56 protein-coding genes and 1 other annotated feature (2 of these 57 cut by a window edge) are annotated in these 57,671 nt (G+C 35.6%); of the genes, 17 read left to right on the top strand and 39 right to left on the bottom strand.

Going from position 1 to position 57,671, the window contains the following annotated elements:
- A protein-coding gene (gene dnaE / locus LC095_RS12910; protein WP_226528534.1) for a DNA polymerase III subunit alpha crosses the window boundary here: on the bottom strand, window positions 1-2,098 show its 5' portion. It extends 1,250 nt beyond the left edge of the window; the window shows 2,098 of its 3,348 coding nt (coding positions 1-2,098); it begins with the start codon at window positions 2,096-2,098; its stop codon lies off the left edge, out of view.
- Window positions 2,099-2,272: 174 nt separating this feature from the next.
- Here dnaE and LC095_RS12905 point away from each other — a divergent pair, with 174 nt between their 5' ends.
- From LC095_RS12905 to LC095_RS12895, 3 genes are all read left to right on the top strand, one after another.
- Window positions 2,273-2,608 (top strand): YtrH family sporulation protein, encoded by a 336-nt coding sequence (locus LC095_RS12905; protein WP_026560822.1) that lies wholly within the window; start codon window positions 2,273-2,275, stop codon window positions 2,606-2,608.
- Window positions 2,605-3,108: a sporulation membrane protein YtrI gene (gene ytrI, locus LC095_RS12900; RefSeq protein ID WP_226528533.1), complete on the top strand. Its 504-nt coding sequence runs from the start codon at window positions 2,605-2,607 to the stop codon at window positions 3,106-3,108. The genes LC095_RS12905 and ytrI overlap by 4 nt, the downstream gene beginning before the upstream one ends.
- A 248-nt stretch (window positions 3,109-3,356) precedes the next feature.
- Window positions 3,357-3,545 (top strand): hypothetical protein, encoded by a 189-nt coding sequence (locus LC095_RS12895; protein ID WP_226528532.1) that lies wholly within the window; start codon window positions 3,357-3,359, stop codon window positions 3,543-3,545.
- Between the two features lie 183 nt (window positions 3,546-3,728).
- Here the strand turns inward: LC095_RS12895 and LC095_RS12890 are convergent, their stop codons facing one another.
- The gene (locus tag LC095_RS12890; RefSeq protein ID WP_226528531.1) at window positions 3,729-4,670 is read right to left on the bottom strand and encodes a DHH family phosphoesterase; all 942 of its coding nucleotides are present in this window, start codon (window positions 4,668-4,670) and stop codon (window positions 3,729-3,731) included.
- A gap of 164 nt (window positions 4,671-4,834) precedes the next feature.
- On the opposite strand from LC095_RS12890, the gene LC095_RS12885 reads away from it, so the two are divergent.
- Window positions 4,835-5,131, top strand: a complete 297-nt coding sequence (locus LC095_RS12885; protein WP_226528530.1) for a YtpI family protein — start codon at window positions 4,835-4,837, stop codon at window positions 5,129-5,131.
- 204 nt (window positions 5,132-5,335) lie between these two features.
- Here the strand turns inward: LC095_RS12885 and LC095_RS12880 are convergent, their stop codons facing one another.
- The 7 genes from LC095_RS12880 to LC095_RS12850 form a co-directional block, all read right to left on the bottom strand.
- Window positions 5,336-6,652 (bottom strand): CBS domain-containing protein, encoded by a 1,317-nt coding sequence (locus LC095_RS12880; RefSeq protein WP_078432349.1) that lies wholly within the window; start codon window positions 6,650-6,652, stop codon window positions 5,336-5,338.
- Window positions 6,653-6,764: 112 nt separating this feature from the next.
- Window positions 6,765-7,010, bottom strand: a complete 246-nt coding sequence (locus LC095_RS12875) for a hypothetical protein (protein ID WP_226528529.1) — start codon at window positions 7,008-7,010, stop codon at window positions 6,765-6,767.
- A gap of 354 nt (window positions 7,011-7,364) precedes the next feature.
- Window positions 7,365-8,045 carry a metal-dependent hydrolase gene (locus tag LC095_RS12870; RefSeq protein ID WP_226528557.1) on the bottom strand — a complete coding sequence of 227 codons (681 nt, stop codon included), beginning with the start codon at window positions 8,043-8,045 and terminating at the stop codon, window positions 7,365-7,367.
- A gap of 128 nt (window positions 8,046-8,173) precedes the next feature.
- Window positions 8,174-8,941 carry an SDR family oxidoreductase gene (locus LC095_RS12865; RefSeq protein ID WP_226528528.1) on the bottom strand — a complete coding sequence of 256 codons (768 nt, stop codon included), beginning with the start codon at window positions 8,939-8,941 and terminating at the stop codon, window positions 8,174-8,176.
- Between the two features lie 226 nt (window positions 8,942-9,167).
- Window positions 9,168-9,329 carry a hypothetical protein gene (locus LC095_RS12860; protein WP_156931970.1) on the bottom strand — a complete coding sequence of 54 codons (162 nt, stop codon included), beginning with the start codon at window positions 9,327-9,329 and terminating at the stop codon, window positions 9,168-9,170.
- Window positions 9,330-9,403: 74 nt separating this feature from the next.
- Window positions 9,404-10,777: an argininosuccinate lyase gene (argH, locus tag LC095_RS12855; protein WP_226528527.1), complete on the bottom strand. Its 1,374-nt coding sequence runs from the start codon at window positions 10,775-10,777 to the stop codon at window positions 9,404-9,406.
- Entirely contained in the window at window positions 10,774-11,973 is a 1,200-nt protein-coding gene (locus tag LC095_RS12850) for an argininosuccinate synthase (protein WP_226528526.1), read from the bottom strand. Before LC095_RS12850 ends, argH begins: the two co-directional genes overlap by 4 nt.
- Before the next feature lie 244 nt (window positions 11,974-12,217).
- Here LC095_RS12850 and LC095_RS12845 point away from each other — a divergent pair, with 244 nt between their 5' ends.
- A complete protein-coding gene (locus tag LC095_RS12845; RefSeq protein WP_226528525.1) occupies window positions 12,218-12,535 on the top strand; it encodes a hypothetical protein in 318 nt (105 codons plus the stop codon).
- A 69-nt stretch (window positions 12,536-12,604) separates the two neighbouring features.
- Here LC095_RS12845 and LC095_RS12840 read toward each other — a convergent pair whose 3' ends face one another.
- Both LC095_RS12840 and LC095_RS12835 read right to left on the bottom strand, forming a co-directional pair.
- On the bottom strand, window positions 12,605-13,117 hold the full coding sequence (locus LC095_RS12840; protein WP_226528524.1) for a molybdenum cofactor biosynthesis protein B: 513 nt from the start codon (window positions 13,115-13,117) through the stop codon (window positions 12,605-12,607).
- 16 nt (window positions 13,118-13,133) lie between these two features.
- Window positions 13,134-13,970, bottom strand: a complete 837-nt coding sequence (locus tag LC095_RS12835; protein WP_226528523.1) for an EcsC family protein — start codon at window positions 13,968-13,970, stop codon at window positions 13,134-13,136.
- Window positions 13,971-14,080: 110 nt separating this feature from the next.
- Between LC095_RS12835 and LC095_RS12830 the strand changes: the two genes are divergently transcribed.
- Window positions 14,081-14,362: a hypothetical protein gene (locus LC095_RS12830; RefSeq protein WP_226528522.1), complete on the top strand. Its 282-nt coding sequence runs from the start codon at window positions 14,081-14,083 to the stop codon at window positions 14,360-14,362.
- Window positions 14,363-14,492: 130 nt separating this feature from the next.
- Here LC095_RS12830 and LC095_RS12825 read toward each other — a convergent pair whose 3' ends face one another.
- From LC095_RS12825 to sppA, 7 genes are all read right to left on the bottom strand, one after another.
- Window positions 14,493-15,680 (bottom strand): acetate kinase, encoded by a 1,188-nt coding sequence (locus LC095_RS12825; RefSeq protein ID WP_226528521.1) that lies wholly within the window; start codon window positions 15,678-15,680, stop codon window positions 14,493-14,495.
- A gap of 364 nt (window positions 15,681-16,044) precedes the next feature.
- The gene (locus LC095_RS12820) at window positions 16,045-17,043 is read right to left on the bottom strand and encodes a class I SAM-dependent methyltransferase (RefSeq protein ID WP_226528520.1); all 999 of its coding nucleotides are present in this window, start codon (window positions 17,041-17,043) and stop codon (window positions 16,045-16,047) included.
- Between the two features lie 267 nt (window positions 17,044-17,310).
- Window positions 17,311-17,811 carry a thiol peroxidase gene (gene tpx, locus LC095_RS12815; RefSeq protein WP_226528519.1) on the bottom strand — a complete coding sequence of 167 codons (501 nt, stop codon included), beginning with the start codon at window positions 17,809-17,811 and terminating at the stop codon, window positions 17,311-17,313.
- A gap of 123 nt (window positions 17,812-17,934) precedes the next feature.
- On the bottom strand, window positions 17,935-18,399 hold the full coding sequence (ytfJ, locus tag LC095_RS12810; RefSeq protein ID WP_078432337.1) for a GerW family sporulation protein: 465 nt from the start codon (window positions 18,397-18,399) through the stop codon (window positions 17,935-17,937).
- 68 nt (window positions 18,400-18,467) lie between these two features.
- The gene (locus tag LC095_RS12805) at window positions 18,468-19,121 is read right to left on the bottom strand and encodes a DUF2953 domain-containing protein (protein ID WP_226528518.1); all 654 of its coding nucleotides are present in this window, start codon (window positions 19,119-19,121) and stop codon (window positions 18,468-18,470) included.
- A 124-nt stretch (window positions 19,122-19,245) separates the two neighbouring features.
- Window positions 19,246-19,797: an RDD family protein gene (locus tag LC095_RS12800; RefSeq protein ID WP_226528517.1), complete on the bottom strand. Its 552-nt coding sequence runs from the start codon at window positions 19,795-19,797 to the stop codon at window positions 19,246-19,248.
- Between the two features lie 13 nt (window positions 19,798-19,810).
- The gene (gene sppA, locus LC095_RS12795) at window positions 19,811-20,815 is read right to left on the bottom strand and encodes a signal peptide peptidase SppA (protein ID WP_226528516.1); all 1,005 of its coding nucleotides are present in this window, start codon (window positions 20,813-20,815) and stop codon (window positions 19,811-19,813) included.
- A 159-nt stretch (window positions 20,816-20,974) separates the two neighbouring features.
- On the opposite strand from sppA, the gene LC095_RS12790 reads away from it, so the two are divergent.
- Window positions 20,975-21,775: an NAD kinase gene (locus tag LC095_RS12790; RefSeq protein ID WP_226528515.1), complete on the top strand. Its 801-nt coding sequence runs from the start codon at window positions 20,975-20,977 to the stop codon at window positions 21,773-21,775.
- Window positions 21,776-21,801: 26 nt separating this feature from the next.
- Here LC095_RS12790 and LC095_RS12785 read toward each other — a convergent pair whose 3' ends face one another.
- The 7 genes from LC095_RS12785 to ezrA all read right to left on the bottom strand — a co-directional run bounded on the left by LC095_RS12785 (window position 21,802) and on the right by ezrA (window position 30,269).
- A complete protein-coding gene (locus LC095_RS12785) occupies window positions 21,802-23,391 on the bottom strand; it encodes an amidohydrolase (protein ID WP_226528514.1) in 1,590 nt (529 codons plus the stop codon).
- Between the two features lie 266 nt (window positions 23,392-23,657).
- Complete coding sequence (mbcS, locus tag LC095_RS12780; RefSeq protein WP_226528513.1) at window positions 23,658-25,241, bottom strand: acyl-CoA synthetase MbcS; 1,584 nt, start codon at window positions 25,239-25,241, stop codon at window positions 23,658-23,660.
- A gap of 148 nt (window positions 25,242-25,389) precedes the next feature.
- Window positions 25,390-25,527 (bottom strand): hypothetical protein, encoded by a 138-nt coding sequence (locus LC095_RS12775; RefSeq protein WP_226528512.1) that lies wholly within the window; start codon window positions 25,525-25,527, stop codon window positions 25,390-25,392.
- A 96-nt stretch (window positions 25,528-25,623) separates the two neighbouring features.
- On the bottom strand, window positions 25,624-25,839 hold the full coding sequence (locus tag LC095_RS12770) for an alpha/beta-type small acid-soluble spore protein (protein ID WP_226528511.1): 216 nt from the start codon (window positions 25,837-25,839) through the stop codon (window positions 25,624-25,626).
- Window positions 25,840-25,958: 119 nt separating this feature from the next.
- A complete protein-coding gene (gene thiI / locus LC095_RS12765) occupies window positions 25,959-27,158 on the bottom strand; it encodes a tRNA uracil 4-sulfurtransferase ThiI (RefSeq protein WP_226528510.1) in 1,200 nt (399 codons plus the stop codon).
- Between the two features lie 4 nt (window positions 27,159-27,162).
- Entirely contained in the window at window positions 27,163-28,308 is a 1,146-nt protein-coding gene (locus LC095_RS12760) for a cysteine desulfurase family protein (protein ID WP_226528509.1), read from the bottom strand.
- A gap of 248 nt (window positions 28,309-28,556) precedes the next feature.
- The gene (gene ezrA / locus LC095_RS12755) at window positions 28,557-30,269 is read right to left on the bottom strand and encodes a septation ring formation regulator EzrA (protein WP_226528508.1); all 1,713 of its coding nucleotides are present in this window, start codon (window positions 30,267-30,269) and stop codon (window positions 28,557-28,559) included.
- 331 nt (window positions 30,270-30,600) lie between these two features.
- Here ezrA and hisJ point away from each other — a divergent pair, with 331 nt between their 5' ends.
- Window positions 30,601-31,410, top strand: coding sequence for a histidinol-phosphatase HisJ (gene hisJ, locus LC095_RS12750; protein WP_226528507.1), 810 nt, complete (start codon window positions 30,601-30,603; stop codon window positions 31,408-31,410).
- Here the strand turns inward: hisJ and refZ are convergent.
- On the bottom strand, window positions 31,393-32,043 hold the full coding sequence (refZ, locus tag LC095_RS12745) for a forespore capture DNA-binding protein RefZ (protein ID WP_226528506.1): 651 nt from the start codon (window positions 32,041-32,043) through the stop codon (window positions 31,393-31,395). The genes hisJ and refZ overlap by 18 nt on opposite strands.
- Window positions 32,044-32,162: 119 nt before the next feature.
- Between refZ and LC095_RS12740 the strand changes: the two genes are divergently transcribed.
- The gene (locus LC095_RS12740) at window positions 32,163-32,642 is read left to right on the top strand and encodes a GAF domain-containing protein (protein ID WP_226528505.1); all 480 of its coding nucleotides are present in this window, start codon (window positions 32,163-32,165) and stop codon (window positions 32,640-32,642) included.
- Between the two features lie 39 nt (window positions 32,643-32,681).
- Here LC095_RS12740 and LC095_RS12735 read toward each other — a convergent pair whose 3' ends face one another.
- Entirely contained in the window at window positions 32,682-34,439 is a 1,758-nt protein-coding gene (locus LC095_RS12735) for a diguanylate cyclase domain-containing protein (protein WP_226528504.1), read from the bottom strand.
- A 353-nt stretch (window positions 34,440-34,792) separates the two neighbouring features.
- Here LC095_RS12735 and rpsD point away from each other — a divergent pair, with 353 nt between their 5' ends.
- On the top strand, window positions 34,793-35,395 hold the full coding sequence (rpsD, locus tag LC095_RS12730) for a 30S ribosomal protein S4 (RefSeq protein WP_226528503.1): 603 nt from the start codon (window positions 34,793-34,795) through the stop codon (window positions 35,393-35,395).
- Between the two features lie 111 nt (window positions 35,396-35,506).
- On the opposite strand, the gene tyrS is transcribed toward rpsD, so the two are convergent.
- Window positions 35,507-36,772: a tyrosine--tRNA ligase gene (tyrS, locus tag LC095_RS12725; RefSeq protein WP_078432324.1), complete on the bottom strand. Its 1,266-nt coding sequence runs from the start codon at window positions 36,770-36,772 to the stop codon at window positions 35,507-35,509.
- Window positions 36,773-36,837: 65 nt separating this feature from the next.
- Window positions 36,838-37,066, bottom strand: a binding site (T-box leader).
- A gap of 142 nt (window positions 37,067-37,208) precedes the next feature.
- On the opposite strand from tyrS, the gene LC095_RS12720 reads away from it, so the two are divergent.
- Window positions 37,209-40,118 (top strand): transglycosylase domain-containing protein, encoded by a 2,910-nt coding sequence (locus LC095_RS12720; protein WP_226528502.1) that lies wholly within the window; start codon window positions 37,209-37,211, stop codon window positions 40,116-40,118.
- Window positions 40,119-40,176: 58 nt separating this feature from the next.
- Here the strand turns inward: LC095_RS12720 and acsA are convergent, their stop codons facing one another.
- Entirely contained in the window at window positions 40,177-41,889 is a 1,713-nt protein-coding gene (acsA, locus tag LC095_RS12715) for an acetate--CoA ligase (protein WP_226528501.1), read from the bottom strand.
- Between the two features lie 210 nt (window positions 41,890-42,099).
- On the opposite strand from acsA, the gene LC095_RS12710 reads away from it, so the two are divergent.
- From LC095_RS12710 to LC095_RS12700, 3 genes are read left to right on the top strand one after another with little or no spacing between them, the layout of a single operon-like run.
- Window positions 42,100-42,732, top strand: a complete 633-nt coding sequence (locus LC095_RS12710) for a GNAT family N-acetyltransferase (protein WP_226528500.1) — start codon at window positions 42,100-42,102, stop codon at window positions 42,730-42,732.
- 50 nt (window positions 42,733-42,782) lie between these two features.
- Window positions 42,783-43,427, top strand: coding sequence for an acetoin utilization AcuB family protein (locus tag LC095_RS12705; RefSeq protein ID WP_226528499.1), 645 nt, complete (start codon window positions 42,783-42,785; stop codon window positions 43,425-43,427).
- Window positions 43,424-44,578, top strand: a complete 1,155-nt coding sequence (locus LC095_RS12700; protein ID WP_226528498.1) for an acetoin utilization protein AcuC — start codon at window positions 43,424-43,426, stop codon at window positions 44,576-44,578. The genes LC095_RS12705 and LC095_RS12700 overlap by 4 nt, the downstream gene beginning before the upstream one ends.
- Window positions 44,579-44,643: 65 nt before the next feature.
- Here the strand turns inward: LC095_RS12700 and ccpA are convergent, their stop codons facing one another.
- Entirely contained in the window at window positions 44,644-45,645 is a 1,002-nt protein-coding gene (gene ccpA, locus LC095_RS12695; protein WP_026561358.1) for a catabolite control protein A, read from the bottom strand.
- 395 nt (window positions 45,646-46,040) lie between these two features.
- Entirely contained in the window at window positions 46,041-47,117 is a 1,077-nt protein-coding gene (locus LC095_RS12690) for a bifunctional 3-deoxy-7-phosphoheptulonate synthase/chorismate mutase (protein ID WP_026561357.1), read from the bottom strand.
- Between the two features lie 277 nt (window positions 47,118-47,394).
- On the opposite strand from LC095_RS12690, the gene pilM reads away from it, so the two are divergent.
- Window positions 47,395-49,539, top strand: coding sequence for a pilus assembly protein PilM (gene pilM / locus LC095_RS12685; protein WP_226528497.1), 2,145 nt, complete (start codon window positions 47,395-47,397; stop codon window positions 49,537-49,539).
- 44 nt (window positions 49,540-49,583) lie between these two features.
- On the opposite strand, the gene ytxJ is transcribed toward pilM, so the two are convergent.
- The 3 genes from ytxJ to LC095_RS12670 all read right to left on the bottom strand — a co-directional run bounded on the left by ytxJ (window position 49,584) and on the right by LC095_RS12670 (window position 50,934).
- Complete coding sequence (gene ytxJ / locus LC095_RS12680; RefSeq protein ID WP_226528496.1) at window positions 49,584-49,913, bottom strand: bacillithiol system redox-active protein YtxJ; 330 nt, start codon at window positions 49,911-49,913, stop codon at window positions 49,584-49,586.
- A gap of 61 nt (window positions 49,914-49,974) precedes the next feature.
- Window positions 49,975-50,469 (bottom strand): YtxH domain-containing protein, encoded by a 495-nt coding sequence (locus LC095_RS12675; protein ID WP_226528495.1) that lies wholly within the window; start codon window positions 50,467-50,469, stop codon window positions 49,975-49,977.
- Window positions 50,470-50,499: 30 nt separating this feature from the next.
- A complete protein-coding gene (locus LC095_RS12670; RefSeq protein ID WP_026561354.1) occupies window positions 50,500-50,934 on the bottom strand; it encodes a DUF948 domain-containing protein in 435 nt (144 codons plus the stop codon).
- Window positions 50,935-51,259: 325 nt separating this feature from the next.
- On the opposite strand from LC095_RS12670, the gene LC095_RS12665 reads away from it, so the two are divergent.
- Window positions 51,260-52,375, top strand: a complete 1,116-nt coding sequence (locus tag LC095_RS12665; RefSeq protein WP_226528494.1) for an aminopeptidase — start codon at window positions 51,260-51,262, stop codon at window positions 52,373-52,375.
- A gap of 206 nt (window positions 52,376-52,581) precedes the next feature.
- Here the strand turns inward: LC095_RS12665 and LC095_RS12660 are convergent, their stop codons facing one another.
- Together LC095_RS12660 and LC095_RS12655 are read right to left on the bottom strand one after the other, a co-directional pair.
- Window positions 52,582-53,346, bottom strand: a complete 765-nt coding sequence (locus LC095_RS12660; protein WP_226528493.1) for an ABC transporter permease — start codon at window positions 53,344-53,346, stop codon at window positions 52,582-52,584.
- 2 nt (window positions 53,347-53,348) lie between these two features.
- Window positions 53,349-54,275, bottom strand: a complete 927-nt coding sequence (locus tag LC095_RS12655) for an ABC transporter ATP-binding protein (RefSeq protein WP_226528492.1) — start codon at window positions 54,273-54,275, stop codon at window positions 53,349-53,351.
- Between the two features lie 126 nt (window positions 54,276-54,401).
- Here LC095_RS12655 and LC095_RS12650 point away from each other — a divergent pair, with 126 nt between their 5' ends.
- The gene (locus LC095_RS12650) at window positions 54,402-55,100 is read left to right on the top strand and encodes an FHA domain-containing protein (protein ID WP_226528491.1); all 699 of its coding nucleotides are present in this window, start codon (window positions 54,402-54,404) and stop codon (window positions 55,098-55,100) included.
- Between the two features lie 55 nt (window positions 55,101-55,155).
- On the opposite strand, the gene murC is transcribed toward LC095_RS12650, so the two are convergent.
- The 3 genes from murC to LC095_RS12635 all read right to left on the bottom strand — a co-directional run.
- Entirely contained in the window at window positions 55,156-56,454 is a 1,299-nt protein-coding gene (gene murC, locus LC095_RS12645) for a UDP-N-acetylmuramate--L-alanine ligase (RefSeq protein ID WP_226528490.1), read from the bottom strand.
- A 184-nt stretch (window positions 56,455-56,638) separates the two neighbouring features.
- On the bottom strand, window positions 56,639-57,295 hold the full coding sequence (locus LC095_RS12640) for a hypothetical protein (protein ID WP_226528489.1): 657 nt from the start codon (window positions 57,293-57,295) through the stop codon (window positions 56,639-56,641).
- 41 nt (window positions 57,296-57,336) lie between these two features.
- On the bottom strand, window positions 57,337-57,671 hold the final stretch of the coding sequence (locus LC095_RS12635; protein WP_319005795.1) for a DNA translocase FtsK. 2,203 nt of this gene lie beyond the right edge of the window; 335 of the gene's 2,538 nt are visible here — the last part of the coding sequence; the start codon falls outside the window, past its right edge; it ends in the stop codon at window positions 57,337-57,339.

Below are 57,671 nucleotides of genomic sequence, written 5' to 3'. Positions count from 1 at the left end.
TATATCCATTTAATTGACAGCCTTTAACAAAATGCTCGCGTTCTTTATCAAGTATTTCTTTCTTTTTCTTTCCTACTGCTCTCCTTAATAAATCTGCTTCTCCTAATGAAAAGCCTGCCATAGTGGATGCTATCTCCATAATTTGTTCTTGATAAACGATTACACCATACGTATTCTGCAAAATCGGTTTGAGTGCAGGATGAAGATATGTTATGTCACTTTTATGATGTTTTCGCTCTATATAAAGCGGGATATTTTCCATTGGGCCCGGTCTATACAAAGCATTTACCGCGACAATATCCTCCAGAGTTGTTGGCCCCAAGCGTTTTAAAACACTTCTCATACCATCGGATTCAAGCTGGAATACACCTGTTGTATCCCCTTGTGTTAAGAGCCGGAACGTTTTTTCATCTTGATAAGGAAGGTCTGAAAGGTCTACACCTTTCCCTTCTCCACGTTGAATCAGTGTTATAACATTTTCGAGTAAAGACAAGTTTCTCAAACCTAGAAAATCCATCTTTAAGAGGCCCAGATCCTCTAAATAATCCATTGAAAATTGAGTTAAATATACATCTTGCTGTCCTTCCTGAATTGGAACAATATTTGTAAGCGGCTGATCACTTAGGACAACACCTGCCGCATGTGTTGACGTATGACGTGGAAGTCCTTCAATTTTCAAAGCTGTTTTGAAAATTTGGTTGTATGTATCGTTTTCTGATATCGCTTTTTGGAGAGACTCCGATTCTTTATATGCGTCATTTAACGATATTCCAGGACGTGAGGGAATAAGCTTGGAGAGGACGTCCGTCTCTTTCGGAGAAGCTCCCATCACTCGGCCTACGTCCCGAATTGCAGCCTTAGCTGCCAGTGTGCCAAAAGTGATTATTTGAGCAACATGAAGCTTTCCATATTTTTTAGCAACATATGAAATAACGTCATCACGTTTTGTGTCAGGGAAGTCAATATCAATATCAGGCATTGAGATACGTTCAGGATTTAAAAACCTCTCAAAGAGCAATCTGTGTTGAATAGGATCCACATCTGTAATTTTTAAGACATATGATACAAGCGATCCGGCAGCTGACCCACGCCCCGGGCCAGTCAGGATCTTATTTTCGTGAGCATACTTCATAAAATCCCATACAATTAAGAAGTAGTCACTAAAATTCATCCTTTTAATCACACTCAACTCATACTTTAACCGCTGCTCATATATAGATATAGAATCCTTATTGTTAAAGCGAGATGCTAAACCTTCATAGCACAGCTCCTCCAAATAAACATCCGCACTTTGATTTTCAGGAGTTGGAAAGGTTGGTAAATGTGAAACACCTAAATCCAAATTCACACAACATCTTTCAGCAATCTTCAATGTATTTTCCAGAGCATCAGGATAGTCCTCAAATAGTGAGACCATATCATTAGCTGATTTTAAATAGTGTTCCTCAGGCTCCTTGAGGTCCATTTTTTCATCAGAAAACTTATCTCCATTTTTTATTGCCTGTAAACACTTATGTGCTAAATAGTCTTCTTTTTCGATGTAACAAACGTCATTGATTGCAACAAGAGGACTGTTTGTTTGATCACTTAACTTGACCAAATGCTCAGGTCCATCATCTTCGTTCTTAGATATTAATTGAAAACCTATGTAAAATGACTGTTGTCCAAAAATCGACTGATATTCTTCTACTTTATGGATAGCATCATCGAGGTTCACCACATTTTGTCCGGGCAGGATGGCAATTAATCCCCGGCTATAGCTTTTTAACCAGCGCTTAGGAAGTCCTTCTGGTGACTTTGTTTGTAGAGCACTGCTAATCTTGATTAAATTTTGATAACCTACATTATTCTCAGCTAAGAGAACAAGAGGAATTTGACTATCGTTTTCGATTACGTGAATGGATAAACCCATAATTGGCTTTATGCCATGTTGTTGACATAATTTATAAAAGGCAATGGCGCCATACATCACTTGAAAATCAGTTAATGCCATCGCTTTGAATTGAAGTTCTTTCGCTTTGCCTACAAGTTTATCTAATCTTGCTGCACTTGTAAGTAAACTGTACGCACTTTTAACTTGGAGATGAACAAAAGGCATTGAAATCCCCCTTTCTTGTTAAAATCATTCGATCGGTATCTTACTTAATATTATATTCCTGAATAGGATGCTGCACAAATAAGAGCTTTTAAAAAGTTAGCACCATTTATTTTGTCATGGCAAACATACTTAAAAATGGTCGTCCATATATATAGAAATAGGAGGTTGATTGACATGGACAAAGAAGCCTTTATGCCGGCTTTTATTCATAGTTATTTTATTGCCTTAGGAGTACTTTTAGGAGGGACCTTGATCGGCGCTATTGGTGCCTTTTTAGCCGGAGAGCCACCATTAACAAAGATGTTTGAATTTGCAAATCGACTAAAAATATGGGCTCTTGTTGCTGCAATAGGAGGAACATTTGACGCATTTTACAGTTTTGAACGCGGGATTTTCCAAGGTGAAACAAGAGATATTGTGAAACAGGTACTCTTAATCGTTTCTGCTATGGGAGGAGCACAAACAGGCTGGCTTCTTATTACTTGGTTAACTCAGGAGCATTTATCATGAGAATACCGCCACACTATCAGCAGCCTTCATGGCAAAGATTTTTTGCTGGTGCAGCAATAGGAGCAATTATCAGTTGGGGCGTATTCCTATTTATTTATGGTGTTAATCAAGAAAAGCACAGTACAATTATAAATGAGCAAAAGCAAATAATTCAAGAATTACAGAACGATAAAAAAATTTATCAAGAAGAGTATACTAAGCTGAATAAAGAAGCACAAAAAAAACTAACGATTCAGGAAATAAAGATCCACTTAACAAATGGGGATCGTTACCTGTTTAAAGAATTTAGGATTAAAAATATTGAAAACAGCATAAAAGAAGACTTAAGTGATCTTATTACTAAAGATATTGAAAGTGTTTCCTCAAGCCAACTTTTGATTGAGCGAACAATTGAAAACCGAATCTTCGAATTCGATGGAAAAAAATACAAGCTTGAATTAACAAAATTATTGTTACACACTACCCTGTACGTCGAAGTAGAAATTTCCTTTCTTGATTAAAAATATGTCTCTTTTTCAATAATTTAAAAATTGAATCGCAATTTCTTAGTTTTTTCGATAAAATGGAAGTAGGAAAAACAAGGTAATCAATAAGAAGTCAGTTTATCATTAAAATTGGCTTCTTGGACTCTTAGTTCCTACAATTCATGTTCCATTCGTTCATTCATATCCTAACAATACATCCGTACCCTTGTTTTCCAATATTTCTGTGCTATAGTCTGGGAAAATATGATATGGAGGGATGAGATATGTATATTTTAAATTCTAAAAAAGTGGCCTTAGAAAAAGTAGAAATCATTAAAAAGGGCTTTTCTGCTTATGTTGAATCAGCTGAACTTGCAGGACTAATAAAAAAAGAAATAAAGAAATTACAACTTGATGTTTACGAAGATGTAACAGAGCTCGGTTTTTGGTTTATTCCGAACAGAGAAAAGTAAGCGCTGTTATTTAGTTTTCTTCAATAGTCGATTTCCTCAGACTTAGATGAACTCAACTTTCATCAAAGACGGAAGACGAAATTCCCCTCATATGTAAGTTCCTCACATCGTGATTATTTGCTAATTCATACAGATTTTCATGCAGTGAAAAGGGCTGTTAAGAAACAACAGCCCTTAGTTTCATTAAATATGGTCTTGACATAGCTTTTCTAATTCTTGGACAACCTGGTTAGCTTCTTCCCAGCTATATACAGATGCTCCAGAAGCAAGAGGATGTCCGCCGCCATTATATCGTTTCGCTAATCCATTGATCACAAGACTTTTTGCACGAAGTCGAACACGAATTTGTGTCTCCTCCTCCACAAAAAACACCCATGCTTTTACCCCTTCAATATTTCCTAAAATCCCTACAAGTTGTGAAGCCTCTGAAGGTGTTACTTCATACTCTTTTAACATTTCTTTTGTTATTTTCATAGATGCCGCACCTGAAGAGGTTAAAGAAAAGTTTTGTAAGACAAAACCGCTTAATTTAGCCACATTTCTCTTGGTTTTGTATAGCTCATCATAGATTGGTGTTGGATTAATTCCCACGGAAATTAATGCACTTGCATATTGAAATGTTTTTTCCGTGGTACTTGGAAAAAGGAATCTCCCTGTATCTCCAACAATACCTGTATACAGAAGCTCCGCAGCCTTTTTAGAAAGTCGTAATCCAGCATCTTTTCCTTCTAGGTATAACTCGTATATCATTTCACTTGTAGCACTTGCTGATGTATCTACCCAAATAATGTCTCCATATTGATCATCGTTTGGATGATGGTCTATTTTGATAAGTTTTTTTCCAGAATGATAACGCTGATCACTAACTCTTGCCTGATTTGCCGTATCACATACAATCACTAATGAATCTTGATAAAGTTCATCAGGAACAAGATCCATTTTATAAAGAAACTCTAATGATGGTTCAGTTTCTCCAACAACATAAATCTTTTTGTCCGGATAAGACGCTTTTAAAATCTCCGACAATCCACATTGTGAACCGTAAGCATCTGGATCTGGACGAACATGACGATGAATAATAATGGAATCATGAGTGCGAATTTCTTCTAAAATTTGTTGTTTCATTTCGTTCTCCTTTTTACCTTTTATAAAGTTATTAAATCACAATTTTCCGGAATTAAAAAGAATGATTGATTCACTTGTTCATTTTTTATCCTGTTTTTATTTGTGACATGGTAAAATAGATTCGTAAAAGTTTGATAGAGTTGAACCTTATGGAGGTTTTGGAAATGCCAGTTTTAGTTGTTCTCATCATTTTCGCTTTAGCTTTTTATGTTTATTATAAGATTAAATCTTATCGATCAAATAAGCCAATTGAAAAGCGTTGGATATCGGCAAAATCAAGCATTGCTTTGGGCTTATTTGTAGCATTTTTCGGAATGAACCAGCTCTTTCTCTATCGCTCAACATTGTCCTTTGTGATAGGAGCGATCTTCCTTCTAATCGGCTTTGCAAGTGCCTGGACAGGCTATCGTGCTTACAAACACTATTTGCCACAGGTGTTAAGCGAAGCGAAACAAAAATAAGAAAAGCGCAAGCGCCTTGATGAGCCTAGGCCTAAGAGGCAGTTACTTACGGGACGTCCTGTCGCAACGACTGCACTTGCACGTCCTGTGCTTCGGTGCTAGACACCTACACTAAATACAAAATTTTATGCTTTCTTATCAGTTAAAAAAGAGGTGTGTGTCTTATGACTTTTTTAAGAGTCCAAGACAAATCCACCTCTTTTTCTATCTTTCAATTAGTTGCACCATTAACATTGCCTTTCCCACAACTACACCATTACTAAACGCTTCAACATCAATCTTTCCAAACTTACGCCCAACTTCAAGAATTTTCGGATGTATTTCAAGCATTGATTCCATTTGTACAGGTTTAATGAAATAGATCGTAATATTCTCAACGACAATGTCACCCTTTTTCTGTGCTCTTAAAAACCGATTTACCGATTCGGTTACAAGGGTTGTAAAGACACCGTATGAAATGGTACCTAAGTGGTTCGTCATTTGAGGACTGACTTCACAACGAAAAATACTGCTTCGTTTTGCCTCATCATCTATTGTAACGAACTGATTTGTCACAATATCATCAAGTTTTTCCCCAATTTGCGGCTGTCTTTGAATAACCTGCAGAGCTTTTAAAACATCTTGTCGGCTAATGATTCCTTGTAGTCGGTTATGTTGGTCAACAACCGGGAGAAGCTCAATCCCTTCCCACACCATCATTTGCGCTGCAGAAGCGACAGACGTTTTTCCTATAACTGTAATCGGACTTTTTGTCATAACTTTTTCAATTAAGGTTGAATGATCATTCCCCATGATATCTTTTGACGTCACAATCCCCTGCACTTTAAGGTTTTGATCAATAACAGGAAAGCGTCCATGTCCTGTTTCATAATTATGTTGATACCATGTGGCAATCGTATCAGATGTATATAAACAAATTGTTTTATCTATCGGAGTTAAAATATCTTCTACTTGAACAATTTCTTTTTTGATTAGCTGATCATAAATCGCTCTGTTGATCATAGCTCCTACTGTGAACGTGTCATAACTTGTTGAAATAATCGGTAATTCAAGTTCATCAGCGAGTTTTTTCACACTATCTTCGGTATCAAACCCACCTGTAATGAGTACAGCTGCACCGGCTTCAAGTGCATATTGGTGAGCAGTTGTTCTGTTTCCAACGATAAGCAGGTTACCAGCTCCTGTATACCTCATCATTGCATCAAGTTTCATCGCACCTATAACAAATTTGTTTAATGTCTTATGTAGCCCTGCTCGTCCACCTAAAACTTGTCCCTCAACAATATTAACAACCTCTGCATATGTTAATTTTTCAAAGTTTTCCTTTTTCTTTGTTTCAATCCTAATTGTCCCTACACGTTCAATTGTACTTACATACCCTTTATTTTCAGCTTCTTTTATAGCTCGATATGCTGTTCCCTCGCTAACATTAATATCTTTCGCAATTTGCCTAACAGATATTTTTTCTCCTACTGGCAGTGAAGTTATATGCTGTAATATTTGCTCGTGCTTCGTAGCCAAGCTGCATCACCCTTTTTTCTATTTGTGCATCTATCTGCAAACATAACTCTTAATAGAGTTGTTGTCTAAACAAACATGTCCACTTATATTATAAGGGTGATAATAGCTTATATCAACGCAACGTTTGGCGTTGTCTTTTTCTTTGCAGAGACTCTTTATATGCTTTTACTTGTCTTGCAGAAGCTTGCTGCTTTGGACGATATAAGAACTGCGCAAAATTCCCGCCTATGACAAAGATCGCAAGACATAACCAACTTAATACAAACACAGTCTGCATCTTATCACCTGTTAATGCAATATTTTGCAGTCCAAAATAAAGCATCACTAATGCTAAAAATGCATAAATCAAACTTTTCATTTCAACCACCCTTTCACATCCATAACTTTATTAATATTGTATGCATGTACAATGTAGAAAAGAAGCTTTGGAGAGTAGAAATTATAGTTTACATAGCGTATCATCATACATTTCTAAGTAAAGGCTATTTTTGCATAATTTGTTGTTGTTTATGTACTTTCTAAGGGTAAATTCCGTTCGTTCCATTGCGCTCCAGACACTCGCTTTCCTCTTTCTTCCGCAGGAGTCGAGTGTCTTCCGCTCCATTTCACATTAAAGTTAAAATAATATTCATAACTACAATCTTTGGGAAAACAGTAAAACAGCCTAAAGTAAAAAAGAATTGACGCATCAGCGATGATACGTCAATTCTTTTTACACACGATATGATTCGCCGACTTTTAAAGGCAGGCCGACCCCTTCAGGGAGCAATTGAGAAAATTTTATAGGGTCTTGTTTAATGTGAGGAAACGTGTCGTAATGAATTGGAACGACTTTTTTCGCTTTCAACCATTTTGCAGCATCTTTTGCATCATCAGGTCCCATTGTTAGATTATCACCAATAGGCAGAAACGCAATATCTATTTCATGGCGTTCACCTATCATTTTCATGTCTGAAAATAACGCCGTATCACCCGCATGATAAAGTGTTTTGTCCTCAGCTGTCATTAAAACTCCTGATGGCATTCCTGTATAAATAACTGTTCCATCTTCTTCCTGATAGCTCGATCCATGAAAAGCCTGGGTAAGCTTTACGGTTCCAAAATCAAATTGATAGGCACCACCAAGGTTCATAGGATGAATGTCTATACCATTCTTGCCTATGTAAACTGCCAGTTCATATGGAGCAATGACCAATGCATTGTTTTTTTGTGCTATTTCAACTGTGTCACCAAAGTGGTCATTATGACCATGTGTAAGGATAATAACATCAGCCTTTACCTGATCAACAGTTAAATCAGTTAGAGGGTTGCCCTTGATAAACGGATCAATAATAATGTTTTTGTTCTTGCTCTTCACTTTTACAACAGAATGACCATGGTATGAAACTTCCAAACTATTCACCGCTTTCTTTGTAATGTAACTTGATATATCAAAGGAACGTATCTATTCCTATATCAACCTTATTAGAATTTTACCCACTATCCGCTAGAGTGTAAACCTTCTCTCTCCGCTTACCACTATTACAAGTGGAATCGATGGATGACATTTGCTCCGCCAGTCACTTCAATAATTGATCCGGTGATCAAATCTGAATTTTCATCACAGATAAAAGCCACAGTTCTTGCTATATCTTCTCCAGTTCCTGACCGTCCGATCGGTGTTTTTGTTTGACCTTCACTTATTTTTCTCGATTGTTCGATGGTTGCTTCTTTCATTTCGCCAATAATATTACCAGGACAAATCATATTAGCTGTAATCCCATGTTCAGCTTCTTCGATACTAATTGATTTTGTTAAAGAAACTAATCCAACTTTTGCTGCACTATAAGCAGAGCGATGCAGCCAACCTGGTGAAGATTCAGCTCCTTGGAAACCATATGTAACAATTCTTCCATATTTTTGCTTTCTCATGATGGGAACAACCTTTTTAAATAAGTGAAAAACTGAACTTAAATTGCCTTCGATCATTTGGTACCATTCATCATCAGTATAATCGGCAAGCTTTTTTCTTTCAAATATATAAGGACCTGCATTATTTATTAAACAATCTAGTCTTCCAAAACGTTCAAACGATACATCGATCATAGTTGATAAATCTTCTTTCTTTGTAACATCACCTTGAACAAATAAAATACGATCAAGAAGATGAGAGTAATTCGCTTTGAACTCATTTACTGCTTCTATATCATTTCGGTAATTGACAGTAACGGAATAACCCTTTTTCAAAAATTCTTCTGTCACTTTCTTTCCTAACCCTTTTGATCCTGCAGTAATAAGGGCATGTCTCACGATATCATTTCCTCCCCCATAAAGCTGTCTTATTCTTTACATCTTTATTTGTTCCGTTTTATGAATATTCCTACATTCAATATGTTTATATTCGTATTAGGTGTTATTATAACAATAAACGAAAATATAAATTGTTTCTATTTTTATTGCTCATTTTGGAAAATTAAGTATGGGGAAATTGAGGGCAAAAAAAAGCTGACTAAAAAAGTAAGCCAGCAGTTTTTCATTATGAGTCTCTTCTTAATCTAAAATGCTCTTGGAGAAAATTTGGATCATACTGTTGTTCAACAACTCCACTTGAATAAGAATCTGTTAGTTGTTGCATTGTTTCTTGTTCACCCAAGTGGTCATAATAATAGGTTTGTCTGGTTACTCGTTTCTCTTTCAAAATAAAACAGCTCCTTATTTTCAGTATACGAACATTAGTGTCTCTGAAAATAAAGAGCTTATACGATGATTTTATTAAGACAGTGTTGCTTTTGCTTTTTCAAGTGCTTTCTTTACAACTTCAAAGCCCGTCCCACCAGCACTCATTCTTTTTCGTACAGCCTCATAAGGATTGATCATCTCATAAATATCCTCTTCAAAAAGATTTGAGGCTTTTTGATATTCTTCAAACGGAAGATCCTTTAAATAAATTCCGGACTGGATACATTGATAAACCAAAGTACCAACGACTTCATGCGCTTCTCTGAACGGCATTCCCTTTGTTGAAAGGTAGTCTGCTAATTCAGTTGCATTTGAGAAATCTTCTGACGTTGCTTTTTCCATTTTTTCTTTATTCACTTTTAATGTATCAATCATTCCGATAAAGATTTGTAAGCTGCCCTCAATTGTTTTAACTGTATCAAACATACCTTCTTTATCTTCTTGAAGATCTTTGTTGTAAGCAAGCGGAAGTCCCTTTAGTATCGTTAATAGGGACATTAAATTACCGTAGACTCTTCCTGTCTTCCCTCTAATTAACTCTGCCATATCAGGATTTTTCTTTTGCGGCATGATACTGCTGCCAGTCGCATACGTATCATCAAGCTCAATAAACTGGAATTCCTGAGAGCACCACAAAATAATTTCTTCACAAAAACGAGATAAATGCATCATCATAAGAGAGCTGTTGCTTAGAAATTCTATGATAAAGTCACGGTCACTAACACCATCAAGACTATTTTCATAAATACCGTCAAAATCAAGCTTTTGTGCAGTATATTCACGATCAATTGGGAACGTAGTCCCAGCAAGTGCAGCACTTCCTAATGGAGATAAATTAATTCTTTTTAAGGATTCTGTAAATCTCTGCTTGTCACGATCCAACATCCAAAAATATGCCATTAAATGATGGGCAAATGAGATTGGCTGTGCTCTTTGAAGATGTGTATAACCAGGCAGAATTGTTTCTACATTTTCTTCGGCTTTTTCAATCAGGGATTTTTGAAGACCCTCAATAAGCTCAACGACCATAGCAACATGCTTACGTAAATATAAATGCATATCAGTTGCAACCTGATCATTACGGCTTCTACCTGTATGTAGTTTTCCTCCAACAGGACCGATTTCATCAATTAACATTTTTTCAATATTCAAGTGAATATCTTCATAGTTAACGGAAAAAGTAAGTTCGTTCTTTTTGGCCTTTTCTAATAGCGTTTTTAAGCCAATTGTAATCTGCTCTGCTTCTTCTTTGCTGATGATCCCACACTTGCCTAACATATCAACATGTGCAAGACTGCCAGTGATGTCTTCCTCAACTAATTCCTGATCAAAATGGATGGATGCGCCGAACTCATCCACCCATTGTTCAGGGGTTTTTTGGAAGCGTCCACCCCAAAGCTTTTTCATACTTCCACCTTCTTGTTTTTCACCATGCTGTTCACTTTTGTTGGTAATCCGAATAATTCAATAAATCCGATGGCTGCATTGTGATCAAATGCATCATCTTTTGTATATGTTGCAAGCTTTTCATCATATAGAGAATACTCTGATTTTCTTCCTTCTACAATTGCATGACCTTTAAATAATTTTACTCTAACTGTACCAGTAACATATTTTTGCGTTTCTTTTAAGAATGCATGCAGGGCAGGTTTTAATGGTGAGAACCATAAACCGTTGTAGATAAGCTCAGCAAGTTTTTGCTCAATAACTGGTTTAAAGTGAGCAACTTCTTTTACAAGTGTTAAATCTTCAAGTTCTTTATGTGCTTTAATTAACGTCATTGCACCCGGACATTCGTAAACTTCACGTGATTTAATACCGACAAGTCTGTTTTCAACATGGTCAATACGTCCAACACCATGTCTACCTGCAATTTCGTTTAACGTTAAAATAAGTTCATGTAAAGGATATGCCTTACCATTGATCTTAACTGGAACACCTTGTTCAAAGTCAATCTCAATCATTTCCGCTTGATCAGGAGTTTTTTCTAAAGGTGTTGTTAAATCGTATGCTCCTTCTGGCGGCGCAGCCCATGGATCTTCTAAAATACCACACTCATTACTTCTTCCCCACAAGTTTTGGTCGATTGAATATGGGCTGTCTAAATTGATCGGAATTGGAATACCGTGCTTAGAAGCATATTCAATTTCTTCTTCACGTGACCAACCCCATTCTCTAACTGGAGCAAGTACTTCAAGTTCCGGATTTAAAGCTTTGATTGAAACTTCAAAACGTACTTGATCGTTTCCTTTTCCAGTACAACCATGAGCAACTGCAACTGCGTTTTCTTTCTCTGCGATTTCCACAAGTTTCTTTGCGATTAATGGACGTGATAGTGCAGATACTAATGGATATTTTCCTTCATATAGTGTATGTGCTTGTAGTGCTACTAACGCAAAGTCATTTGCAAATTCTTCTTTAGCATCAATCATATATGATTCAACTGCACCTACTTGAAGAGCTTTTTGTTGAACAAATGCAGTATCTTTTCCTTCACCTACATCGAGACATGCCGCAACAACATCGTATCCTTGTTCTTGTAACCATTTAATTGCAACAGAGGTATCTAATCCTCCGGAATATGCTAAAACTACCTTTTTCATCTATTTGTTCCTCCTCGGTTGTATAAAAATGAATATGTGTTTATAAAAATACATCTTTTGTATAGGTACCACTTTACCAACTGTTTCCCTATTTCGTCAATAGAAAAATTGTATATTTTTGCAGATTCTTTGTATAAAAATTAAATTTTATTATATTTTATTCATTTTTCTCATTTATGTGATGGTAGATGAATGATTGGAGGTATTGTAAAATAAGGAAAGATCAGAATGGAGGAAGAAAAAATTGAGCGATTACTTTGCCTATGATCATAGACTTAAAATAAAGATTCCACAATTAACAAAATCATGGACGACCTATAACCTTCAGACTCAAAATAAAATATTAACCGAATGGGAAACAATTAGAGGGAGTATTCCAGATCGAATCGGGGAGCTTGAGGCAGAAATAAATAATAAGCAGGAAGCATTGAACATCGAAGAAGATTTTAATCGATCCTGTGAATTAAATCATGAAATTTCCGAGCTCGCTTCTATTATCAATGATTTATGGATTTGGTTTCGAACGACACAACATATCTCAAATGCTAAAATACATAATTAATGACAAAGTTCAGCTTGCTATAACAACTTTATATGTATAAGAAAAGAAGGCTGTGTTGACAACCTTCTTTTACAGATCCTTTTGAATTTCTCTTACGATATGTCCTAACTCAGGTAAAATGAGCTTTTCCATCGCTAGTTTGACAGCCCCTGAAGATCCCGGCATGGCAAATACCGCTGTATCCATGGACACTCCAGCAATTGCTCTACTTAATATAGCGGCAGATCCAATATCATCTCGATAGCTCAGCATTCTAAAAATCTCACCAAAGCCAGTAATTTCTTTTTCAATCAATGATTCAACCGCCTCAATTGTCACATCCCTTTTAGCGATACCTGTTCCGCCATTTGTTAGGACTACATCAACTTCTCGTGCTTCACAACCCTTTAAAATAGCACTTCGAATGAGTGTTTTTTCGTCATGGACTATTTCATAATCAATCACTATATGTCCTTGATCTTCTAAAAAACGCTTTATGAGCTGACCACTTTTGTCACTATCTTTATCTCTTGTATCACTAACTGTTATTACTTTACATCTAACTTGATCAGGAGCTTCCTGTTTATGTTCAAACGTACTCATACTTTCCTCCAATACTTTAGTGTCTTGTTTCAGTAATTAGTCTGTATTGATAAAATTTATTGGCAAATTCAGTTATTTGTCGTGTAGCATGATAATTACTTGTTGCGCCTACCATCATACTCACAACCGGTATACCTGCAACTAATTTACGTTTAAACAATGATAAAACCGAAAGCTTTGCAATTTGCTTTAAGAAAAATTCTACACTTTTAATATCCACTAAGTCCTCATTGCCTGAATAAAAATAGTCCATACGATCTTCTGAATCAATTTCTCCTATTAATTCTTTCCATTGACTATATTGTAGATGCTTCGGCATTAATGCCGCATGGTATACCTTTAAAGATGTCATCATTTCATAAGGATTATTAATCTCATATCCATAACACATTGAGATCATTTGTATCGAACGTAAATTCAATATTGTCTGCAAGGGAAGATCAGCACCAATCAGGAGGATTCCTCCAGTTCCTGTCATACCTCCTTGTAAAAATGAGTATAGCCTGTGCTTGGAAGTTTGTAAATCCGCTAAATAATGAAGTTGATCAACAGAGAGAAAGTGCAAATCACTAATTTCTATTATGTTTTCATTTAAAGCTCTTGCAGATAAGATGATTTGTTTCTTCGCATCCTGCTGGATAAAAGAATTTTGTATAACAGAATGTAAATTAAACAGACTTGCATCTACTTTTTCATAAAATACCTTTTTTATTCGTTCTGGAATTTCATCCATTTTCCGGTCCAACCATCGGCTAAAAGTACGCTGAAAATCTGTTCGGTTATCATTTTGCAATTCATGTTCCCACGCTTTTATATCCTCTAAGATTTCCTTTTCACGTTCTAATTCAGTCATCCACATGTCTCCTTATTCAAAATCATAAAAGGTATTTTTTAGTGAATTAATTAGTTTTATCATAACATAAATCAGCTTTGTCATAGAAATGACATTGTTTATTTCCAATTATGAAGATTTTGTTACAGACTCACTATATTCGACAAGAAAAACAAGGAACAAAACCTGACAATCAACTAGAAAGAGCTGTTGTTCTGTCTTATCATGTTCTCAAGTTATCATTTGAAAGGGAGTGTTTTGTTATGAAGAAACAGTTTATCTTTACCATCGGATCTGATGAAATTGTGATTAAAGCAAACGGGATGATTGATGCCATTGCTCAAGTGAAAAAAGTCATTGTAGAAAGAGGAAATGAAAACAATAAACTAAAATTTGTAGGTGTAAAGTATTAATGTTCAAAAGAAAAAAATTAACTTTCTTTATATTTTTATAAATGGGCATGTGTTGGAACTATTTCCTCAATAAACATATGCCTTTTTTAGTTTTAAAAAAGACAACCGTAATGGTTGCCTTTTATCACGATTATTGAGCTAATCTTACAACATCACGTGCAATCATAACTTCTTCATTAGTAGGAATGACTAATACTTTTACAGGAGAATGCGGATAGCTAATATATGCTTCTTCCCCATGAACCATATTTAGTGCAGGATCCCAATAAATACCCATGAACTCTAGGCCTTTTAATACACGTGCACGAATATCATGACTGTTCTCACCAATTCCCGCAGTAAAGATAATAGCATCGACACCTGACATTCTTGCAGCATAAGATCCAATGTATTTATGAATTCTGCTAGCGAATATTTCTAAAGCTGTTTTCGCTCTTTCATTACCTTCTTCAGCTGCTTTGTGAATGTCACGCAAATCGCTTGATAAACCTGATATACCTAAAATACCACTTTTCTTATTTAAGATATCCAGTACTTCATCAGCTGATTTATTTGTTTTTTCCATAATGAATGGGATTAACGCAGGATCGATATTTCCTGAACGTGTTCCCATTGCAACACCTGCAAGTGGTGTAAAGCCCATAGAAGTATCTATTGATTTACCACCTTCAATAGCTGCGATACTTGCCCCATTACCAAGATGGCATGAGATTAAACGAAGATGCTCAATTGGTCTACCTAAGATTTCAGCAGCACGTTCGGATACATATTTATGAGAAGTACCATGGAAACCATATTTACGGATACCATATTTTTCGTAATATTCATAAGGTAAGCTATATAGGAATGATTGTTCCGGCATTGTTTGATGGAAAGCTGTGTCAAAAACAGCTACTGCATTAACATTTGGTAATACTTCTTTAAATGCTTTAATACCAACAATATTTGCAGGGTTATGAAGTGGTGCTAAATCAGATAACTCCTCAATCTTTTGAAGTGTTTCATCTGTGATTAAAGCAGAGTCATTAAACACTTCACCACCATGTACGACACGATGACCGATTCCATCAATTTCATCTAAGGATTTGATGATTCCCAAATCAGTTAATTTGGATAATAAAATTTTAACAGCAACAGCATGATCAGGAATGTCCGTTACTTCTGTTTGTTTTTCATCATTAACAGAAATGCTAAAAACAGAGTCGTTGATACCAATTCTTTCCACTAATCCTTTTGTTAGAACTTTTTCACTTGGCATGTCAAATAGTTGGAATTTTAGTGACGAACTACCTGCGTTGATTGCGATAATTTTACCCATTTAGTTTCGCTCCTTTTCATTTAAAACAACTGTCGTCAACAACAAAAATATATGTAAAACGATCAGTAAATTACAAAAATCATTGAGAGGGATTCTTGTTAGAATTATTCCGAGAAATTGTACCTCTAGTCTTTTTCTAAACATTCTTATTCTCTACAAAATGTCACTGATTATTATCTGCCTTTTCCATTTAAACACTGCCTTTTCGACATTTCAAGGACTTGATAAAATTGCAATCGGTTACAGAAAAAATTTGTATTATTCAATTAATTTGGCTAGTAAATTAAGTGGTGGTGCTATTTCTATATGAAGAAAAAGTATGCGGTTTCTTTCTCGTAAAAAAGAGACTCATTCAACATGAGCCTCATTTTTTATTCTTATTATCTTTAAACCATTGATCCAGTTGTTTCATGATTGAATTCATTGCATCTACATTCGAAAACTTTGGCAACTCTGCAAGTATTGCTTGTTTAGGCATTTTTGCTTCAGGACCTTTTTTCTGTAGAATTAAGATGCTTTTACCATGTCTCTCATCTTTAAATAGAGATAATGGCAATTTAATAAATCCTTGAATAATAGCTGCTTCTTTTAAGTACTTATTTAATTTAGGAGCTTCCTTTGTTTCAAATAAAGAATTTGGAACAATAAAGAAAAGATACCCGTCCTCTTTAATATGATCTATGCTTTGTTCCATAAATAAGTGATGGGAATACGAATGTCCTTCATCCGCCTTTAATTCGTATCTGCTCGCCTCTAGATCATTTGGATAATAACCGACAGGCAGATCACAAACTACTACATCTACAGGATCAATTAATAATCTTTCTAAACTGTCCTGATTATAAAAGTGTGTTGGATGCTCTTGGAGATTTGCATTGATATATGCTAATCTAATAAGTAAATCATCCACTTCAACACCATAGCTATTTGTATTTTCTATTGCTACATAATTTAAGATCGTTGTTAGTAAATTACCTGTTCCAACCGCAGGATCTAAAATGGAAAGAACGTTCCTTTCTCCAATGAATTTACTTACTAAATACCCTAAAAACAATCCTATTGTATCAGGGGTCATTTGATGATTTGGCTGTGCCCCTTCTTTTAAGCCTTTTAAAATAGCCAATTGATATGCCTTACGAATTTCTTCTTTATCAAATGTATGTAAAGAAACCGAATTATATTTTCTCTCCAGGCTCTTTACCGTTACTTCACTAAGGTTCTCTTGAAGTATTGTTCCTTGAAATAAATTTTCCCCTGTTTCAGCCAATGCTTCTATGTAACTAATTTGACATTCGGCAGCAAGTAAATCTGCTGTTTCATTTATAACCGTAAACAAATTTTCGATTTTCGATAGTGTTTTCATTCATTTACTCCTCCTAGCCTTTTCCCTCTTTCCATTCTAGACATACTTCATATTTTAGTCAAAATAAATGAAAACAATTCATTTGTGGCTAGACCCTAGAGAAAGTGTAAAATTGCGACGTCAACCTTCACGACTGCATTTGCACATCCTGTGCGATCTGAGACTAAGCGCTGGAGCTAGACACCTAAACAAAGTACAAAATTTTGTACTTACTTGCCAATAAAAAAAGGACTGCCCATATATATTGGACAGTCCTTTCACTACAGTTTATTGAGCTGTTTTTGCTGCTTCGATTGCTGCTTCATAGTTAGGATGATTTGTTGCTTCACTTACGTATTCAACAAACGTTACTTTATCATTTGAATCTACTACAAAGACCGAACGAGCAAGTAAACGTAATTCTTTGATAAGGACACCGTATGCTTCACCAAAAGATGCATCACGATGGTCTGATAATGTTTGAACATTTTCAAGCCCGTTTGATGCACACCATCTTTTTTGTGCAAATGGTAAGTCCATACTGATCGTTAATACTTCTACATTTGAAAGATTAGATGCATCTTCGTTAAAACGACGAGTTTGTGCATCACATACACCAGTATCGATAGATGGTACGACTGAGATAATGCGTACTTTCCCCTTTGAATTCTCTAATGTAACAGGAGATAAATCATTTGATAATACAGTAAAATCTGGTGCTTGATCGCCTACATTTACTTCTTTTCCAATCAATGTTACAGGGTTGTTTTTAAACGTAATTGAAGCCATACCGAAATTCCTCCCTTAAAATTATGTACAGAGTAAATATATCCTAGCTTTCCATATTTATCAATAAATATGATTATCTCTTCATATTCTTCTTCAGAAAAATAACTGCCTACTAGTAGGCAGTTAAATATCTAAATCTTGCTTGTTCGTTGAACCAGTATTTTCTAATGGATCACTCTTAGATGACTCATTATCTTTATTTTTCTTAAAGACACCTTGAATCTTTTCAACTGCTTGAGGAGCAGCTTCTAGTATTTTCTCATATAAATGAGTACTTTCATCTAGATGGAGCATTTTCACGCCATTTGATGAAACAATTAAAAAAGCAATTGGAGTAATTGAAACTCCTCCTCCACTTCCTCCGCCAAACGGAAGCTTGGGACCATTTTGCCCATTACTTCCTTCTGTACTTGTCGAATTAAATTCACTTCCACCAGCAGCAAATCCAAATCCTACTTTTGAAACAGTTAGAATAACACTACCATCTGGTGTTTCGACTGGATCGCCTACGATTGTATTAACATCAATCATTTGCTTAAGGTTTTCCATCGCAGTTTTCATTAATCCTTGAATTGGATGATCACTCATATTATGTATCCTCCTTTAGAATATCTAAACGGTCATGTTCACATACCTTTGAGAATTGTCGTCCATTCTTAATTTGCAAAAAATGAAAATGGCTTACTTTTTAAGTGAGGACGACCTCCCCGCCAATATTTTATGAACTGAATACCTGCGAAAATAGCTTGCCCGATTCTAAACTGAAACATACATTTGAGTTTTGTCCTAGAGCAAAAAATATTAAAAGCTGGTGATATCGTCATGATCGGGGCTGTTTGTAACTTCATATAGCTACTGATTAGTCCTACAACACCACCTTTAATAGACCAAGCAACCCCCGTAATCATACCGGTATGTGCAGCATCTCCTATTCCTATCTGTGAGTGCCACTCAAATTCCTTCACTTTTATTTTCTTTAAAAAACGACGAACTATTTTATGAAACCCTATAATATGTTGAAGTAGTTCTTTTACATCATGTAAAGCTCTCATTTCTTCTTCTGGTGTGATTTTATTTTCCGTTTCCTTTACTTTACGATTGGACTCTTCAGTCCCGGCTTTTTGTTCTTGTTTTATGATTAGATTGGCTTCATCATCGATCTTTACAAGAGGGATATTTATTGTATACCGAATGTATCGCCAAGCACGTAGTTTGATTTTCAAATGATCATCATTTCCTATATGTTGAAGATCAAGGATAATCGTTATTTTTGTGATGAAGATAAGAAAAAGAATAAAGAATAATATCATAAAAATTATTATGATCCAAAACAAATTCATCACATCCTTTCAATTTCTCATTATCACCTCTATAAAAACAAAATAAACCTGCTATTTTATATAGCAGGTTCTAAGAACAACATAATTGTATTTTCTATATTTCAGAAGGACTTGTGTTATAAATTGTTTCTTCTTTTACTGCTTTTGAAAAAACTTTTTCATGAATGACTTGTGTGTCTGCAAAAATGTCATGTAATGTTTGTTTTTTCGGCGTAAAGGCTGCGATAAGGAAGCCGATCCATATCATCTTAGATATATATCTTCCGACTAATTCTCTAAATATAATTGTACTCCAGTTTAGGCTCGTATCATTATTTGATACGACCCTCAATCCAAAGATCATTTTACCTAAAGTCTGATTCAGGAACTTTGTCATAAAGACAAAATAGGCAAAATAGGTAATAGCTGTTGCAATGGAAACTGGAGAGAAAATAAATGAATCGCTGGTATCTAAACCAATAAAACTGAATAAGGGATATATGATAATGCGATTTACGCTTCCTATTACAAGTAAATCTACTAGATATGCCCAAAAACGAATCCAAAACCCAGCAAGCATGTTTGGATAATGAACGATTGATTTCTTATCTACAGGCATCTGTTCAACAGATTCATTTTGCTCTGGACCTTCAAATGTACTGTCCACGTTTTAGTCCCCCTTATTCAGAATATAAATACATCAATCTAGGCGAATTTGAATTTGATAAAAGCTGAAGAAGAGTTGATAACTCGGCGTCTTCTTTAAATATTTTGCTTGCGCTCATAGAAAGGAAGCTCCCAAATCCTAAGGCTGACCTATATTGAACGACTTTCGCATCTTCCAACTTCAAATCCTTCTTCATTGCCGCCACAGTATCATCAAAATAACCTAATTCATCAACTAGTTTATTTTCCTTTGCTTGTCTTCCATCATAGATTCGTCCATCTGCAACCTTACGAACCTCTTCTTCGGATAATGAACGCCCTTGTGTAATAACATCTACAAAACCGTCATATGCGTTATTTACCATCGTTTGTAAGATTTTTCTCTCTTCTTCAGTCATGTCACGTGTAGGTGAGAAAATATCTTTGTATGGACCGCTTTTAATAGTTTCAAATTTAACACCATACTTTTCAGCTAGCTCACCATAATTAACAGATTGCATAATAACGCCAAGCGAGCCAGTTAATGTATCTGGTGCTGCAAAGATTTTATCGCCTGCAGTTGAAATATAATAACCACCTGAAGCTGCTTGTGTCCCCATGGAAACGTAAATCGGTTTTTTACTGGACTCTTTTAATTCTAAGAGTTTTTTATGTATTTCAGCACTTTCAACTACTCCACCGCCTGGTGAATTCACACGTAATATAATCCCTTTTATTGCATCGTCTTCACCTGCTGCTTCAACCATATCCAAGAATGTTTGGTGTTGATAGCCAGCGGTGCTAAAGAAAGATGTAACATCTTCACCTGTATCTTGAATAACTCCGTTAACATTCAGCACCAGGATTTTGTTAAATTCAGAGCCTTCCTCAATTACTTCTTCGGAGAAATCTGATCCGCTCGCAAATGCCTCTGAGAACATTTCACTTTGATTTAAAAACATCATTGTCGAGCTTATAATGATGGAAAATACAAATAAAACCCCAGCTATAGCAATTGCTCCCCACCGTTTACCATTCATCTTTTTTCTACCTCCCTAATCTTTGCTAGAATTTCAATATGTTTTATTCTAGCAGAATCAAACATTTAATCGTGCAAAAGTGGTAAACTAAACAACATAAAGTATTGTACCATCTTCCAGGAAAAAAGTGGAGGTATACATATATAAGGAGGATTCACTATGTCAGACCGTCGAAATGTTTATTTTTATTACAAAAAAGATGAAAGCACGATTGATAAAATTCAATCATTGATCAATTTCGCAAGAGAAAGAGATTTTCAAGTCGTAGAAGATCATAAAATTGCGAACATCATTGTCAGTATTGGCGGGGATGGTGCCTTTCTTCAATCTGTTAGAAAAACAAATTTCAGAGCAGATTGTTTATATGTAGGAATTGGTGTGGATGATACATTGAGTCTATATTGTGATTTCCATCTTGATGATCGGGAGAAAATGCTTCAAGCAATGAATGAATCTCAAATTGAAGTTAGAAGATATCCTGTTTTAGAAGTGAAAATTGACAATAACACTACATTCAAATGTTTAAATGAATGTTCCATCCGCTCAAGTATTATTAAAACGTTTGTTATTGATGTCTTTATTGATGATCTTCATTTCGAAACATTTAGGGGTGACGGGATGTTAATCTCTACACCAACCGGTAGTACTGCTTATAACAAATCAGTAAATGGAGCAGTGGTTGATCCTATGCTACCATGCTTACAAGTTAGTGAACTGGCATCTTTAAATAACAATTTATACCGTACCTTAGGTTCTTCTTTTATTTTGAGTGATAAACGAAAATTAACTCTTAAAGTTGTTCAGGATGGAAACGATTACCCGGTGATCGGTATTGATAACGAAGCACTTAGTATTCGTCATGTACAGCAGCTTGAATATAGTCTAAGTGAGCTCCCGATTAAAACAGTTAAGTTGAAGGATAACTCATTCTGGGAAAAAGTAAAAAGAACGTTTTTGTAAGTAAATTTGGAAGAAGGGGCCAGTTTTCACTGTCCCCTTTTATACATTATGTCACCATCAACAACGGTCATGACAACATTTGTATCTAGTAATTCTTCCGTATCTATTGCAAAAATATTTTGATCAAAAATGGTAAAATCAGCAGCATACCCCGGGAGTATCTTCCCTTGTTTATTTTCTTTGTGAACAGCATAGGCACTGCCTTTTGTATATAATTCTACCGCTTCAAAAACACTAAGCTTTTGATCTGGCATATAGGATTTCCCCGAGTTTTCGTAATCACTTTTCCTTGTCACTGCAGCGTAAATTCCGAGTATTGGATCAACAGGCTCAATAGGGGCATCAGAACCTCCTGCACAAGGAATCCCTGAGTCTATGAGAGTTTTCCATGCATAACAAGTTTTTAAATACTCTTTTCCAATCCGATCTATCACCCATGGAAAATCACTCCCAACAAAACGAGGTTGAATATCAAGTATAATAGGTAGTGATTTGGCTTTTTCGATCAATTCCTCTCTTAAAATTTGAGCATGAATAAGACGATCATGTTGACTATCACCAGGCGGATGCTTTTCAATTAATTCGAGAATCCATTCAAAAGCTAAATCACCGATTGCATGAACAGCAACTTCCATTTTAAATTTTCTTGCTTTTTTAATTAATTCCTCTAGATCTTCCTTTGGATGTATAGCCACCCCTGATGTTGATGGATCATCTTTATAAGGGAAGCTTAATAGGGCCGTTCTGCCCCCTAATGCTCCATCCGCAAAAATTTTCATCGCACCAAATTCTATAAATGGACCATGCTCTCTTTTTCTAAGATGAAATTCATCCACTACGTGATGATGAACTAATAAATGACTTCGAAACTTCAGTCCTTTTTTCACAACATTTTCGTATGCTTTTAAAGTATTTTCCAAACTACCATAATAAGAAAGATCTTCAGTATGTCCACCAACCAGACCTTTTTTATAACAATCTTTTATTGAGGTTTCTAGAGCATATTGAATTTCATCCAACGTTGGAAATGGCGCTATATTTAATATCATATCCTGAGCATTATCAAGTAAATAGCCTGTTGGATGATTATTCCCCTCTCTAACAATAACTCCTCCGGCAGGATCAATTGTTTCCTTGGAAATATTCGCGAGTTGTAAAGCTTTTGAATTGGCAAGTAGTGCATGCCGGCATATTCGTCTTAGCATAACAGGGTGATTTGGTGCTGCCTCGTCCAGTTCCGTTCTATGAAGAATTTTGTTTTCCTCTAATTGATGTTCATTCCAACCTTCTCCAATTATCCACCTACCCTCGGGTACTTCCCTGACTCTTTTCTTTATCATATTAAGCATTTCAGCAGAACTCTTTATTTTTGAAAAGTCCAATCTTAACAGCTTTTCCCCATGGCCAATTAAATGCATATGGCTATCAACTAATCCTGGTATCATCGTATTACCTTGTAGATTATGTTCATTTGTTATTTCTTTATGAAATGTCTCCCTGAGATATTCAGGGTTCCCAGTGGCTGCAATTTCACCTTCCTTGGTCAAAACAGCTTGTACCGTATCTCCTTCGTTTTCAAGTGTATATATTTTGCCTCCATACCATAATATGCCCACAGTCTATCCCTCCAAGGTCATACTCTATTCATAATAGTAGCATATTATTAACTTAAGGAACAAAAGCGCAAGCGCCTTGATCAGCCTAGGGCAAATAAGACGCAAGTGAATAGAAGGCGTTATTTGTCTTCATTTCACTTGCGGCTTATGACCTCGAGGGGCTAGGGGCTGGAGCTGGATGTCGAGCACTTCACAGTTCAAAGAATTTTATAGTTTCCTAAGCACATAAAAAAACCGAGAAAAGCCTCTCGGTTTAGTTTTTCTTATTATCCTTGTTTTAGCTGGAACTCTCTTTCTCTTAGAACAACCCGTCGAATTTTACCAGACGTCGTTTTCGGTAGATCTTCGACAAATTCTATTTCACGAGGATATTTATATGGGGCTGTTAGAGTCTTGACATGATCCTGCAGGGTTTTAGTCATTTCCTTTTGTTCAGATAAAGATGGATTTCTTAACACAACATAAGCCTTAACTATATTTCCTCTTACTTCATCAGGACTAGCAACTACTGCACATTCTTTTACATATGGATGCTTTACAAGCGCATCTTCCACTTCAAATGGTCCGATCGTGTATCCTGAACTAATAATAATATCATCACTTCTGCCTTCAAACCAGAAGTATCCGTCTTCATCCATTTTTGCACGATCTCCTGTTACATAATAATCCCCTCTAAATTGCATCGTTGTTCGTTCAAAGTCTTTATAGTACTCTTTGAATAGAGCTGGGGTATCACGATGCACAGCAATATCTCCAACTTCTCCAACCTTACAAATATTGCTTTCATCATCAATAATTTTCACATCATTTCCAGGTGTTGGTTTCCCCATAGAACCTGGTTTTATATCCATTCCTTTCATCACACCAACTAATAATGTATTTTCTGTTTGGCCATAACCGTCTCTAACTTGTACATTGAAATACTTCTCAAAAGTCTCAATTACCTCACGATTTAACGGCTCCCCCGCAGAAACGGCACTATGTAAAGTAGAAAGTGAATAATTCTCAAGGTTTTCAACCTTTGCCATTAAGCGATATTCAGTTGGAGTACAACATAAAACATTAACAGCGTAGTTATCAAGAAGTTGGAGATATTTTTCCGGATTAAATTTACCATGATAAATTAAACCTGTTGCTCCACTCCCAAGAACGGATAAAAAGGGACTCCACACCCACTTCTGCCAACCAGGTCCTGCAGTTGCCCAAACAACATCTTCCTCTTTAATACTTAGCCAGTTTTTAGCAGCCGTTCTTAAATGTGCAAAAGCCCAGCCATGTGTATGGACAACTCCTTTAGGATTTCCTGTAGTTCCTGAAGTATAGGAGATAAATGCCATGCTCGAGGATTCTGTTTTTACCATTTCCATATCTGTACTTTGCGTGTTTAACAGTTGTTCTAAAGAAATCCAATCCTGCTCAGATCCATGAATGACAAACTTTTTAATTGAATCATATTCTTTTATACCTTTAAACTCACCTGTATATAAACCATAGCTTACAATAGCTTTTACATCACCATGTGTTATACGATATTGTAAATCCTTTGTACGTAACATTTCAGAGCTGGGAATAACGACTAACCCTGCCTTTAAGGCTCCTAAATAAACGGCATATGCATCAATAACTCTAGGGATCACCACAAGAACTTTATCACCTTGCTTTAGCCCTTCGCTCACGAAAGCGTTTCCAATCTGATTTACTCTTTTCATTAGTGAATTATAGGTAATCTCACTTGTCTCACCTGATTCATTTTCCCATTTTAAAGCTACCTTTGTAACGTCTTTAGAATACTGTTCTATTTCTTCTACTAAATTATAAATGGTTGGTGCAAGAAGCTCTTCTCTTACCATACTTCCCCCTCCTTCTTGGATCATACATACATATTATACCTAATAAATATAACTTTTTAAATCTTATGAAAGAAAAGCATGCTAATATATACGCCCCTAGTATTACATTATGCAAAAAACAGACCTTATGAGGGTCTGTTTGTAAGTATTAACTCTGTTCATTTGCTTGTTTCGCGTTTTTCGGCTCATTTCTTCTTTTTCTTTCTTGTTTTCTACTTTTTTCTAATCTTTGTTGATGCTCTCTTTCACCGTCTTCTGCGATGTTTTCACGGTCATCTCTCGTCATATTATGTACCTCCCTTTACTCATTTGCGGTAGAGTTGGACACTTGAACAGGAAAAGAGTGGGGTTCCCCCCACCCTTAGTAGCCATGTTTATTCTATTATTTTTGGTAAGAACCGCTCATTTGTTGTTGAGCAAAAGAAACTAAACGTTTTGTGATTTCACCACCAACAGAACCGTTAGCGCGTGAAGTTGTTTCTGGTCCTAAGTTTACACCAAATTCAGAAGCAATTTCATACTTCATTTGGTCGATAGCTTGTGCAGCACCAGGTACAACTAGTTGGTTTGAGCTGTTTGAACCGCTGTTTTGTGCCATGTGTATCACCTCCTTGTGAGTATAGAATGTGTAAATACACATGGCTTCATTCATCTTTTTTTTGGTAATTCTTCACAAAATATCGTTTGTTTTCCATGCTCCTCTAGATAGCTGCAAATTTAAAATAAATCTTCAAATTCATCTTTTTGATTTTCTGATATAGTTAAAGTTTCAACATTATTCACCGCTTGTGAGACAAGCTCATCAAAGTCCACAAAACTTTCAAATCTCGATACTTTATCAACTTTCGGTTTTGTTTTTGGATTCGCTGGAGTAAAAATTGTACAGCAGTCCTCATATGGTCTTATTGAAATATCATGTGTATGAATTTCTTTGGCAATGTCAATGATTTCTGTTTTGTCCATTGTAATAAGCGGCCTTAAAATTGGTGTACTCGTCACATCATTAATTGCCACCATGCTTTCAAGGGTTTGACTTGCTACCTGCCCTAGACTTTCACCTGTTATAAGCGCTAACGCTTGCTGCTTTTGTCTGAGTTGGTCAGCAATCTTCACCATCATTCTACGAGTAGATGTCATTGTATAATTTTCCGGAACTTGTTCCTGAATTTTTTCTTGAATCATTGTAAAAGGAACGATATGAAGTTTAATTTTCCCACCATATGCCGTTAATTCTTTTGTTAGATCGATTACCTTTTGTTTTGCACGTTCACTCGTATACGGCGGACTGAAAAAATGAACAACTTCCAGTTCTACACCTCTTTTTAATGATAAATAGCCTGCAACCGGACTATCAATTCCACCTGATAATAACAGAATAGCCTTTCCACCTGAGCCAACAGGCAGTCCACCAGCACCTTTGAAATCATAGCAAGTAATATAAGTAGCCTCAGCACGAACTTCAACTCGGACATTTATATCCGGTTTTTTTACATCTACCGTTAAATTTTCAGTATGAATTAATATGTGACTTCCAATCTGATAATTAAGCTCATTTGTATCCAACGGAAATTGCTTATCAGCTCTTTTAGCCGTTACTTTAAACGTATCATTCGATTTATATATACTTTTCACAGCTTTTAACGCCATTTCTTTTATATCCGTTATTTCACTTTTACATTTAATAGCTAAACTAAACGATTGAATGCCGAATACAAGTTTAAGCTTCTCCACAATTTCTTCATGCTGCTCATTATTCAAATGAATATATAATCGATCTCTTGTACCTTCATAGGTTAAGCTAGGAAATTGATTGAGAACTTCTTTTATATTTTTTTTCAAACGATCAACAAACTTCTTTCTATTTCTTCCCTTAGTAGATATTTCCCCAAATCGAATTAATATGTGATCAAATTCCATTTTTCTACCTCATAACTTTCGTTAGTTTTTCTATTCCTTTTGTAAGTGTTGTCACAAAAGGATCAATAATGGCCTCATTGTGATCAAGTGATAAACTAATCCTAATTGCTGATTTAGCAATGTCTTCGCTCTTATTCATCGAAAGCAATGCCTGACTTATCTTTTTATTTCTTGATGAACAAGCTGATGTTGTTGATACAAATATATTGTTCTCTCCAAAAAAATGAATGAGAACTTCTGATTTTAATGCCGGTACTGAAAAATTCAAAATATGCGGTGCATAAAATTCCTCTGGAGTATTTACTTTAACACCATCTATTTTTGTTAATTCAGATCTTAATTTCTTATGTGTTTCAAATAGACATTCAATCTGTCGGTTTGCTTTATCCATAGACATCCTTAATGCTTTTGTCATTGATACAATTCCAGCTAAGCTTTCAGTACCTGATCTTAATTGTAGCTCTTGAGCCCCCCCAGAAAATAGGGGCACTAATTGAATCCCCTTTCGCACAAATAAAGCACCAGTACCATTTAGGCTATGAAATTTATGTCCTGAAATCGTACATAAATCAATGCCGGCTCCATAAAAATTCAAGGGCACCTTTGTTACACCCTGTACATAGTCAACATGGAAAATAGCATTTGAGTATTGCTTAATTATCTTTCCAATCTGTTCAATTGGTTGAATCATTCCTATTTCATTATGTACATGCATAACAGAAACAAGAATCGTATTTTCCTGTAAAGCTTCTTTCAACTCATCAACAGATACTCGTCCATTTTCATCTACCTCTAAATATGTTACCTGAAAACCATGAATGGCTTCTAATTGTTTAAACGCTTCTAAAACAGATGGATGTTCGATAACAGATGTGATTAAATGGTTGCCCTTGTGCTTATATGCGAATGCAGCACCCTTTATTGCTAGATTATTTCCCTCTGTTCCACCTGAAGTAAAAATGATCTCTTCGTCCAAAACATTTAATAAGCCCGCAACTTGTTTTCTTGATTGAACCAATAAAGCTTCAGCTTTACTCCCTAATCTATGGATTGAAGAAGGATTTGCAAAATAATCTTCTGTCACTTTCATGTAAGTTGAAAGGACATCTTTATAAGGTTTTGTTGTTGCACTGTTGTCTAGATACAACATGTTATTTCCTCCATAGCTATCTTTTATCAATGTGTAATCATATCATAATAGAGTGGGAAAGAAAAATAAATACGTAAGAAAAACGCAAGGCGCTAAGCATTCGGCGACAAGCATAAGCCTATGGCGCCTGGAGATAGGTACCAAAACGAAGTACAAAATTATAGATTTCCTTACCTTCTAAAAAAAACAGGAATGATCAAGAAGAGGGGCACCCTGCATTCTTTACATTCCTGTTTAATAATCCACCATTATTTTTTCACTAAAACATTTTCTTCTTGTTCGTTTATTATATTCTGTAATTTACTGATTGAGCCAGGTTCAACTTGCTCAATTGCAGCTGCTGCAGTATCTAATGCTTCTTTATATAGATGCTCTCTAAATAATTTCTCCGCTTCGATGAATTTATTTGCTAATTGTGGTTGACGGCTACGATATCTATTGCCATATTGAATGACCTGTTCAAATAAGTAGACCTGTTCAATTAATTCATCCGCAAATGCCTTAAGAGAATCAACAGATTCAACAGCACTCTTAAGTAACTCATTGACCATCAACATATTAAGAGGTATTTCTTCTAGTTTCATTGTTGCTTTTTGAACATCTCTTTTTCCTAGTTCAATTAGCTTTAAAAATTCTTCAGGTAGTCCGGGAATATTACTTTGCTGTACAGATCTGGTTGTTTCTAAAAGCAATCGTTTCAATGAAACTAGTTTCTCTCGTGCTTCAAGCTCATCTCTTCTAAGTGTTTGAAGCATTCCGCGATATTGGTTGTGCTCATCAAATAGTTCTGAGATCTGCTTTTGAATTTTTTCAAGTTCTTCTTTAACGATAGAATGAGCAACTTGATCTTCTAACAGATTTTGTTGAATTTGGACAAATTTCTTTTCTACCTGTGTAATGCGTTTTTCTAATAGCTTCTGTTTATCAAGCTCAGTTTCCGATAATTGATAGCTTTGCTTAACAAGGTTTGTTTCCTCAATTGTCGAGAGCTTCTGCTCAGATAGCTTAATTAATTTCGTGTTAATTTGATCTTTTGTTTGTTTAACGAACTGATTTGCCTCAACCTCTTTTTCAAGTAGATCGTACATTTGGTCAATTGATTCCTGGATAAGCTGAAGCCCTTCCTGCACATCATCAAGTTCTGCTTCCTCTATTTTCCCTTTGAACTGTTCCAGGTTGGTGTTAATTTTGTCAAGTTCCATATCCAGCTGAATATGTTCTAAGTAATATCCTGCTTCCTTCATCTCTTTGTAGCCGTCATTTAATTCATTAACTAAACCAGGAATCGTAACTGTACATTCTGTTAATAATTTAGGAATCTCATCCATTTTAAATTGAAGGGCATCAAGTTGTTGTTTTAAATTGATCAAAACCTGTCTTGCTAAAAGATAATTTCCTTGTTCGGTCTCATGATCAAATTCTTTAAGAGAATCTGTAATTGAAGTTAGATTCTCATCTAATTTCTGGTGTGCTTTACCGAATTGTCGACTATGGGCCAATAAAGTTTTTTTGACTTTTTTATACAGCCCCTTAACCTCTTCGCCTTCAACAGCATTCTTTTCCTCACTAGTTACTAATTCATTAATTTCTTCAATGATTTTGTCAATGTTTTCGTTCACAGTCATTAACAAATTATCAATATGCTGAAGGACATTTTGTGACTTTTTAAAGCGGTATTTATCCGCAAATTCTTCCGCATCAAACAATAGTTCTTCAATCTTGGGAAGTTGGCTGGTGATAATCTCGTCCCATTCACTTCTCCACTGTTCGAACAACTCTTCAGCTTGTCCGGTCATTTTTAATTCTTTAACTTTTGACAGTTCATCAATAATGGAACGATTCATGACTTCAATCTTACGTGCCTCTAATCGATCAACCTCTTTATAGATCTTTCTTCTAAACATGTATCCGGAACCCGATAAAATACATATCAGAAGGACTAGTCCAATTAAAACCTCCATAGTTAGCCCCCTCGTTACTACACAAATCCTTGTTAAGGAGAAAAATCTTTCTCCATGATGTAAAATACATCGAATTTATATTTTTATGTGTTATGATTTCAAATTTAAAAAGTTCACACAATAATAAAGTTATGATGATTTTGATTTTCATCTTATAAATGAAACTTTCTTAATGTTATTTCAATGTATTTATGATACCATGTAAACGACATTTTTTGACCAGAAATTTAAATTTTTTTACATTATTTGTCCACTTCAATTAAATGGCCATTTAGAACCTGGAAAAAGGGTCAAATTCATAATCCTAACGATCGGGAGGGTAATGTGAGTGATGAGGAAAAAGGATGGGCATGTTCATACACCTTTTTGTCCACATGGAACGAAGGACACACTTGAAATGTATATTGCACAAGCTGTTAAAGAGGGTTTTACAGATTTAACATTTACGGAACACGCTCCGCTTCCAAAAGGTTTTACTGATCCAACACCGATGAAAGACAGTGCAATGGACTACAATAAGATGGAAGATTATATTCAAAGTGTTCAAGAAATGAAAAAAAAGCATAAAAATGATATTCGCATTCATATCGGCTTGGAAGTCGACTATATTCAAGACTATGAACAAGAAATAACCGATTTCCTTAACGAATATGGTAAATTTCTAGATGACAGTATCTTATCCGTCCATTTTTTGAAGATTAAGAACCGATACTATTGCATGGACTTTGATGAAAGAACATTCGGGTTAATGATAAATGAGGCAGGATCGTTATATCATGTTCATCATATTTATTATAATGAAGTGTTAAAATCTATTAATAGCCAATTAGGGGACTATAAGCCAAAGCGAATTGGTCATATTACTTTAGTTAATAAATTCCAAAAGCTTTATCCTGTAACGTTTTCAATGTTAAAGATGATTGAGAAAATACTGACATCTGTAAAGGAGAAAAACCTTGAACTGGATTATAACGTTGCCGGATTAAGAAAAGAATATTGTGGAGAAACCTATCCGAATTCGGATATCATTTATTTAGCTCAAAAACAAAAAATCCCTCTCATCTATGGTTCAGATGCCCATAGTGCTAGGGACGTTGGAAAGAACTATACACATTATGATCTTTTAAGGAATCGCTACTAACCGATTTTCTTTTGTCGTTTGCTCTGCTAACAAGGAATTAAGCCAAATTTTCAGTTCTTTGTAATACTGATGGACGAAATACGCTTCATGTGGTTGAATATGAAGGACCTCACTCATGTACTGGGGCTGTAAATACGGCATATGCAAAAGACTTCTTAGCTGGATAATCATATGTGGGACAAAACCTTTTCGAAACTGTCCTTCCTCGATCCCTTGTTCGAATAATGATTTGAGATAATACTTTTCTTTTGTTAAATAAGTCGTCATTACTTCACGGATCAGAACGGAGTCTACCGTTACTTCCCTATAGACCAATCGTGAAAGCTGGCGATTTTCATGCTGGTAGTAGAGCAAATCAAGAGCCAATTTACTTAAAACTGAATAAGCATGACCAAACTTAATTTGGGTGTAGTTTTCTTCAATTACTTTTAAGTATCCTTCATAATAATATGACACTAAGTATTCGAGTAAACCGCCCTTTCCCTTAAAATAATATGAGATATGTGCAACATTCACATTTGCTCTGGAAGCAATTTCTCTAACAGAAGTCCCTGTAAATCCTTTCGAGTTAAAAAGGTAGATTGCTGCATTTACTATTTTTTGTTTTGTATCTCGTGTATTTTCTCGAGTCAAATTTCACACCCCCTATACCTTATGTTACAAATTCAATTTATAGGGGAATTACTCCTTCATGTTTTTCTCGACAAAGTTTTTTCTATAGCAAAAAAATAATCAAAAGGTGGGTAATAAAGATGTTTCATGTCGAAAAATACCAAGGCAATAAAGCTGAACAATCAGCTTTAGTTATTAAACAACTAAAAGCATTAGTAGAAGGGGAAGAAGATATCATTGCAAATTTATCTAATGCGTCTGCTCTCCTAAACCAATTTTTAGAGGATATCAACTGGGTAGGCTTCTATCTGCTCAAAGAAGGTCAGCTTGTCTTAGGGCCATTCCAAGGACTTCCTGCCTGTGTAAGAATCCCGCTTGGAAGAGGAGTCTGTGGTACTGCTGCAGAAAAAAAAGAAACATTAAGAATTGCAGACGTTCATCAATTTCCAGGACATATTGCATGTGATGCTGCTTCTAACTCGGAAATCGTCATACCTCTTGTTTCAAATGGCAAAGTGATCGGTGTCCTTGATATCGATAGCCCATCAAAAAATCGTTTTAATGAACAGGATCAAACTTTTTTAGAAGAGTTTGTTGATATGTTAATGGAACATGTTTAAAAGGTAATAGTATAAATAGTATTAAAGGTGAGCTTACCATCAGCTCACCTGAACTATCACTTGATTTTTCCCTAAATTCTTTGCAGCATATAAAGCTTTATCTGCCCGTCTGAACAATTCATCATAATTCCTTTCATGCTCAGCCTTCCAATGTGACACCCCACATGAAATTGTTACAGACGGTAAAGTGTTTTCCTTTACTCTTTTCACAATTCTTTCTGCAATAGCTGTACCCGCATCAAGTTCTACATGTGGTAAATAGATAGCTAATTCTTCTCCACCCCATCTTGCTCCAATATCATGATCCCTAATATTGTTTTTTAGTATATTTGCAACTTGAACGAGCACTTCATCACCAATCTGGTGTCCATAATTATCATTTATCGCCTTAAAATTATCGATATCAATTAATACAAATGTGCCTTGCCGATCTATATTCATCGAATTTTCAATGCAGGAATTCATATAATTACGTGAGTATAATTGTGTTAATTGATCAGTTTTCACTAATGTCTCAAGCTCTTCTCTTAATAAAGAATTTGATAATGCCAGTGTAGAATGGTGTATCAGTGATTGAAGCAACTTGTACATATCAAAAGAAAAATGATAAGGGTTTTTGTGAAGAACTAAAGCACATCCTTTAAGCGTATCACTTTGAACCATTGGAACGGCCATAACAGAAGAGTATGGCAATCCAGGTAGATGTGACGTAATGTTTCCTAAAAACAATCCTTCTAAATCTTTTTCAAGCTTTTCTTGAATATAATTAATATATACCTTTACTTCCTCTGACTCAAAATAGCTCGTGCTTCCTGGAAAAATATGAATGTCATTGCTATTTTTAGTAAAGAACCCGACCTCGTCCGCTTGGAATGACTCCAAGATTCGCATAGACATATAGCTCATCGTATCAGTTAATCTCAGATTTTTATTTAACCTGTGTGATGTTTCATTTATTAATTGCAAATCTTTAATTAATCTTTTTGATTGATCATAAAGCTGTGCATTTTCCATCGCAGTTCCTGCAGCATTTGTTAGCAGTGTAATGAAATGCCTATCTTGTTCATCTAATTTTAATGCGAAATGGGTGACTACCTGCAGAACTCCGTATACACCTTGTTTTCCTTTTAAAGGTGAATAAAAAAACATGTCTTTGGTCTGTTCATGAATAATAGACTGAGCTTTTCCGGTAACAAAAGCTTCCATTGCCATATCATCATCCTGATCATCAAAACTTAAATTTTTTATAGGTAAATGGTGTTTGTTTTCATTATCATGTGATAGAAACAAATAGAACGTATATTCTTGATACATTTTTTGTAATGTTTCTATTAATGCAACTAAAACATCATCTTTATTCATAAGAGAATGGAACTTCTCAGTTAAATAATATAGTTTTTCATACTTTTGTTCCTTTTCTCTTAACTGAAAAGAATGTATGTAATAGGTATAAAATTCTGAACATGCTTTTGCAACTTCATGTAAATTAACAGACATAGTGTTGTCAAATCCCCTAAGTTCTATGACTCCACACATATCCTCATGGCTATATACTGGAAGCAATACGTCTTTTTGATTCCAAACAACTTGACCTGGCTTAAAATTGTGTAGGATCATTTGAAACGGAAAGGAATTCGTATGCGGCGACAATGAATAAAAGGCAACATGGCCAATAGCAAGCTCTCTTTTTAAAACTTTAACAAGCTCATTATTTAAGTCAATAACTGAACAATAATTATTACATTTATTTATTAAATCAAAAAAAGCACCTTTTATCGCTTGAACTTGATTATTCATGAAATCACCCACACCAGTAAGTTACAAAATTTTGATAATTCATTATATCATAAAACTTTCCTATTTATAGTAGACGAAATGTTTTTATTTATGAGTTGGATCTTCATTACATATTTTTTATACAAAGCTTCTTGACTTTATTCATACAAAAACATATAATGTTCGTTGTGTATAAAATATGCAGCCTATTGATGTAGCAATTTTGATTTCATTTTATTCCCCTTTTTTATAAGGAGGTGTATCGAGTAACTCTATGCTGCTGGAGCGAGGATACATGAAAATAAAATGTGCATGATTGTCAATCAGTTTGGTTTTTATTTTATGCAAAATAAAAACATAAAGGAGGAGTTAGCATGGCTCGTTATACAGGCTCAAGCTGGAAACTCTCTCGTCGTTTAGGTATTTCATTAAGTGGTACAGGTAAAGAATTAGAAAAGCGTCCATATGCTCCAGGACAACACGGTCCAGGACAACGCAAAAAAATCTCTGAATACGGATTACAATTACAAGAGAAGCAAAAGCTTCGTCACATGTATGGTGTAAATGAGCGCCAATTCCGTAACTTATTTGATAAAGCTGGTAAAATGGCTGGTATCCACGGTGAGAACTTCATGATTCTTCTTGATTCTCGTCTTGATAACGTAGTATACCGCTTAGGTTTAGCTCGTACTCGCCGTCAAGCTCGTCAATTAGTTAACCACGGTCATATCCTGGTAGATGGTGGACGTGTAGATATCCCATCTTACCAATTAAAACCTGGTCAAACAATCACTTTACGTGAAAAATCTCGTAACCTTGACATCGTTAAGGAATCTATTGAAGTAAACAACTTCGTACCTGACTACCTAACTTTCGACGCTGATAAATTAGAAGGTACTTTCACTCGCTTACCTGAGCGTTCTGAATTACCTGCTGAAATTAACGAAGCTCTTATCGTTGAGTTCTACTCTCGTTAATAGTAAAAAACCTATGTCCTCTGACATAGGTTTTTTTGTTCTAATTGACGAAAAAAACCCAATAACAGATTCTTTAGTAGAATCATTATTGAGTTCCCTCGCTAATAAATGTTATTTTACGTAACGAATTAGGAAATACTTCTTCTTTCCTCTGCGGATGACTGTGAACTTTCCATCAATCTTATCTTCGTTTGTGATAACTTTTGTTAAATCTTGCTCACGATCTCCATTGATATAAATCGCTCCATTTGAAATATCTTCACGAGCTTGACGTTTTGAAGGAGATATTTTTGCTTGAATTAGTAAATCGATTAAACCAATCTCACCTTCTTCTATTTCAGTAGTAGGTACATCTTTAAATCCTTCTAAAATTTCACTCGCAGTTAATTGTTTAATATCACCGCTAAATAAGGCAGCAGAAATTTTTATTGCTTGTTGAAGTGCTTCTTCACCATGTACAAGCTTTGTCACCTCTTCTGCAAGTGCTTTTTGAGCAGAACGTTTTTCAGGCGCTGTTGCAACCTCATTTTCGAGCTCCAAGATTTCTTCGTGAGTCAAGAAAGTGAAGTATTTTAAGTATTTCATTACATCTCGATCATCTGTATTGATCCAGAATTGGTAGAATTCATATGGAGATGTTTTTTCAGCATCTAACCAGATAGCTCCACCTTCTGTTTTTCCAAACTTTGTCCCATCAGCCTTTGTAACAAGAGGAATTGTTAATCCATATGCTTTTGAATCTTCTTCAGATTTACGAATTAGTTCCAAACCGGCAGTAATATTTCCCCATTGGTCACTTCCACCGATTTGTAATTTACAGCCATTGTTTTGGTATAAATTCAAGAAATCATATGATTGTAAAATCATGTAACTAAATTCTGTAAAAGAAATACCTGTTTCAATTCGCGTTTGAACAGAATCTTTTGCAAGCATGTAATTAATCCCAAAGTTTTTACCAACATCTCGTAAAAATGAAATAACATCCAGCTTTCCTATCCAATCAAAATTGTTCACGATAATGGCAGGGTTTTTTTCATTCTCAAAATCAAGAAATCTTGATAACTGTCCTTTAATCCGGTTAGACCAATCTTGTACGATATCAGCTGTATTAAGAGTGCGCTCAGCTTTTTTTCCACTTGGGTCTCCAATTAATCCCGTAGCACCACCAACAAGTCCAATTGGATGATGGCCATTTAATTGAAAGCGGCGCAAAGTTAACACAGGTAACAAATGCCCAATATGAAGGCTGTCTGCAGTAGGGTCAAAACCTGAGTAAAGCCTAATATCTCCTTCTTCTAAAACTTTTGCTAAGCCTTCTTCATCTGTTACTTGATTCACTAAACCTCTAAACTTTAAATCATTTAATAATTCGCTCATTGTTTTACTCCTTTTTATAATATTCTATCTTCAGCAAAGAAAACACGAAAAAGCCCCTTCATCTCTGAAGGGGCGAAATAATCCGCGGTACCACCCAACTTAGAATTACTTAAGCGTAATCCTCTCTCGGCTACATAACGGTTAGACCGTCTTCTCCTACTCAGGTAATTTAACCTTTTCAAAAAAGAAGCTCATGGATGTAATTCATGGAATATCTATGTGCTGATTTTCACCACCCATCAGCTCTCTAATAACAGGGAGACATCCATTACTGAATCCAATCTTTGCTTTTTCATATACTAATTACAAGCAATTTTAACCACAATATCATTCTAATGTCAACACTTGGCATCAAGTGTTTCCAACCTTTATGACAAAAGCATACAAATTTCATCATTTCCTATGTTATAATAAGTTAGATTTGGGGGAATGCACAATGAAAAAAAAGGAAGAAAAACACAGGCGTTTCTCACCCTTTAACAAAGATATAGGTAAAAGTCTACGGATCTCATACAATGTTATTGGAAATCTTCTTTTACTATTTCTCATTATTGGACTTATAGGTATATGTTTTGCAGGGGGTGTAGGGGCCGGTTATTTCGCTTCACTTGTGAAGGATGAACCTGTTCGATCTTACGAAGAAATGAAAAATGATATTTACAACTATGAAGAGACGTCACAGGTCTTTTTTGATCAAAATATTTACTTAGGAAAATTAAATGCTGACATTGAACGCGAGGAAGTCCAGTTGGAAAACGTTTCTCAACATCTCGTTGATGCGGTTATTGCAACTGAAGATGAACTCTTTTACGAACATGAAGGTGTTGTACCTAAAGCAATCATGCGCGCAATTTTTCAGGAATTCACAAATGCCTCAGTTCAAACGGGTGGAAGTACACTAACACAGCAATTAATTAAAAACCAAATACTAACAAATGAAGTATCTTTTGATCGAAAAGCAAAGGAAATTCTATTAGCGTTACGATTAGAAAAGTTTTTTGAGAAAGATGAAATTATTGAAGCATATTTGAATGTTGCAGATTTTGGACGAAATTCTAATGGTAAGAATATTGCAGGTGTAGAAGCAGCTGCAAAAGGAATTTTTGGTGTTTCTGCAAAAGACCTGTCAATTCCACAAGCTGCATTTATCGCAGGCTTGCCTCAAAGTCCGTTTGGATATACTCCATTTTCAAATGACGGTGGCAAGGTAAAAGAAGATTTAAGTTCAGGCATAAACAGAATGAAAACTGTCTTAAACCGGATGTACACTGGCGGGTTTATTTCACAAGAGCAATACAAACAAGCGCTTTCATATGATATTCGTGCTAATCTAACACCTAAAAAACCGACATCCACTGAACAATATCCATACCTGACTTATGAAGTAGAAGATCGGGCGAAAGATATTATAGCCGTACAACTAGCCCAAAAAGACGGGTATACAGAAGAAGAATTATCAAAAGATAAAGATCTGAAAAATCAGTACCGCACACTTGCTGATCAAGACATAAGACATAATGGATACAGAATTCACACGACAATAAATAAAGATATATATGACAAGATGCAGGAAGTTGTTAAACAATATGAATATTATGGTAGTGATAAACCTGAGCAAATCAAAGATTCCGACACTGGTGAAACGAAAACCATTCAGGAACCTGTCGAAGTCGGCGGTGTTCTAATTGAAAACACGACAGGTAAAATTATTAGCTTTGTAGGCGGACGAGATTTTGAACGCGAAAATTTAAATCATGCTACAGATGCTTTACGTGCTAATGGATCAACAATGAAGCCATTATTGGTTTATGCACCTGCAATGGAGTTGGGAGCAACTCAACCGGGAACAGTTATTGCGGATACGCCAATGACAGGTTCCTATAAGCCAAAAAACTATGGCGGTGCTTATCACGGATTAACAAGTGCACGAACTGCCTTGAAATATTCATATAATGTGCCCGCTGCTAAAACATATATGAACATTATGAATCAAAACCCTGTCTCCTACTTAGAAAAAATGGGCTTTTCCAGTTTAAACAAAATTGATTATGGAATAGCATCACTAAGTTTAGGTGGTATGACCGACGGAGTAACCGTTGAAGAAAATGTTAATGCCTACTCAACATTTGCCAATCAAGGTAAGTTTGTTGATGCTTACCTTATAGAAAAAATTGAAAATAGTGATGGAGAAGTCGTTTATCAACATGAAAAGGTACAAAACGATGTATTCTCAGCTCAAACTGCTTATTTAACAATCGATATGATGCGGGATGTTATAAGAAGTGGTACAGCCGCTTCACTAAATGGCTATCTCTCATTTAGTGCTGATTGGGCCGGAAAAACAGGTACTGGCCAAGATTACCATGATGCATGGTTCGTAGCGACAAACCCGAATGTCACATTCGGAACATGGATTGGGTATGATACACCAAAACCATTAGAACAAAACTATAAAGGCATGTCATACAGCAAACGTAATCTCTTACTCTGGGCAAAACTGATGAATGCTGCACATGATGTTGAACCAAACTTGATTGCACCAAAAAACCGTCATGAAACTCCAGGTGGGATTGTTCAAAGATCTTATTGTGCATTAACAGGAGAATTGGCTTCAGATCTTTGCCGTAAAGCGGGACTTGTCGCAACAGACATCTTTAATGCAAAATATGTTCCTACCAAAGTTGATGATAGCTTAACACAAGGAAAATATGTGTATGTAAAAGACAGAGCATACAAAGTACCAGCTTCTGCTCCTTCTGAATTTGTTCAAGAAGGTGTAATGCTTAAAAAAGAAGTTCTCCAAAGATATAATATTAGCAGTACAAGTGATCTTAAACGATTGTTGCCTAATACATCTAAATGGGGTAACTTAGTTGTTACAGAAGGAAAAGAAATTGTTGATAATGGATCCAAGCCGAGACAAGTAAACGGAGTCTCATCTGGCGGTTCAACGATAAGTTGGAAAGCCAATGCAGACAATGACGTTGTTGGATACCGAGTGTACGGTGCAGCAAATCACTCAACAAGCTTTAAAAAGGTAGCGAGTTTGCCGTCATCTGACAAATTATCTGTATCAGTTGGAAGTAGCCCTGCTGCTTATTACATTGTCGCTGTTGATGTTGCCGGCAATGAATCTTCCCCTTCCACTATTGTTAAAATCGGTGATTATGCTGAGGAAAAACCAAAAGTTGAAGAAAAGCCAAAAACTGAGGATCCAAAGCATTCAGCAAATACTGATCAAAACAAAGATACTAACAAACAAAATGAAAATAAAAATGCTGATCAAAAACAAAAACAAGAAGAGGCACCAGCCTCTTCCTCAACAGACAACAACAAACCTGAATAACTTCGAATTGGTTGTATTAAAAAAGAGCTGTGATCAGCTCTTTTTTATTTGTTATAAATTAATCTTCCATCGTTGATAAATCACCAGTTGGTAAATCTAATTCCCATGCTTTTAGGACACGTCTCATGATTTTTCCACTTCGTGTTTTCGGCAATTTGTCACGGAAATCAATTTCACGTGGTGCAGCATGTGCCGCTAAACCTTTCTTTACGAAAGTACGAATTTCTTCCTTCAGTTCATCTGTTGGCTCATACCCTTCTCGAAGGGCAACAAATGCTTTAATAATTTCCCCTCTAACAGGATCAGGTTTTCCAATTACACCAGCTTCTGCAATAGCAGGATGCTCCACAAGCTTACTCTCAACCTCAAATGGTCCAACACGTTCACCTGAAGTCATGATTACATCATCTATTCTACCTTGGAACCAGAAATAGCCCTCTTCATCCATATAAGCGGAATCACCTGACACATACCAATCACCAGGCATAAAATAGGATTCGTACTTTTCTTGATTATTCCAAATGGTGTGCATCATGGATGGCCAGCCCTTTTTAATCGCTAAGTTCCCCATTCGATACGGTGGTAATTCATTTCCTTGATCATCCACAATGGCTGCTTTTACTCCAGGGATAGGTTTTCCCATTGAACCCGGCTTTATTTCCATCGCAGGATAGTTACAAATAAGTTGTGCCCCTGTTTCTGTCATCCACCAAGTATCATGAATGCGATTATTAAATACCTTTACGCCCCAGCGAACAACTTCCGGATTAAGAGGCTCCCCGACACTTAAAACATGTCTTAGTGAACTCGTATCAAATTGCTTAACAAGTTCATCTCCTGCACCCATAAGCATTCTAAATGCTGTGGGAGCACTGTACCAAACAGTCACACCAAAGTCTTCAATCGTTTGATACCATGTTTCAGGCTTGAACCTTCCTCCAACGATAACGTTTGTTGCACCTGACAACCAAGGCGCGAAAATACCATATATCGTGCCTGTTACCCAGCCTGGATCAGCTGTACACCAATAAACATCATCTTCTTTTAAATCAAGCACCCATTGTCCTGTTTGATAATGTTGTACCATGGCCTGATGTACATGAAGAACCCCTTTTGGTTTACCGGTTGAGCCGGATGTGTAGTGGAGAAGTAATCCGTCGGTTTTATCAACCCATTCAATTTCCAGCTCTTTACTTGCCGTTTTCATTTCATTTAAAAAATCAATATGCGGTGCTTCAACAGAATCACCAACAACTACAACATGTTTTAATGATGGAAGGTCATTTAATGGAACTCTTTCTAGCAACTCAGGAGTCGTTACTATAACTTTAGCATCACTATCTTCTAATCGATCCTTTACTGCGCCTTCCATAAAAGCTTCAAACAGAGGCCCGACAATTGCGCCAAGTTTAATTGCTCCTAAGATGACTGAATATAATTCAGGAGTTCTTGGCATAAAGACGAAAAGACGGTCACCTTTTACAACATCTGCCTTATTTTTCAGGATATTTGCCGCTTTGTTTGATAGCTCTTTTAACTCTTTAAACGTATATTTTTCCTCTCGTTCAGGGTCGCGATAATAAAGCGCCACCTTATTTTTACGAGCAGTTTCTGCATGCTTATCAATGGCCTCATAAGCTGCATTCATACGTCCGGTTTCTGACCAAGTAAAATTCTTTTCAACCTCTGACCATTTGAACGTCTCATAAGTATGATCGTAATCTTCTAAATTATGATTACCCTTCACCACTGGTAACGCTTCCAATTTCATCCCTAATTCCCCCTTATGTAGAATTCAATTTCTATTATATTACAATACTTCATTTTTCTCAATTTTTGAAATTTATATTCTTAACTATCTTGTAAACGCTTAATTTTTTCAATTAATCTAGTATAATAGAAAAAAGATATGATATCTCCCAAAAGGTTATTTTCACAAAGTATTGATAATCATTCACTAAAACTAAAGGGCGGTGACTAAATGAAACACCCTAAGACATATAATGCAAAAGAATTAAAAACACCCATCGGAAGTATTTTAATCGAAGGACCTGTTTCACCTGATAAACTTTCAAGCTACGAATTTCACAATGGTTTAGTTGCTTTTCGCCAACCAGACCAACAGAAAAAGGCTCTAGTTGAAATAGGAGAATTGCCAGAGGGCAGAATTATTATTGCTAGACACCGTGATGTCGTTATCGGCTATGTTACATATCTATATCCCGATCCTCTGGAAAGATGGTCTGAAGGAAATATGGAAGACTTAATTGAACTTGGGGCGATTGAGGTTGCACCTGAGTTTCGGGGGTTTTCTGTTGGGAAAAATCTACTAAAAGTCTCCATGATGGATGACGCAATGGAAAATTATATTATTATTACAACAGAATATTACTGGCACTGGGACTTAAAGGGTTCTGGTTTAAACGTGTGGGAATATCGAAAAGTGATGGAGAAAATGATGAATGCAGGTGGTTTAGAATGGTACGCAACAGATGAACCGGAAATAAGCTCCCACCCCGCTAATTGTTTAATGGCTAGAATCGGAAAAAGAATTCCTTCTGAATCTGTTCAGAAATTCGATCAGTTAAGATTTAAAAACCGTTTCATGTATTAACGAATAATCAAAACTATATTACACGCCCTAAAGGGTAAGGAGGGCAAAAAATGCTTGTTAAACATATAATGAAAAAAAATGTGATCACTCTTCGACCTGAAGACACAATTAGTCTGGCATTAAAGTCAATGAAAGAAAATAAAATACGACATATTCCTATCGTAAACGATCATCATATTCTAGTAGGAATTATTACTGAACGTGATGTTAAAGATGCCAGTCCATCTATTTTTCAATTAGAGTTAAAAGAAAACTTTTTAACAAAACCTATTATAGATGTTATGTCTACAGATCTCATTACTGGACATCCTCTCGACTTTGTTGAGGAAATTGCAGCAGTCCTCATTGATAATCAAATCGGGTGCCTCCCTATTCTACAAGACCGAAAACTTGTTGGATTGATTACTGAGACAGATTTATTACATACTTTTGTAAAGCTTACAGGTGCAGACCAGCCTGCTTCACACCTTGAAATAAGAGTACCAAATAAGCCCGGCATGCTAGCAGAAGTTTCGTCCATATTATTAAATCGAAGAGTAAATATTGCGAGCGCACTCGTTTATTCTGACACTGATGACCGATATAAAATTCTTGTTCTTCGTGTCCAAACAATAAATGTAACTCTGATTATTAAGGATATCCAATCATCAGGATATCAGGTTATATGGCCTGAATTGCCGGAGAATGCAAAATGACAAACCAAGACACTGTCTTTATTTACTCACCGGATTTTCAACAATATAAATTCTCACATGATCATCCTTTTAATCAGTTGCGGGTAGAGCTTACTTATGACTTATTAAAGAACATGAATGCATTAGATGATTCAAAGATTGTCACACCCAGGGTGGCATCAATTGAAGAATTAGCTCTTATCCATGATAAAAAATATATTCAAGCTGTAGAATTAGCTGGACACGGAAAACTAGCAAATGAAGAAGGAAATAATTATGGGATCGGGACAGAGGATACACCTATATTTCCACAAATGCATGAAGCAAGTTCCTTGCTTGTTGGCGCTACTCTAACAGCTGTAGATTATGTCATGGAAGGCAAAGCTACACATGCTGCTAATTTTGGCGGCGGGTTACACCACGGTTTTAGAGGAAAGGCCTCAGGCTTTTGCATATATAACGATAGTTCTGTGGCTATTCGCTATATACAAGAAAAATACGGAGCAAAAGTCTTATACATTGACACAGATGCACATCATGGTGATGGAGTTCAATGGACTTTTTATGACGATCCGAATGTATGTACACTATCAATTCATGAAACAGGGAGATACTTATTCCCCGGAACAGGAAATATTACAGAAAGAGGCGCTGGCAAAGGATATGGCTATACATTTAATATTCCATTAGACGCATTTACAGAAGATGATTCCTGGCTCCATGCCTATCGAACATCAATTGAAGAAGTCGCTGCTTTTTTTAAACCGGATGTTATTTTAACTCAAAATGGTGCAGATGCTCATTTTTACGATCCTTTAACACATTTATCCGCCACAATGGCCATTTATCACGAAATTCCTAAGATTGCTCATAAAATCGCTCATCAATATTGTGATGGTAAGTGGATTGCCGTTGGTGGAGGAGGATATGATATATGGCGTGTAGTACCCAGAGCATGGAGCTTAATTTGGCTTGAGATGAATCAAATAAATGTACCGGAACATCTTCCAAAAAAATGGATTGATAAATGGCAGCAAAAGGCACCTGTTACCCTGCCCGATCGCTGGTACGACCCAACAGATATGTATAAACCAATACCAAGAAAACCTGAGATAGAAGAGAAAAATGCTTTAACTGTCGAAAAGGCACTACTTCCAATTCGACCAAATTGACTAAAATAGCAAAGAAGGGTCTGCCTAAAATTCAGGACAGCCCTTCTTATCATCTCAGCTATTGATTACTTTGTTGATTGTCTATATTCCAATCGATGTGGTAATTCAACGATGTGATTTTCAACTTCTTCTTTATTCATATATTTTGTCAATAAACGCATAGCTACAGCACCAATATCATATGTTGGCTGAACAACTGTTGTTAGCTGCGGACGTACCATTGTTGCCAATCTAGTGTTATCAAATCCAACAATTTCGAAATCAGAAGGAATGGAATAGTTTCGGTCCTGTGCCCCGTGAATGACACCTAATGCCATCTCATCTGTACCAACAAAGATAGCTGTTGGCTTCTCAGTTAATTCATCAATTTTTTCAAAAGCTTCTATACCAGAATCGTATGTGTAGTCTCCTTCTACAACCAATTCTTCATCAAACGGTAGTCCTGCATCCTCTAGAGCACGTTTATATCCTACTGATTTTTTCAGACGGTTAACCGGCTCCTCTGCTGGACCCTCAACATAAGCAATTCTCTTATGGCCTTTTTCAATAAGCATGGAAATAACATCATATGCAGCCTGTTCATAGTTAATATTAACCGATGGCGTAGTATTTGTTAAATCTACGGAGGCTGCTAAAACAATTGGTACTGGAGAGCGTTTGAACTGTTCTACAAGCTCTTCTGTTACATTTCCACTCATAAAGACAATTCCATCCACTTGTTTTCCAAGCATTGTATTTAACAAATGTAATTCTTTATCTTTATTTTGATCAGAATTACTTAAGATAATATTGTATTTGTACATTGTGGCAATATCTTCAATTCCACGTGCAAGCTCTGAATAAAAGATACTTGAAATATCAGGAATGATTACCCCAACTGTTGTTGTCTTTTTGCTTGCAAGACCTCTTGCTACTGCATTTGGACGATAGCCTAATCTTTCAATTGCATCCAACACTTTTTTTCTTGTTGTTGGTTTAACATTTGGATTACCATTTACTACACGAGAGACAGTTGCCATTGATACATTTGCCTCACGAGCTACATCATATATTGTTACACTTGACATTTAAAACACTCCTTCTGTTACATTGAGAACATTTATTATCTGACTTGGTTTTTCCAGTCTAATTTTGTTATGTAGAAAGTTGTTACGTCTTGTCGTAAATCCAATTCTATGTTTCTTATCATACGATACTCTGAAAACGTCCGCAATCTATTTCCTTCGATTTTTAAGCTGTTTTCACATATTTGTTCGATTTTCACGCTTTTATTCGGTTTTTGAGGTTTTACTTATTATCATTTTGCCTAACTTTTTCATTTTTATGAATAAAAAACAAAAAAAGAGGGTGACTTTATGTAATAGGAATTGTTCCTCTAAGAAGAAGCGGAATTCCTATCTTAAGTCAACCTCTTTGTTCAAAGTAACTTTTTAATACCAATCAAAAATCTTTTTCTAAATTCTTATACATTCACTTTAACTAAAGGCTTTAATTCAGTCATGAATTGATCGAATTGGTCGAAGTCCATTTGTTGTGCAGAGTCAGATAGAGCGACAGCCGGGTCCGGGTGTACTTCGGCCATTACACCATCAGCTCCAATTGCTAGTGCTGCTTTTGCCGTCGGAACTAATAGATCCCTTCGACCTGTTGAATGGGTAACATCAACAAATACCGGTAAGTGTGTTTCTTGTTTTAAAATAGGAACTGCTGAAATATCCAACGTATTTCTAGTTGCACGCTCATACGTACGGATTCCACGCTCACATAGAATGATTTGATCATTTCCTTGTGAAATGATATATTCTGCTGCGTTAACGAATTCATCAATTGTAGCTGCAAGACCTCGTTTTAAAAGAACAGGTTTACGAACAGCACCCGCTGCTTTTAGCAATTCGAAGTTTTGCATGTTACGTGCACCAATTTGAATGATATCAACATAATCTAATGCTAATTCAATATCTGCTGGGTTTACAATTTCACTAATAATAGCTAAACCGTATTCGTCTCCTACTTTTCTTAGTATCTTAAGGCCTTCTACACCTAAGCCTTGGAAGTCATATGGACTGGTACGCGGTTTGAAGGCACCTCCACGCATGATTTTAATCCCTTGTTTAACGGCTTGTTCTGCAACTGCGGCTACCTGCTCATAGCTCTCAACAGCACAAGGACCTATAATAAATGATTGGCTTCCATCCCCAATCCTAACACCATTCACTTCAATAACTGTATCTTCCGGCTTTTTCTTACGTGAAACTAGCAATGCTTTACTATGATCATCTTCTTGAAGCTCTAAACCAGCCTTAAAGATTTCTTTGAAAATATGTTGTAAGGTTGAGTCTAAAAATGGTCCATCGTTATATTCTTTAATACTATTTAACATCTTTCGTTCGCGAACAGGATCATAACGATTGACACCTTGTGCTTCTTTAGCTTTACCAATCTCTTGAACAACTCTACCTCTCTCGTTAATTAACTTTAAGATTTGTAAGTTAATTTCCTCAGCTCTCGCTCTTAATGCTTCTAATTCTGCATTACTCATCTCTCTCATCCTTTCGCATTTAAAATTGATTAGAAATTCGACTCTTTTACTAGTATGGAAACTAGGGTAAGATTTCTTTATCATTCAATAAAAGTGTGGTACATTTTCTTTAATTAGTTGTAATTATAAACCATATAATTGTGATTGTCATTAAAAACTTTAACATTTAAACGCTTTTAAGCTTTTATGCGATAAAGCGAGTGAACACAATGAAAAAATTGTATTATCATTTATTTGTAAATGATGATGATCATCTGCTTAAAGAAGGTGTACAAACATGACCCCTAATGACCTAACATTTGCACTTGATATAGGAACTAGATCTGTGGTCGGCTTAATCTTAAAAGAAGAAAACAATTCTTATCTTATTGTTGATACTGTAGTAAAGGAACACACAAAACGATCTATGTTAGACGGACAAATTCATGATGTTTTGTCTGTCGCAAATGTCATCTCTTCTGTAAAAAAAGAACTTGAAAAAAAACACGGACCTCTTCATAAAGTATGTGTTGCTGCAGCAGGTCGTGCATTAAAAACAGAAAGAGCAACTGCTTCTCTTGGAATAACCGGCAAACCTATGATTCAAAAAGAAGATATTCTTCATCTGGAACTCATGGCTGTACAGATCGCTCAGCAACAACTTGCCAAAAAACATGAAAAAGAGCGTGCCCATCATTATGATTGTGTAGGATATTCTGTTCTGCATTATGATCTTGATGGTGAAGAGATTGGTAGTTTAATTGATCAACAAGGTGAGGTAGTATCGGTGGAGATTATCGCCACCTTTCTTCCAAAAGTTGTGGTTGAATCTTTGCTGGCTGCACTTAATCGCGCCGAACTTGAAATGGAAGCTTTAACATTAGAACCAATTGCCGCCATTAATGTTTTAATTCCCACGTCAATGAGGAGATTAAATGTTGCTCTTGTTGATATTGGAGCAGGAACTTCTGATATAGCAATTACTGATATGGGAACGATCATTTCATATGGAATGGTTCCTATAGCAGGTGATGAAATTACAGAATCTGTATCAGACGAATTTTTACTTGATTTCCCAAAAGCTGAAGAAGCTAAGCGAAAACTGGAATCTGAGGATAATATAACAGTTACAGATATTTTAGGATTCGAAACTGTACTATCAAAAGAAGATATTTTGAAAAAAATCTCTCCTGCAATTGATAAGCTTGCTGCATCAATCAGGGATGAGATTATCCGTTTGAATAATGGCGGATCTCCTAAAGCGATTATGCTTGTAGGAGGAGGCAGTCTAACTCCGGAACTTCCAAAAAGGTTGGCAGCATTACTAGAGTTACCTGAAAATAGGGTGGCGATCAGAGGAATTGATGCTATACCTCAACTTAAGCTAGAAGAACATGTTCAAAAAGGACCGGAATTAGTCACTCCGATTGGAATTGCCGTTTCATCCAAACAAAATCCGATTCAATATATACGTGTAACCGTTAATGAGCGTACTGTTCGGCTATTCCATATGAAATCTTTAACAGTAGCTGATAGTTTATTGTCTTCTGGCATCCAATTAACAAAACTTTATGGAAAACCCGGAATGGCCTTAATGCTGACTGTAAACAATAAAGCGATTACCATACCTGGTGGGCTTGGCACAGCACCAATTATAAAGAGAAACGGCATGATCTGTTCCATTGAGGATCCGGTTACACACGGTGACATAATTACAGTAGAAAAAGGAAAAGATGGAGATGCTCCTGTAGTTCCAATCAGCTCTATTTTAGATGATATTCCTTCAAAATCATTTCATGTGAATGGCCAGGCCTATACATTAACAGCTTCTATTTTGCTTAACAACAAGATAGCTAGCCAACATGTCCTTTTGTCTGATCGTGACCATTTATTGTGTTCAATCCCGGCAACTGTTGAAGAAGGTCTATATTCCATTGGTTTAAAACATGAATTAGACAACATAAAACCGTTTTCAATAATGATAGACGATAATGTTTTGCCAGTTCCATCATGTTCAGGAAAACTCTTTAAAAACGGATTAGAAGCCTCAAGAGATTCAAAACTTGAAGATGGCGATATTCTCGTTCTAAAACCTTTGAAAGAGCCACTATTGAAAGAATTTATCTTAGAAGCCAACATCCAACAATTTCAAACAATGCCGATTATTTTTAATGGTCAATCCATTGTACTAGAAAAAACACTACAGGAATTTTATCGAGAAGGAATAAAGCTAACCGATAGTGATGTTTTATATAATGGAGAATTACTAGAAACGAAAAAAAGAAAGGTAGAACCCTTTATTTTTCAAGACCTTTTTACAGCAGTTGAGATTGACATACCTCATTCAAGCAACAATCAATTTAAGTTATTAAAAAACAGCCGGGAAGTATCTTTTCAAGAACCATTGAATCCTGGAGATGAACTTGAGATTCAATGGATATAAAGAAAAGAGGATTATGCCATAACAAGGCATAGTCCTCTTTTCTTTCACCCTACAATTTCCTGTTTTAAAGCATCATATGTAATCTTCCAGTGTGAAGCATTCCAAACAACTTCATTTCCCCGAAAAACTAATGCTTGTGGAGATTCATGTTTTACACCATATGTTTCCGCAATATAATTGGAGAGTTCACGAGCTTCTTGTACATGTAAATGATAGCTGGGATAATCTTTATGAATTTCAGTAAATTCCTGGTATTCATCAAATGCTGCTTGGCTTATAGGACATGTTAAACTATTCTTAACAAATAAAAATTCATGATGTTTTTGTAATAGTCCTTCAAATTGTTCAATTGACTCAATTACCTGGTTACTCATTCTATCACCTCTACACCTAGTCAATTATTCATTTTTATCTAAGTAATGTTCATGTTCAATCTTAACTATTAGATTTTACCGTACTTTCAGTATCCTCTTCTTTAGGGGAATCTTCTTGAACATGGTTATGTTCTGTTTGTGCTTCAGATGCTGAAGGTGTTTCAGTTTTATCTTGATTCTTTACTTCAGTTGATTCTTCAGTTAACTGTTCTAAAGCATTTGTTATCTCTTTTTCTACAACATCTGATTGTTCACTTGAGTTCGATGAATTTGTAATCGAACGGACTTTGTCCATAATTTGTGAAGACTGTCCTGTTACTACTTGTGTAAGAGAGGATGTTTTATCTTTTGCAACTGCTGCAAATTCTGAACCTTTTTCGAACGCATCATTGGTCATTTTGCCTGTGCGTTCCTTCATTACTGATGCTTGTTGACCTAAATTGCTTCTCATTTCTTTTCCGGATTTAGGAGCCAGAAACAATGCAGTTGCTGCACCAACAAGTCCTCCGATTAGTGAACCGATAATAAAGTCTTTGCCATTGCTATTTTTAGCCATGATCTCAACCTCCTCAAATTTTTTGAACATCTAACCATTCAATTGTTGTTTTTTTTCACTCTTCTGTTTCCATTTTGCCCATATTTCCATCGCAGCATTACTCCATTGAACAACTTGATTAATTTTATCTTGATTTTGCTCAAGATTTGTTGACGCTGTAGTTGTTACCTTCTTAACAGTTACATTAAGTTGTTGAATGGTATCCCCTACATCTTTTACTGATTCGACAACATTATTCAACTTTTCTGACTTGTGTTGAATATCTTCAGCAAGTGCATTTGTTTTATGTAATAATTCTGTTGTTTCGGTCGTTATTCCTGCCATTTGATTCTCAAGACCTGATAAAGTTCCTGCAACATTTGTGAGCGTAGCTTGTAATGCTTTTAATGTTTTCGACACATATACCACTAATATTGTAAATGCAATGGCTATTAATGCTACACTTAAGTATAAAATGATAATCAAATCATACACCTCCCATATTTTCCTTGTTATATTCCATACCCTATCTTTTCTATTATAAACATAAATTTTACATAATAGCTAAAATCTCCTTCTTTTTAGACATTGATTTTAATCTTAGACTGTTATCGCTAACTTTGCATGCTTATAAGAGTGTTTGGACTGGTTAATTGTAGCTCCAGGATGCTCGCTTTTCGCTACAATCAACCTAACTAGTTTTATTTAAAGATGCTTTTAAAATTTATTAAGCGTAATAAAGCTCTTACCATTGTTTCATGAGAATCGGGTACAATAAAAGGGTAAGTAGAAATAATAAAGGAGGATTTACATGAAAGATTCACGTATCGAAACTTTAGCAAAAAACTTAATTAATTATTCGATAAAATTACAAAAAGGTGAAAAGGTTCTGATCGAGAATTTCGGCCTGCAAAGAGAGTTAGTCGTTGCTCTTGTAAAGGAAGCCTATAAGGCTGGAGGATATCCATTTGTATCCTTAAAAGATCATCAGGTAGACCGTGCCCTCATGATGGGCGGAACCCAGGAACAATATGAAATGATGGCTGACTTCGAAGCTGAAGTAATGAGTAAAATGGATGCGTACATAGGTTTAAGATCTGGTCAAAACATTAATGAATTTGCCGATATCCCAGATGATAAAATGAAGTTGCAAGGTCAAACAATCGGCCAAAAGGTTCATCGGGACATACGTGTACCTAAAACAAGATGGGTTGTGTTAAGATACCCAACTTCTTCTATGGCTCAATTAGCCAAAATGAGTACTGAACAATTTGAAGACTTTTATTTTAATGTATGTAATCTTGACTACAGCAAAATGGACAAAGCAATGGATGCTTTAGTTGAGCTTATGAATAAAACAGACAAAGTGCGTTTAACTGGAAATGACACAGATTTAACATTTTCAATTAAAGACATTCCGGCAATTAAATGCTCCGGACAAATGAATATTCCGGATGGAGAAGTTTATACAGCACCTGTTCGTGATTCAGTTAATGGAAAAATTTCATATAATACTCCATCGCCATATAATGGCTTTACATTTGAAAATGTACAACTTACTTTTAAAGATGGAAAAATTGTAGAAGCAACTGCAAACAATACAGAAAGAATCAATAAAATCTTTGATACAGATGAAGGTGCAAGGTATATAGGTGAATTTGCAATAGGAGTAAATCCATTCATCCAGCATCCAATGCAGGATATTTTGTTTGATGAGAAGATTGATGGCAGCTTCCACTTCACCCCTGGTCAAGCTTATGATGATGCTTATAATGAAAATAATTCCAATATCCACTGGGATATGGTCATGATTCAGCGCCCGGAATATGGCGGTGGGGAGATTTATTTTGATGATGTTCTTATACGAAAAGATGGACGTTTTATCATTCCTGAACTAGAGCCTCTTAATCCGGAAAATTTAAAATAAGATTTAAGAAAAGCGCAAGTGCCTTGATCAGCCTAGGGCAAATAAGTCAATTTGGAATAGAAGGCGCTCTTTGCCTTCAATTCCAAATTGACTATACCCTAGAGGGGCTAGGCGCTTGAGCTAGACACCTACACTATGTATAAAATTTCATACATTCTTACCTGTCTAGAAAAGACGGTAGTGCTCCTTCTACCGTCTTTTACGTATTAAACATGCACATCTTTCTTTGTAAATAAATAACCAGCAAGTAGAAAGAATAACATCATATGAATCATAATAATGACAATTGAAAAAAGTAAGGTCATTCCCTCAAACATTGGTTCTCCAAAAAAGTAAGGCATTAAATTTGTGTTAGCGAACAATAAGTACTTTGCTGCATCAACATGATAATGTTGAAATAGTGTCATTAGTGCACTAGAAGTAAAAACCATGAAAATAGGCAGTGCAATTGAAATGACACTATTTCTCGTTATGGCTGACAAACCAAAAGCTATTGAGGTGATGATTCCAATTTCTATCAACTGAAATAAGTAACTGCCTAATCCAACAAGTACTCTTTGATCAAGTACAAAAAGTGTATCGGCATAAAAGATGAGGCCAATTATAATGGATAAAAATAATTGAAACATTCCAAGTAAAAATACATTGGCTTGAACAGTTATATATTTGGAAACTAATATATTTACACGTTTAACAGGTCTGATTAACAAAAATTTAATCGTACCTCTTTCAAACTCACTAGAAACAATGTCCCCCGCTATGATAATACTTATTAATTGTATAACAAGCAGTACATAAGAACTCACTTGAACATAATCCCAAAAAGAAAATTCGGTATCCTTAAATAGAAAATGGAAAAAGAGACCTATCAGAATATTTGCAACCATGATCACCCCAAGGAAGATCCACATCCTCATACGCTTATATAACTTTTGATTTTCATTACGGATTAGCTGGTAAAGGATATTCATGGCTATTCCCCCCTTCCTAACTTCTGTAGAAATATCTGCTCTAATGGGTTATCTATTCTCTCGATGCCTACTATATCAAATCCCCAACCTACTAACAGTTTATTTAATCTTGCCACTTCTTCAAGTTCTACCTCAATTGAAAATCCATTCGAATGAAAAACAATATCTTTTCCTCTATATTCATCTACTAAGTATGTTTTAAGAGAATCTACATTTAATATTCTGAATTGAAAGGTTTGTTTTTCAATTTGATTGTTTTGCCAATCTCTTAATTGTGAACGCTCAATACATCTTCCATCATTCATCACAAGCACGCTGTCGCAAATAAGTTCAATTTCAGAAAGAATATGACTTGATATTATGATTGATACGCCTTCTTTGTCTGCGAGTCTTCTCAGGGTATCTCTTAGACTTTTCATTCCTTCAGTATCTAATCCATTTGTTGGCTCATCTAACAGAAGGATTGAAGGACGGTGGAGTAAAGCCTGTGCCAAGCCTAATCTTTGCCTCATTCCTAATGAATAAGTATGGACCTTGTCATTTATGTACTTGTCCATTCTTAATAACTCTATCATTTCATCTATTCTCTCGTAGGAAAATTGGTCTGTCATTCTAAATAACTGGACAAGGTTCTCATAACCTGAAAGAAAATCATACATGATCGGGTTCTCGATAATTGCTCCAACATTGGAAATAGCTCTTTCAAAGTCTTTCTGCAGATCAAACTCGTGAATTGTAATAGATCCTTTCGTTGGTTTTAATAGTCCAACCAGCATTTTTAGGATTGTTGTCTTACCAGAACCATTTGGCCCCAATAAACCGAGGATTTCACCTTTACACAATTCAAAGCTAACATCATTTATTATCGATGTTTTTCCTATTTTCTTCGATACATTTGATACTTTTAATAGTATATCTTGCTCTTGCATAATAACACCTGCTTCCTAAATTGCTTCTTCCACATTTTTATAGTAAAGATTCAATTGCCGATAGACAATAGTTATAGGATAATAAGTGAATGATAGGAATCTAATAAATAGGAGTAATTAAAAAAAATGGACATCTATTCTTATCTTGTTGTTCAACAAGCACCATATTTTGAATCAGGCGATATTATTTCCTTACATAAACCAGAAACAACCTTTGGCAGGAAATCGAGTACTTTGACACCTGATATATCTTTTAATAATATTTTTGTTTCCAGGAAGCATTTTACCATTTTCCTTCAGTCGAACAATATTTATATTAAGGATTTGGCTAGCAAACATGGCACTTACCTTAATGATAAAAAATTAAACCCTTTTAAACCCGTTCAACTCAAAACTAACGATAAAATCTCATTTGCTAAAAATTTAGTTGTTTTATCATTTTCACTTAGAGATTTTGAGCAAACCTCTGAGCTATCAATCCTAAACATAGACAATCTCGCGAAAACTGAGCCTAAACTTGACTTTCTTAAGCAAACATTGCACATTCAACATGACACTATTTCCCTAACTGAGAAGGAATTCAAGTTCATAGATATTCTTTTACAAAGAAAAACGTTTATATCGAGAGAAGAAATTATTGAATATGTGTGGCCGGAAAGACAAATAACGGGTAGTAACGAATACTTAGTAGGGAATGAAGAAGTGAATGCACTTATTTATAGGCTTAGAAAAAAAATACCGAATTCAATAAAAATCAACACGATCAGGGGCAGAGGTTACACACTAACCATGAAAGAGGATAGGATACCATCTGTTAGCAGGTAAAAGAAATTCTGTATATAAAAACAGCTGACATAAATGTCAGCTGTTTTTATATATTTTATGCTAAGACGTTTTCATATGCTTCTTGATATTTTTGAATATCACCAGCACCCATGAAAACCAATACGGCATGTTCATGTGCTTTAAGAACAGCAGTACCATCTTCCTTAATAAGACTTGAATTTTCTATTTTTTCAAGCAAATTATCAATTGATAACTTTCCAACATTTTCACGTGCAGAACCGAAAATATCACATAGGTAGACGTAGTCTGCTCTTTGCAAGCTATCCGCAAACTCATCTAAAAAGGATTGTGTTCTTGTAAATGTATGCGGCTGGAAAACAGCGACAATATCACGATCAGGATATTTTTGTTTTGCAGCATCAATCGTTGCGTTAATTTCGGTTGGATGATGCGCATAATCATCAATTAAAATTTGGTTTCCTATTCGTTTTTCATTAAAGCGTCTTTTTACCCCTTCAAACGTTTGAAGTCTTTGTTGAATAATTTCAACATCAACTCCTTCATAGTGACATAGCGCAATAACTGATAATGCATTTAATACACTATGATCTCCGTAAGAGGTAATATTGAAAGATGCATAAAATGTATTACGAACAAATACATCAAATGCTGTACCATCGGTTGATTTCACGATGTTTCTAGCTTGAAAATCATTATCTTCATTAAATCCATAATAAACAACTGGTACCTTTGCCTGAATTTGCTGCAGCTGTTCGTCATCACCACACGCGATGATCCCCTTCTTCACCTGAAGAGCCATTTCCTGAAATGCACTGAAAACATCTTCAATGCTTGTAAAATAATCAGGATGATCAAAATCGATATTTGTCATGATCGCATAATCCGGCTGGTAGGATAAGAAATGTCTGCGATATTCACATGCTTCGAAAATAAAATACTTGCTTTCAGGAACTCCACTACCTGTACCATCACCTATTAAAAACGAGGTAGGTTCAGCGCCTTTAATTACATGTGAAAGCAATCCGGTTGTCGACGTTTTTCCATGTACACCCGTAATACCCACACTAATATATTTTTGAAGAAATTCTCCCAAAAAGCGATGATATCGAATGACTGGTAAGCCTTGTGTTTTTGCTTCAACAATTTCTTCATGTGTATCCGGATACGCATTTCCTGCAATAATCGTTAATCCTTCTCTAATGTTTTCTTTTGAGAAGGGTAAAATTTTAATATTTCGTGCTTCAAGTGCTTTCTGTGTAAATACTTTTTTCTCTATATCAGAGCCCTGAACTTCATAATTCATATCATGTAAAATCTGTGCAAGGGCACTCATTCCAGTCCCTTTAATTCCAACAAAATGATAAACAGTCATAATTAGAACCTCCAACAAACGTCTATCTGATTGACAGTATATGACGCTTATCTTGATTTGCAACCCGTTGTATAGTAAACGTCTCTTAGAAATACAAACAATTCTTGTTTTTATCCTAATATGTAATCAGCCTACAAAATTATATTATACCATTAGCCATCCGTAATGACTATGAAAAATCGAATTACTCTTTTGAACTCAATTTCACCTTCGTACAATTCCAACTATATTTTATGGAATATTTCTTTAAAAATGTACGCCAACTATCAGTACTTTTTTCGAAGTGATTATGTAATTCATCCATCATCTTATTATCATGTTGAATAAACATATCACTTATTAAAAATAAATCATCAAATACAGGAATTGAGCGTAAAAAAATCCATTCATACTCATGTAAATCAGGAATTCCTTCATCCAGCTTTATTGTACAGACTTCATTCGTTAGTAATTTCTTTGCATGTATATGTAGTTTATCATATTTTATTACTTTAAATGGTTCAAGTACACTAGCCATAAATAAAGCATGTACGACAGAATCCAGTGGATGCTTCATTCGGTTCCCGTATTTAATATAAGTTTGATAGTTGGTCAAGCCTTTTATCGTTAAATAATCAAACGTAAACCAGTCTTTAAATAATAGCTCTTGAGATAAAGTTAAAACCGCTGATTTCTCATTCCAAAGCTTTTTGGTTAAAATATGTTTTGCTTTTACTTTTTCCCTTATGTTCACATGGCGGTCAACATGTGTATGGACCGCCTTTAAATGGTCACATATAAAAGCTGTAAGTTGATTTTCTTTTTCTTCACGAAGAGCTTGTAGATAAATAATATTATCCATACAAAAAACCTTACCTTTTTAATCGTATCTTATCATATTTTTTATAGCACGTGGGTTTCGTTGATTGCATCTAACTCTTCTTCAGAGATTAACACATCTCTTGGCTTGCTTCCTCGATTTTCGGAGATAATTCCTTGTTCTTCCATCATATCGATTAATCTGGCGGCACGATTGTATCCAATTCTAAATCTTCTTTGCAGACTGGATGTTGATGCACCACCCTGATTTACGACAAACTCGCAGGCCTCAAGAAATAACTCATCCTCTTCTGATTGAATGGTCGCTTTTTTTACCAGTTCATCTTGATGGAATAAATAATCAGGCTTTGATTGAAGCTTCACATGTTTTACAACTCGCTCAATTTCTTCATCTGATA

This window comes from Metabacillus niabensis, assembly GCF_020524345.1.
Taxonomy (GTDB): domain Bacteria; phylum Bacillota; class Bacilli; order Bacillales; family Bacillaceae; genus Metabacillus; species Metabacillus niabensis_B.
The sequence above is the reverse complement of the archived record's forward strand: the minus strand, read 5'-3'. Positions and strand labels throughout refer to the sequence as shown.

Bases quoted from the DNA above. Each gene is read 5' to 3' on its own strand.
- LC095_RS12905 (WP_026560822.1), top strand. From the start codon at position 2,273: ATGGACAAAGAAGCCTTTATGCCGGCTTTTATTCATAGTTATTTTATT.
- ytrI (WP_226528533.1), top strand. From the start codon at position 2,605: ATGAGAATACCGCCACACTATCAGCAGCCTTCATGGCAAAGATTTTTT.
- LC095_RS12895 (WP_226528532.1), top strand. From the start codon at position 3,357: ATGTATATTTTAAATTCTAAAAAAGTGGCCTTAGAAAAAGTAGAAATC.
- LC095_RS12890 (WP_226528531.1), bottom strand. From the start codon at position 4,670: ATGAAACAACAAATTTTAGAAGAAATTCGCACTCATGATTCCATTATT.
- LC095_RS12885 (WP_226528530.1), top strand. From the start codon at position 4,835: ATGCCAGTTTTAGTTGTTCTCATCATTTTCGCTTTAGCTTTTTATGTT.
- LC095_RS12875 (WP_226528529.1), bottom strand. From the start codon at position 7,010: ATGAAAAGTTTGATTTATGCATTTTTAGCATTAGTGATGCTTTATTTT.
- argH (WP_226528527.1), bottom strand. From the start codon at position 10,777: ATGAAAAAGCTTTGGGGTGGACGCTTCCAAAAAACCCCTGAACAATGG.
- LC095_RS12850 (WP_226528526.1), bottom strand. From the start codon at position 11,973: ATGAAAAAGGTAGTTTTAGCATATTCCGGAGGATTAGATACCTCTGTT.
- LC095_RS12840 (WP_226528524.1), bottom strand. From the start codon at position 13,117: ATGAGTACGTTTGAACATAAACAGGAAGCTCCTGATCAAGTTAGATGT.
- LC095_RS12835 (WP_226528523.1), bottom strand. From the start codon at position 13,970: ATGACTGAATTAGAACGTGAAAAGGAAATCTTAGAGGATATAAAAGCG.
- LC095_RS12830 (WP_226528522.1), top strand. From the start codon at position 14,081: ATGAAGATTTTGTTACAGACTCACTATATTCGACAAGAAAAACAAGGA.
- LC095_RS12825 (WP_226528521.1), bottom strand. From the start codon at position 15,680: ATGGGTAAAATTATCGCAATCAACGCAGGTAGTTCGTCACTAAAATTC.
- LC095_RS12820 (WP_226528520.1), bottom strand. From the start codon at position 17,043: ATGAAAACACTATCGAAAATCGAAAATTTGTTTACGGTTATAAATGAA.
- tpx (WP_226528519.1), bottom strand. From the start codon at position 17,811: ATGGCTTCAATTACGTTTAAAAACAACCCTGTAACATTGATTGGAAAA.
- ytfJ (WP_078432337.1), bottom strand. From the start codon at position 18,399: ATGAGTGATCATCCAATTCAAGGATTAATGAAAACTGCGATGGAAAAC.
- LC095_RS12805 (WP_226528518.1), bottom strand. From the start codon at position 19,121: ATGATATTATTCTTTATTCTTTTTCTTATCTTCATCACAAAAATAACG.
- sppA (WP_226528516.1), bottom strand. From the start codon at position 20,815: ATGAATGGTAAACGGTGGGGAGCAATTGCTATAGCTGGGGTTTTATTT.
- LC095_RS12790 (WP_226528515.1), top strand. From the start codon at position 20,975: ATGTCAGACCGTCGAAATGTTTATTTTTATTACAAAAAAGATGAAAGC.
- mbcS (WP_226528513.1), bottom strand. From the start codon at position 25,241: ATGGTAAGAGAAGAGCTTCTTGCACCAACCATTTATAATTTAGTAGAA.
- LC095_RS12775 (WP_226528512.1), bottom strand. From the start codon at position 25,527: ATGACGAGAGATGACCGTGAAAACATCGCAGAAGACGGTGAAAGAGAG.
- LC095_RS12770 (WP_226528511.1), bottom strand. From the start codon at position 25,839: ATGGCACAAAACAGCGGTTCAAACAGCTCAAACCAACTAGTTGTACCT.
- thiI (WP_226528510.1), bottom strand. From the start codon at position 27,158: ATGGAATTTGATCACATATTAATTCGATTTGGGGAAATATCTACTAAG.
- LC095_RS12760 (WP_226528509.1), bottom strand. From the start codon at position 28,308: ATGTTGTATCTAGACAACAGTGCAACAACAAAACCTTATAAAGATGTC.
- ezrA (WP_226528508.1), bottom strand. From the start codon at position 30,269: ATGGAGGTTTTAATTGGACTAGTCCTTCTGATATGTATTTTATCGGGT.
- hisJ (WP_226528507.1), top strand. From the start codon at position 30,601: ATGAGGAAAAAGGATGGGCATGTTCATACACCTTTTTGTCCACATGGA.
- LC095_RS12740 (WP_226528505.1), top strand. From the start codon at position 32,163: ATGTTTCATGTCGAAAAATACCAAGGCAATAAAGCTGAACAATCAGCT.
- LC095_RS12735 (WP_226528504.1), bottom strand. From the start codon at position 34,439: ATGAATAATCAAGTTCAAGCGATAAAAGGTGCTTTTTTTGATTTAATA.
- rpsD (WP_226528503.1), top strand. From the start codon at position 34,793: ATGGCTCGTTATACAGGCTCAAGCTGGAAACTCTCTCGTCGTTTAGGT.
- tyrS (WP_078432324.1), bottom strand. From the start codon at position 36,772: ATGAGCGAATTATTAAATGATTTAAAGTTTAGAGGTTTAGTGAATCAA.
- LC095_RS12720 (WP_226528502.1), top strand. From the start codon at position 37,209: ATGAAAAAAAAGGAAGAAAAACACAGGCGTTTCTCACCCTTTAACAAA.
- acsA (WP_226528501.1), bottom strand. From the start codon at position 41,889: ATGAAATTGGAAGCGTTACCAGTGGTGAAGGGTAATCATAATTTAGAA.
- LC095_RS12710 (WP_226528500.1), top strand. From the start codon at position 42,100: ATGAAACACCCTAAGACATATAATGCAAAAGAATTAAAAACACCCATC.
- LC095_RS12705 (WP_226528499.1), top strand. From the start codon at position 42,783: ATGCTTGTTAAACATATAATGAAAAAAAATGTGATCACTCTTCGACCT.
- LC095_RS12700 (WP_226528498.1), top strand. From the start codon at position 43,424: ATGACAAACCAAGACACTGTCTTTATTTACTCACCGGATTTTCAACAA.
- ccpA (WP_026561358.1), bottom strand. From the start codon at position 45,645: ATGTCAAGTGTAACAATATATGATGTAGCTCGTGAGGCAAATGTATCA.
- LC095_RS12690 (WP_026561357.1), bottom strand. From the start codon at position 47,117: ATGAGTAATGCAGAATTAGAAGCATTAAGAGCGAGAGCTGAGGAAATT.
- pilM (WP_226528497.1), top strand. From the start codon at position 47,395: ATGACCCCTAATGACCTAACATTTGCACTTGATATAGGAACTAGATCT.
- ytxJ (WP_226528496.1), bottom strand. From the start codon at position 49,913: ATGAGTAACCAGGTAATTGAGTCAATTGAACAATTTGAAGGACTATTA.
- LC095_RS12675 (WP_226528495.1), bottom strand. From the start codon at position 50,469: ATGGCTAAAAATAGCAATGGCAAAGACTTTATTATCGGTTCACTAATC.
- LC095_RS12665 (WP_226528494.1), top strand. From the start codon at position 51,260: ATGAAAGATTCACGTATCGAAACTTTAGCAAAAAACTTAATTAATTAT.
- LC095_RS12660 (WP_226528493.1), bottom strand. From the start codon at position 53,346: ATGAATATCCTTTACCAGCTAATCCGTAATGAAAATCAAAAGTTATAT.
- LC095_RS12655 (WP_226528492.1), bottom strand. From the start codon at position 54,275: ATGCAAGAGCAAGATATACTATTAAAAGTATCAAATGTATCGAAGAAA.
- LC095_RS12650 (WP_226528491.1), top strand. From the start codon at position 54,402: ATGGACATCTATTCTTATCTTGTTGTTCAACAAGCACCATATTTTGAA.
- murC (WP_226528490.1), bottom strand. From the start codon at position 56,454: ATGACTGTTTATCATTTTGTTGGAATTAAAGGGACTGGAATGAGTGCC.
- LC095_RS12640 (WP_226528489.1), bottom strand. From the start codon at position 57,295: ATGGATAATATTATTTATCTACAAGCTCTTCGTGAAGAAAAAGAAAAT.